Genomic DNA, 42532 nt, shown 5'->3' on the forward strand with positions numbered 1-42532 from the left:
AAGCACCCACACGAATTGCTTGATTCGATTTGTTAAAGAGCGTTTGGTTAAGAGCTTTTCGTCTCAACCGAGGCGCGCATTCTACGCTTTCCTCATTTGCTGTCAAGCGTTTATTTTGAAGTTTTTCGAAGCTGCTTTCTTGCAAAAGCGTTCAACCTCAACAACTTACCGCTTGCCTCGTTGCGTTCAACGCTGCGAGGAGGCGAATAATACGCGCTTTGAAATCAGAGTCAACACCTTGATCTGAAAAAACTTTCAATCTTCGTTCGGCGGCGGTTCGGCAACTAAATGCATGAACTCCCGCTCTGTAGTTAAACACCCCCATGGAGCCCACGGCCATGAGCGATAACCAGCGTGACAAGACCCCTGGTCTGTCGGCGGACGAAGAGAAGGAAGTCAGCGATAACCAGCCGCCACGGGCAGCCGTACTGCACGAGATCATCCGCTACCAGGGGGACCAGGAACTGGAGCGCACGCTCGCGGCGCTGTGGTGGTCGGCACTCGCCGCAGGGCTGACCATGGGCCTGTCATTGATGGCCATGGGGCTGTTCTATGCCCGCCTGCCGGAAGGCAGCAGTGCCCAGGTGGTCGCCAGCATCGGCTACAGCGCCGGCTTCCTTGCCGTGATCCTGGCCCGCCAGCAACTGTTCACCGAAAACACCCTGACCGCCGTGCTACCGGTGATGACCACCCCCACCCTGGCCAACCTCGGTCGCCTGCTGCGCCTCTGGAGCGTGGTACTGCTCGGCAATCTGGCCGGCACCCTGCTGGTGGCCTGGGTGATGCTCGAACTGCCGATCTTCGACGCCCGGACCGACGTCGCCTTTCTCGAGGTCGGGCGCAAGGTCATGAAGAACGACATCGGCCAGATGTTCGCCAAGGGCATCGTCTCGGGCTGGATGATCGCCACCATGGTCTGGATGATCCCGTCCATGGAGCACGCCAAGATCTGGATCATCCTGATGATCACCTACCTGATGGCCCTGGGCGATTTCACCCATATCGTCGTCGGCTCGGTGGAGGTGTCCTACCTGGTATGGGCCGGCGAACAGACCTGGAGCAGCTTCTGGCTGGCATTCGCCCTGCCGACCCTGGCCGGCAACATCATTGGCGGCAGCTTCATCTTCGCCCTGATCAGCCACGCCCAGGTCCGCAGCGACAGCGGCAAGCCACCGTCGCAACTATTAAAGGACGAAAAGCACCCGGACTGACCTCAGCGCGTTGCCACCGCCCGCTCGGCCCCCCTGCCCCGCTCCCGGGCCGGGCGTGGCAACCACCAGTTCTGCCCTTCGTGGGGCGAGTCGATGCTGACCCGCTCGCCCATCTGCGGCGTGCTCAGCCGCACCTGAGCAGCCGCCGCCAACGCGACGATGCGCTCGAACGGCTCCTGCCAGCCATGCATCGACAGGTCGAAGGTGCCGTTATGGATCGGCAACATCCAGCGCCCACGCAGGTCGAGGTGCGCCTGCAGGCTCTGCTCCGGCTGCATGTGCACGTTGGGCCAGGCCAGGTTATAGGCGCCGGTTTCGATCAGGGTCAGGTCGAACGGGCCGAAGCGCTCGCCGATCTGGCGAAAGCCATCGAAGTAGCCGGTATCGCCACTGAAGAATACCCGGGTCTGGTCATCGATCATCACCCAGGAGGCCCACAGGGTGCGGTTGCTGTCGAACAGCCCGCGCCCGGAGAAGTGCTGCGCCGGCGTGGCGACGAAGCGCACACCCTCGACTTCGGTCTCCTGCCACCAGTCCAGCTGCGTGACCTTGGCCGCCGGCACGCCCCACTCGAGCAGCAGGTCGCCCACCCCCAGCGGCGCCAGAAAGCGCTCGGCACGGGAGGCCAGGCGACGGATTGCCTGCTCGTCGAGGTGATCGAAATGATCGTGCGAGAGAATCACCGCCGCCAAGGGCGGCAGTTCGTCCAGCCCCAGCGGCGGCGCATGGAAACGCAACGGCCCGGCCCACTGCACCGGCGAGGCGCGCTCGGCGAACACCGGGTCGGTAATGAAGAAGCGGCCGCGCAGCTTGAGCAACAGGGTCGAGTGCCCCAGCCGCCAGAGGCTGTGGTCCGGTGCGTCGAGCACCTGCTGGCGGGTCATCGGCTGCACGCTGATCGCCGTGGCGGGCCGGGTTTCCGGCGGTTTGCGCAGGAACAGGTACTTGAGGCCGATGCGCAGCTTCTTCAGCACGCCGTCCTGGGGCAGGCTGGCCTGGTTGTGAAAACGTCCATCCCGCCGTGGCGCCGATTCGCCGGCGGGGTCAGCCATGGGAACCATGATCAGCAGCACTCCGAGCAAGAGGAAAGCCTTCATGTTACCCCACAGTGTTCGCACCAACCGTGAATTGGCTTGTAAGGTCATTTTTCGACGATGAAACACTGTTCGACAATATTCTGGCAAGTTATGCGATAAACGGCGCCAGAGCAGAAGAACGACGACCATGATGGACAACCGCAGCGGCAAGGGACTTTCTTTCGTCAGGCGCATCTACCTGCCGCGCATCATCGGCCTGGGCATCGGCCTTATCAGCGTAGCCGCTGCCGTCGCCCCCCTGTCGCCACCAGCGTGGGCCTGGGCACTGTTGCTGTTCAATGGCCTTCTCTGGCCGCACGTGGCGTACCACTGGGCACTGCGGTCGGCGGAGCCGTACCGGGCCGAACAGCGCAACCTGCTGCTGGACTCGCTGATGGGCGGTTTCTGGACCGCCGCCATGCACTTCAATCCGCTGCCGGCCGTTACCGTGCTGTCGATGATGACCATGAACAACGTGGCCGCCGGCGGCAAGCGCCTGATTGCCCGCGGCGCCCTGGCGCAACTGGCCGGCATGCTCCTGGCCAGCCTGGCACTGGGCCCCGGCCTGCAGTTGCAGGCCTCGCCGCTGCAGGTGTACGCCTGCCTGCCGATGCTCACCCTCTACCCGCTGGCCCTGGGCTGGGTGTGCTACCGACTGGCGATCAAGCTCGCCGAACACAAGCGTCGGCTCAGCGCCCTGACCCTCACCGACAGCCTGACCGGGCTGCTCAACCACGGTGCCTGGAAGGACCTGCTGCTGCTGCGCTTTCAAGCCTGCCAGCAGCAACGGCAACCGGCGGTGATCGCGCTGATCGACATCGACCACTTCAAGACCATCAACGACACCTTTGGCCACGTGGTCGGCGACTGCGTGCTGCGCCAGTTGAGCGAAGAGCTCAGGCGCAACCTGCGCGAAGGTGACCAGGCCGGGCGGTATGGCGGCGACGAGTTCTGCGTGATTCTCCCCGATACCCGTGAAGAGCAGGCCTGCCAGGCCATGGAGCGGCTGCGCGAGCGGGTCGCCAGCTACCGCAACCCGCAACTGCCGCACCTGCGCATCAGCCTGAGCATCGGCCTGTCGGCCCATGACGGCAACCTGGAAAGCGCCGAGCACTGGCTGGAACAGGCCGACAAGGCGCTCTACAGCGCCAAGCGACGCGGCCGCGACCAGGTCAATTTCGCCCGTGGCGAGGCCACTGCGCTCAAGCTGGCCTATCCTGACTGAATCTCCTGGCTGATTGACTGGCGGGGGACTGCAGTCACCATGGAGTCGTTCGCGCATGGCCAGGATCGCCAGCCCTACCCCCCGTCTACAAGTCCGCCGCCTGATCGGCGGTTTCTGCGTCGTCTTCGGTCTCGCTTGCCTGGTGACCTTGGGCGCGTTGTTCAACATTGCCGCCACCCTTGACCAGCAGGAGCAGGAACGCAGCGCCTTCCATGCCGCCAAGGCGCTTGAACAGCGGCTGCTGGCCTCTCGGCAGTTCCTGTCCAGCTACGCCGTGTGGGATGCGGCCTACGATCACCTGGCAGGCAAGGTCGACTGGCAATGGGCCTACGAACAGAAGAACGTCGGCGAGTCGCTGTACAGCGCCAGTGGCTACGAGGGTGTGTTCGTCGTCGACGACCTGCGCACCTCGTATGCCCTGTTCATGGGTGCTCCGACCCAGGCTGCAGCCAGCAGCTTCATCGAGGCCGCCCTGGCGCCGATCATCGCCGAGGCCCGCGCGGCCGCCGGCGCGCGTGACCAGATCACCCATTTCGTGATGTTCAACAACCGGCCGGCGGTGCTCACCGCCGCCGCCGTGCGCCCCGATCGCGACGTGACGGCAGAGGAAGTGCGCCAGGCACCGGTCATGTTGTTCGTCGACCAGCTGACCGAACACAAGCTCGCGAGCCTGGGAGCCAATGCCGGCCTTGCGCACATGCATGTCGAAGCGCATGAGAGCGGCAAGCCTGGCCATCAGCATATCGCCCTGGGCGACACCGGCTATCGCCTGGCCTGGGACAGCCCGCTGCCCGGTCGGCAACTGCTCTGGGCGGTCTTGCCGCCCTTGCTCTGCGCCTTGCTGGTACTGGGCCTGGTCATGCTGTACCTGTTCCGTCACGCCCTGCGCAGCTCCCGGGCCATCGACCTCAGCCTCGAACGCCTGCGCCAGAGCAATCACGCCCTGGAGGCCAGCGAGCAGCGTTTTCGCGCCGTCGCCGAAGCCGCTTCCGACTGGATCTGGGAAACCGACCGGCAACAACGCCTGACCTACCTGTCGCAACGCTTCGTCCGGGTCACCGGCGACCCGGTCGACACCTGGCTGGGCCAACCGCTCAACCAGCTGCTCAGTTGCGACACCACGCCCTTGTCACCCTGGCTCGATGCCCAGGCCGAGGCCGACAGCGAGCAACCGGCCAACCTGCGCTGCGCCTATCGTGATCACAATGGCCAGAACCGCTATTGCCGGATCTCGGCACGGGCGATCCTGCTCGATGGCAAGCTCGCCGGCTTTCGCGGCACCGCCAGCGACATCACCGACGAGGTCGCGGCCCACGCGCACATCCAGCACCTGTCGCTGCACGACCCACTGACCGGCCTTGCCAACCGCAACAAGCTGGCGCGGCACCTGGAGCAGGCGCTGCTGCGCGGCAACGACTCGCCGCCGCTGACCTTGCTGCTGCTGGACCTGGACAACTTCAAGCCGATCAACGACTCCCTCGGCCACCCCGCAGGCGACGCGGTGTTGCAGGAAGTCGCCGCGCGCCTGCGCGACACCACCCGCGACGGTGACCTGGTGGCCCGCCTGGGCGGTGACGAGTTCGTCCTGGTGCTGGCGGGCATGGACAATCGCAGCGAAATCGACCGGCTGTGCCAGCGGCTGATCGACCTGTTGCAGCAACCCATCCCGTTCGAGGATCAGGCACTGCATGTCGGCGTCAGCATCGGCATCGCCCAGACCCGCACCCAGGGCTTCGACGCCGGCGAGCTGATCCGCTGCGCCGACATCGCCCTGTACCAGGCCAAGGCCGACGGCAAGAACACCTGGCGCTACTTCGCCGCCGAGATGAACCAGCAGATCCAGTATCGCCGCCAGCTGGAGAACGACCTGCGACGGGCCCTGCGCAACCACGAGTTCGTGCTTTATTACCAGCCCCGCTACCGCATGGGCGACCTGCGCATCGTCTCGGTCGAGGCCCTGCTGCGCTGGCAGCACCCCCAGGAAGGCCTGCTGGGCCCCGACACCTTCATCCCGCTGGCCGAACAGAGCGACCTGATCGTCACCCTCGGCCGCTGGGTGCTGCGCGAAGCCTGCCGCAGCGCCCACGATTGGCCCGAGCCGCTGCTGATCTCGGTCAACCTGTCGCCGGCGCAGTTCCTGCGCAGCGACGTGGTGGCCGATGTGCGCGAAATACTCCTGGAAACCGGCTTCCCCGCCCAGCGCCTGGAGCTGGAAATCACCGAGAACGTGATGCTCAACGACATCGAAGGTGCGCTGGGCACCATGCTCTCGCTCAAGGAGTTGGGCGTGCGGCTGAACATGGACGATTTTGGCACCGGCTATTCCTCACTGGGCTACCTGCGCACCTATCCGTTCGACAGCATCAAGATCGACAAGCGCTTCATCGCCGGCCTGGGCAACGCCGGCAGCAGCGACCGCGCGGTGGTGCAGGCGATCATCAACCTCGGCGAGGCGATGGGGCTGACGGTGACGGCGGAAGGCGTGGAAACCGAGCAGCAGCTTCAGGCGCTGGCCAAGGACAGGTGCCATGAAGTGCAGGGGTTCTACCTGAGCAAGCCGGTGGAACGCGGGGAGTTCGAGCAGCTGTTGCAACAGAAGCCCGGGGTGTCCGCGCGGTCCTCGTGACGGGCGGCGCTTTTTCACAGCGGATCCACCTGCGTGGCCAGCACCCCGCACAACCAGTTCATGAACGCCTGCACCCGCCGCGGCACATGCCGTTGCCGGGCATACAGCAACGATACCGGCATCGGTGGTGCCTGCCAGGCCGGCAGCACGGTGACCAGCTCGCCCCGGGCGATGTGCTCCGCCGCGCCCACGGCAGGCACCTGGATCAGCCCCAATCCGGCCAGGCAGGCTGCCGAATAGGCCTCGGCATTGTTCACCGTGACCACCCCGCCCATGGCCTGGAAACGCACCTGCCCACCATGCTGGTATTCGAAGCCGGCACTGCGCGCGCCCAGGGTGCGCACGTAGTGCACCAGCCGGTGGCTGCCGAGGTCTTCCAGGCACTGCGGCACGCCATGACGCGCCAGGTACGCGGGGCTGGCGCAGTTACGCATGCTCAACCGGCCGACCGGCCGCGCCACCACGTCCAGGTCGCTCAACGCGCCAATGCGCATGACACAGTCAAAACCTTCGCGCAGCAGGTCGACCTGGCGATCGGTGCAGCTGATTTCCACCTCCAGCCGAGGGAAGCGCTCGAGAAACTGCGGCAACGCCGGGATGATCACGCGCCGGGCCATCATGGTCGGCATGTCGACCCGCAGGCAGCCGGCCAGCTCGGCGTCGTCGGCGCGGAACAGGCTTTCGATCTCGTCCATGCCCGACAGCAGGTCCTTGCTGCGCTCATACAGCAACGCACCGTCCTGGGTAGCCTGCACGCGCCGCGTGGTGCGATTGAACAGGCGGGTGCCGAGCAACTGCTCCAGCGCCCTGACCTGCTCGGACACGGTCGAGCGCGGCAACCCCAGGCTGTCGGCTGCCAGGGTGAAACTGCTCACCTCGCTGACACGGACAAAGGTGCGCAGCAATTCCAGTTTGTTCATCGGCTCCTCACTGTTCGCTCCAGGCGAACAGTATTTCCGGTTTTCCTGGATTTAACAGCCATGTGCCGACCAATAACCTGTCCCTCGACAACCACCCACGAGGGACTTCGCCATGACCCGCAAGATCGCACTGATCACCGGCGCCAGCCGCGGCCTGGGCCGCAACGCCGCCGAGCACCTGGCCGCACGCGGCATCGATATCATCGGCACCTACCACAGCCAGGCCGACCAAGCCCGCGCCGTGGCCGGGCAACTGGAGCAGGCCGGGGCCAAGGCCGCCATGCTGCAACTCGATGTCAGCGACAGCAGCAGTTTCGCCAGCTTTGCCCAGCGCCTGGGGCAGACGCTGCAACAGCACTTTGGCCGCGAGCGCTTCGACTTCCTGGTGAACAATGCCGGCATCGGCCTCCATGCACCTTTCAGTGACACCAGCGAGGCGCAGTTCGACCAACTGGTGAACATCCAGCTCAAGGGGCCGTTCTTCCTCACCCAGCAGATGCTGCCTTTGCTGGTCGATGGCGGGCGCATCGTCAACATCTCGTCCGGGTTGGCGCGCTTCTCACTGCCGGGGTATGCCGCCTACGCAGCGATGAAGGGGGCGATGGAGGTGCTCACCCGCTACCAGGCCAAGGAACTGGGGGCACGCGGGATACGGGTGAACATCCTGGCGCCGGGAGCGATCGAGACGGACTTCGGCGGCGGCGCGGTGCGTGACAACCGCCAGCTCAATGACTTCGTCGCCAGCAACACCGCGCTGGGGCGGGCCGGGTTGCCGGACGACATCGGCGCGGCGATCGCGCTGCTGCTGGACGAGGGCAATGGCTGGATTACCGGGCAGCGCCTGGAGGTGTCTGGCGGGATGTTTCTTTGAGGTCGGGATTTTGGGGCTGCTTTGCAGCCCTTTCGCGACACACGGCCGCTCCTACAAGGGATCGCATACCCCTGTAGGAGCGGCCTTGTGTCGCGAATGGGCCGCAAAGCGGCCCCCGACGGTCATTGTTCGTCCTCATGCACCTGCACGCTGGCGGTCATCCCCGCGCTCAGGTTCATGCCTTCGGGAATCTGGTCCAGCTTGATCCGCACCGGAATCCGCTGTGCCAGCCGTACCCAGTTGAAAGTCGGCTCCACCACTGGCAGCAGTTGCCCGTCCGGGTTGCTGTTGCTGTCGGTGATGCCGCGGCTGATGCTTTCCACATGCCCCTGCATCGCCTCGCCCGCCCCCATCAGCCAGACCTTCACCGAATCACCCACACGAATGCGCGGCAGCTTGGTCTCCTCGAAATAGGCCTGGATATAGAACGTCGAGTCGTCCACCAGCGCCATCACCGACTGGCCGGTGTTCACATAGTTGCCCTGGGCCAGGCGCAGGTTGGTGATGTGGCCGCTGCGCGGTGCGCGCACTTCGCTGCGCGCCAGGTTGATCTTCGCCACCTGCAGCTGGGCCTCGGCCTCGTGCAGGTCGCCGCGGGCGATGGCGGCGTTGATCTGGGCGTTCTCGCGCAGCTCGGCGCTGATCGCCTCCGGCCCCAGGGCCGTGCGCCGCGCCGCTTCACGCTCGCGCAGGTGCAGTTGCTGGGCACGGGTTTCGGCCACCGCGCTGGCCTGGTCGAAGGCGGCCTGGAAGCGTTCGCGGTCGATGCTCATCAACAAGTCACCGGCCTTGACCGGCTGGTTGTCCTGCACCTTGAGCTCGCGCACCCAGCCGGATACGTCCGGCGCGATCACCACCACATCGGCGCGCACCCGCGCGTCGCGCGTCCAGGGCGTCAGCATGTAGTACTGCCACAGCTTGAAACCGGCCACGACGGCAATGGCGACCACGCACAGGGTCACCAGGGTACGTACGACAGCACGCATCGAATCACTCCTTACAAAGGGCCCAGCAGGCTGGCCACCAGGTACAGCACACAGACGAACAGCGCCGTGTCGAACAGCGCCTCATGCCAGATCCAGCGCCCCAGCGGCGTGGCCTGCACCAGCAGGCGCAGCACGCCGGTGAGCGCCAGTGCCATCAGCACATAGATCAGAAACGGGCTGAGCAGCACGCCGCCCAGCGCCCATTCACGCAACCCCATGGGCATCCTCCTGGGCACGGCACCATTTGCCCCAACTCTTCTGCAACTGCAGCACCGCGCCTTCGGCCAGGCGCAGCGGGTCGCTGGCCGGCTGGCGTTGCAGGGCTGCCATGAACTGCTCACTGGCCGCATCCAGGCGCTGCTCGCGCCCCGCCGCCGGGCCTTTGGCCAACACGTCCTGCACCTGCCGCAGGTACTCGCGCTCGGCCTCCCCCAGCGGTGCCTGGGCCACAGCCAGGCACATGCGCAGGTGCACCAGCTCGTCGCCGATGTCCAGGCTGTGCAGGCCATCGTCCCAGCGCTTGCGTTCGGTGGCCGGCAGCTCGCCGGCATGCCGCGCCAACTGCATCAGGCGGTCGGCCATGCGCCCGCCGAACCAGGTGTCGGCGCCGCGCAGGTCGCGCCGGGTCAGGCGCACCAGGTCATCCATGGTCGCCGCGCGCAGGCGCCGGCCGAGCCAGGCCGGGTGGCGGAACACCAGCAGGCGGAACGCCAGCACCGCCGCACCCACGCCCATGAGCATGGCCAGGGCGCTGTTGAGCAGGGTGGCGACGCCGAAGGTCATGTGGTTGAGCGGCGCCACCAGCACGATGAAATGCAGGCAGTAGGAAGTGGCAGTGGCCCCGGTGCGCGGATGGGCCATGCCCAGGGCGCCGAGGAACAGCGGCACGCCCATGCCCAGGCAGAGCAAGGCGAAACTGCTCCATTGCGGCAGGATGATCTGCCCGACCAGAAACGCCGCCGGGATCGCCAGGAAGATCCCGCGAAGGAAGCTCAGGCCGATCTGCGCGCCGTTCTCGCGGCTGGCGAACAGGCTGCAGACGACGCAGGTCAGCACCAGGCCGCCGGGCGCCGAGGGCCAGGCGGTGGCCAGCCAGAAGCTGCTCATCACCAGGAACGCCAAGGCACTGCGCGACCCGAACAGCAGCGCCAGCGACCAGTCGCGGTGCACGGCCAGGCCCTGGGCGACGTCCTTGGGCGCCCTGCCCGCCTCGACCTGCTCCAGGGCCTGGGTGGCGGCCATGGCGTAGTCCAGCAGCAACGTCATGCGCGCCAGGCAGAAGTGCTCGGCGGAGCTGATCTGTTCGTCGTGGGCAGCGTCCCAGATACGCTGGCGCAGCACCAGCAGGTTCGGCTGGTCGGGCGTGGCCAGCTGGGCGCGCACGTCTTCCAGCCAAGGGGCTATGCGCAGCGCCTGCTGTTCGTCGAGCTGGCGCCATTGCCGGCGCACCGAACGCGAGATACGCAGCAGCACCATCAGCTTCTGGCTCAACCCACGGATCGCCCGGGCCCGCTGACGCCCACGCGGGCCCTCGAACCAGGCATGCTCGCGCTGGGTATCGATGGCGACGATACGCCCCAGGCTGTCGAGCAGGCCTTTGCGCGCTTCGTCCTCGCCGCCCAGCATGGCGCTGGCTGCCTGCAGGCCGTTGTGCCAGGCCTGGCGCGCCTGACCGGCGAGTTGCTGCTCGACGCGCATGGGCCAGACCAGAGCGCTGGTGGCGGTGGCGCAGCAGATGCCCAGGCAGATTTCGCTGCAGCGCGCCACGGCCTGGTCGAACACGTTCAGCGGGTGGTCGATCGACGGCAAGGCGATGATCGCGGCGGTGTAGCCGGCCAGCACGAAGGCATAGGCCCAGGCGCTGCGCAGTTGCGTCGAGGCCGCGGTGCACAGGGCCAGCCACAGCGCCAGGGCGATCAGGAACAACCAGGGCGTCTGGGCGAACAGGCCGATGAACACCACCGACATGAAGGTGCCGACCAGGGTCCCGGCCAACCGTGCCAGGCCTTTCTGCACCACCATGCCCGACAGTGGCTGGGCGACGATGAAGGCGGTCATCAGGGCCCACGACGGCTGCTCCAGCCCCCAGCGCATGGCCAGCCACAACGCCAGGCCGCCACCGAGCACGGTCTTGAAGGCGAACTTGAGGGCGAGGCTGCTGGGTGCGAACAGGGCCTGGAGGGTGATGGGCACGAATCGGACCTTGCGGGGGATGGTCAGTTAAACGATAGACAATGACGACAAGGATAATGCGGGAATGAATAATTAGCTAGCTAATCATCTTTATAATCCTGTGCCGCCCTCTTCGCGGGTGAACCCGCTCCCACAGGGATCTCACAGGTTTCGAGCGCTGCGCAATACCTGTGAGAGCGGGTTCACCCGCGAAGACGTCAGCACAGCCCCTGCAAAACCAGCAGGCAAAAAAATAGGCGACCGAAGTCGCCCTAAATGCCTTGCGTGCTCGTGTACCTGGCAGGTCAGCGCGGCTTGCGCTTGTGCGCGTCCTTCCAGATGAAAATGCCCAGACCGGCAAAGAAGGCGAACATCAACCCGACCGTTACCACACCCGCGATAACCACATTGTCGAAGAACATGTCGGCCTCCCGATTCGCTTGCCGTTGTCCGATGGATGCAAGGTAACGAATACGAGGGCGCAAAGAATTGATCAGGATCAATGGTGCCCGAGACCGGGCACGCGAGGCGGGCGCAGCGTTGACCTGCGTCAGGTTTCAGCGCTTCTTGGGCTTGCCCTTGGGCTTCTTTTTCTTCGCCGCGCTCAGCGGCATGGCCTGCTCGAACGCCTGACGCACTTCGTTCAGGCGCTTTTCCTTGAGGTCGTGGATGCGCTTGGCGCGCTCGGCATCGAAGTCGATGAGGTTGTCTTGACTCATGGGTGGGCTCGACGATCAACAGAGACCTGCATGATGAAGCCAGGCGCCGGCCGTGACCAGCCCCGCGTCAGACTTCGATATCGACCAGCAGCCCCTGGCGCGGGTGCTCGCCCATCAACGGCGCCACCGGCACGGTGTTGTCGGCGTTGACTTCGTCGCCCGGCACCGCGCTGTAGCGCTCGGCGTCGCCCTTGTTGTTGCGCCGCTGCTGCTGGCGGCGCTGCTCCTCGCGCAGCAGCAGGGCCTGCTCCTGCGGATCACGCTGGTGCTTGAGGTCGATGGCGCTTTCGTTGGACGAAGGCTGCACGGGCACCACCGGCTTGATGTCGGGGGCCTGCTTGACCGGGTCCTGCTGCGAGGTCACGGGGGCGGCACTGAGCGGAATGATCGGCGGCAACATGGAAATTCTCCTGTGCCCACTGTATCGGCCATCCTTTAGCCGGCTTGAGGGTTGAAAAGGTGCCGCTGGTCCCAGCCGCACCCTGCCAGGTTGGACAACGGTTATTCGCTGTCGTCTTCCGGGTCGTCGTCGGGCGGCGGGCTGGTTTCGCTCCAGGGCCGTTTGTAGACCTGCTGCCAGACCGCTTCCATATGCTCGCGCAGCACGGCCGGCGCGCTCTTCAGCGAGGCGCTGTCTTCGCGATCGCCGCCGATCGGCTGTTCGCCGGCCGGGGTGATCAGCGAGTGACCGGTGATGGTGTAGCTGGCCTGCCCCTGGCGCATCTCGATGGCGATGTCGTGCGGGTCGATGCCGCCACCGCAGAAGGCATGGCTGGCCACGGTCACTTCGGCGATACCGTCCTTGTCCAGGTCGCTGACATCGCTGACATCGCCATAGAAATCGACATCCAGGTCCAGGCCCGGGCAGGTGGTTTCCTGCTCGATCTGCCAGCGCGGCTTGAACGCGTCGCTGGCGGCGGCGCGGCCGTACAGGGTGGCCTTGAGCACCACCTTGTCGACTTCCTGCTCGGATTCGGCATCCACCGCCTGGCCGTCGCTGCGGCTGAGCACCAGCAGCCCTTCGCCATCGCGGTCGTGGAAGTGCACGCTCTTGAGCGGCGTCTGCACGCCCAGGACTTCGAGCTGCTCGACCGGGATCGGCGGCAGGGTTTCAAAATTTTTCTGCTCGCAGGCGGCCAGCAGCACGAGGCTGCCCATGGCCAGGGAAGCGTTCAACCAGCGGTGCTTGAGCGGCATATCGGTGCGTAGCCCTCGTCGACCAGACGGTAATCTGCGATGAAACAGCTAGACTGATGGACTTCTGGTCTATGGTCCGTCCGGCCTATCCGTTAACATAGCCGGCTTTTTCATCGCGGGAGTTCAGGCAGTATGGCGCAGCAGTATCAACCGGGGCAACGCTGGATCAGCGACAGCGAAGCGGAGCTCGGCCTGGGGACCATCCTGGCGCAGGATGGCCGCCTGTTGACCGTGCTCTACCCGGCCACTGGCGACACCCGTCAGTATTCCCTGCGCAATGCGCCGCTGACCCGCGTGCGTTTCTCGCCAGGTGACCAGATCACCCATTTCGAAGGCTGGAAGCTGACCGTGCGCGAGGTCGAGGACATCGACGGGCTGATGGTCTACCACGGCCTCGACGGCCAGAACCAGGCGCGCACCCTGCCGGAAACCCAGCTGTCGAACTTCATCCAGTTCCGCCTGGCCAGCGACCGCCTGTTCGCCGGGCAGATCGACCCGTTGTCGTGGTTCAGCCTGCGCTACAACACCCTGCACCACACCAGCAAGCAGATGCAGTCGGCGCTGTGGGGCCTGGGCGGCTGCCGCGCGCAACCGATCGCCCACCAGTTGCACATCGCTCGCGAAGTGGCCGACCGCAGCGCACCGCGGGTACTGCTGGCCGACGAAGTGGGCCTGGGCAAGACCATCGAAGCCGGCCTGGTGATCCACCGCCAGCTGCTGTCGGGGCGCGCCAGCCGCGTGCTGATCCTGGTTCCGGAAAACCTCCAGCACCAGTGGCTGGTGGAAATGCGCCGGCGCTTCAACCTGCAGGTCGCGCTGTTCGACGCCGAACGCTTCATCGAAAGCGACGCCAGCAACCCGTTCGAGGACGCGCAGCTGGCGCTGGTCGCCCTGGAGTGGCTGGTCGACGACGAAAAGGCCCAGGACGCGCTGTTCGCCGCCGGCTGGGACCTGATGGTGGTCGACGAAGCCCACCACCTGGTCTGGCACGAAGAACAGGCCAGCGCCGAATACAGCCTGGTCGAGCAACTGGCCCAGGTCATCCCGGGTGTGCTGCTGCTCACCGCTACCCCCGAACAGCTCGGCCAGGACAGCCACTTCGCCCGCCTGCGCCTGCTCGACCCCAACCGTTTCCACGACCTGGCCGCCTTCCGCGCCGAGAGCGAGCACTATCGCCCGGTGGCCGAAGCGGTGCAGGAACTGCTCGACGAAGGCCGCCTGTCGCCCAAGGCCCACGCCACCATCCAGGGCTTCCTCGGTGCCGAGGGTGAAGCGCTGCTGGCCGCGGTCAACGACGGCGACACCCAGGCCAGCGCCCGCCTGATCCGCGAGCTGCTCGACCGCCACGGTACCGGCCGCGTGCTGTTCCGCAACACCCGCGCCGCCGTGCAGGGCTTCCCCGAGCGCCAGCTGCACCCCTACCCGCTGGCCAACCCTGAGCAATACCAGGACCTGCCCGCCGGCGAGCGCGCCGAGCTGTACCCGGAAGTCGCCTTCCAGGCCCAGGGCGAGGTCAGCGACGACGAACGCTGGTGGCGCTTCGACCCGCGTGTCGACTGGCTGATCGACACCCTGAAGATGCTCAAGCGCACCAAGGTTCTGGTGATCTGCGCCCATGCCGAAACCGCCATGGACCTCGAAGACGCCCTGCGCGTGCGCTCCGGCATCCCGGCCACGGTTTTCCACGAAGGCATGAGCATCCTCGAGCGCGACCGCGCCGCGGCCTACTTCGCCGACGAGGAATTCGGCGCCCAGGTGCTGATCTGCTCGGAAATCGGCAGTGAAGGCCGCAACTTCCAGTTCGCCCATCACCTGGTGATGTTCGACCTGCCGGCCCACCCGGACCTGCTCGAACAGCGCATCGGCCGCCTCGACCGGATCGGCCAGAAGCACACCATCGAACTGCACATCCCGTACCTGCAGGACAGCCCGCAGGAGCGCCTGTTCCAGTGGTACCACGACGGCCTCAACGCCTTCCTCAATACCTGCCCGACCGGCAACGCCCTGCAGCACCAGTTCGGCCCGCGCCTGCTGCCGATGCTCGAAGACGGCGAAGCCAAGGCCTGGAGCGCGCTGGTGGCCGAGGCCCGTGGCGAACGCGAACGCCTGGAGGCCGAGCTGCACAGCGGCCGTGACCGCCTGCTGGAGCTCAACTCCGGCGGTGCCGGCGAAGGCCAGGCGCTGGTCGAGGACATCCTCGAGCAGGACGACCAGTTCGCCTTGCCGATCTACATGGAAACCCTGTTCGACGCCTTCGGCATCGACAGCGAGGACCACTCGGAAAACGCCCTGATCCTCAAGCCGAGCGAGAAGATGCTCGACGCCAGCTTCCCGCTGGGCGACGACGAGGGCGTGACCATCACCTACGACCGCGCCCAGGCGCTGTCGCGTGAAGACATGCAGTTCCTGACCTGGGAGCACCCGATGGTGCAGGGCGGCATGGACCTGGTGCTGTCCGGCTCGATGGGCAACACCGCCGTCGCGCTGATCAAGAACAAGGCCCTGAAACCCGGCACCGTACTGCTCGAACTGTTGTTCGTCAGCGAAGTGGTGGCACCGCGCAGCCTGCAACTGGGCCGCTACCTGCCACCGGCTGCGTTGCGCTGCCTGCTCGATGCCAATGGCAACGACCTGGCCTCGCGGGTGGCCTTCGAGACCCTCAACGACCAGCTCGAAAGCGTGCCACGGGCCAGCGCCAACAAGTTCGTCCAGGCCCAGCGCGATGTGCTGGCCCAGCGTATCAGCGGCGGCGAGGCGAAGGTCATGCCGACCCACGTCGAGCGCGTGGCCGAAGCCCAGCGCCGCCTGACCGCCGAGGCGGATGAAGAACTGGCGCGCCTGACCGCCTTGCAGGCCGTCAACCCAAGCGTGCGTGACAGCGAGATCGACGCCCTGCGCAAGCAGCGTGAAGACGGGCTGGCGATGCTGGACAAGGCCGCGTTGCGCCTGGAGGCGATTCGCGTGCTGGTCGCGGGCTGATCCAGGCGTTGAATGGCTGGGGGCGCTTTGCGCCCCTTTCGCGACACAAGGCCGCTCCTACAGGAAATCGCAGTTCCCTGTAGGAGCGGCCTTGTGTCGCGAAAGGGCCGCAAAGCGGCCCCCCGCTACATATGCCACCTGGCTATCAATGTCATAACCAAATCATTACACCCAAAGTGCCATTATTCAGGAAGGTTTAAACAGGCGTTCCTATACTGCCCTTCGACAGTCTCCAACGGGCGTGATCGGAGACGAGTGCAAACTCGAGCAAAGGGCTAGCAATGGAATGGCTGGGACTGCAACTGTTCGCGCAACTGCCGATCAACGGGCGCATCGTCATCGACTGCCGTCATGAGCCCCTGCTGATCCTGATCGCCTTCGCCGTGGCCAGCGCCGCCTGCTTCGCCACCCTCGACATGGCCGAACGCCAATCACACGCCGAACACCCCACCGCACAGCGGCAATGGCGCGTGCTCGGTGCCTGCTGCCTGGCCGGTGGCATCTGGGCCATGCACTTCATCAGCATGCTGGCGTTCCAGGCGCCCCTGGAAGTGCACTACGACGTCTCGCTGACCGGCCTGTCGCTGCTGATCGCGCTGGTGGTGGCCTGGCTGGCGATGAACAGCCTCGACCGCATCGAAATGCTCCCCCACCACTACCTGCAGAGCGCGTTGCTGATCGGCCTGGGCATCGTCCTCATGCACTTCGTCGGCATGGCCGCGCTGCAGACCGGGGCCCGCCAGTACTACCAGACCAACCTGCTGCTCGCCAGCGCCGCCATCGCTCTGCTCACCAGCCTCGCCGCGCTGCTGCTGGCGCGCTACTTCCGCAACGGCAGCGGCACCCGCCACCAGGCCATGAAGTACGGCGCCAGCCTGTTGATGGCCGGTGGCATCGTCGCCACCCATTTCACCGCCATGGCCGCCATGACCCTGGTGATACCCTCCGACACCGCCCTGCGCCTGCCGTCAGGCGACAACAGCCTGCAACTGGGCCTGACCGTGGCCGTCATCACCCTGCTGATCAGCGGCAGCAGCATCAGCGCCGCGCTGGCCGACAAGAAGCTGCAGAGCAAGGAGGACGACCTGCGCCGCTACGGCCTGCTGCTGAGCCAGCTCGACCAGGCCCGTGCCTCGCTGCAACAGGCCGCGCACTACGACGCCCTGACCAACCTGGTCAACCGCCGCGGCTTCAACCAGCTGTTCGCCGAGCGCCTGGCCGAGCAGCACGACGACCAGCAGCGCCTGGCGGTGATGTTCCTCGATGTCGACCATTTCAAGCGCATCAACGACAGCCTCGGCCACGACGCCGGTGACGAGCTGCTCAAGGTCATCGCCAGCCACATCAAGGCCGCCACCCGCAGCCAGGACCTGGTCGCACGCTTCGGCGGCGACGAATTCTGCGTGGTCACCAGCCTGCACAGCACCGACGAGGCCCGCCACCTGGCCCAGCGCATCATGCAGCGGATGAAGGAGCCCATCGACCTGGGTGGCCGGCGCATGGTGATGACCACCAGCATCGGCATCAGCCTGTTCCCTGACGACGGGCAGACCGCCGAAGAACTGCTCAAGCACGCCGACCTGGCGCTGTACCAATCCAAGGGCAGCGGGCGCAACAGCCTGCACTTCTTCAACAACAGCCTGAAAAGCCGCGCCAGCCTGGAGCTGCAGCTCGAAGAAGAGTTGCGCATCGCCCTGCTCGAAGAACGCGGGCTGCGCGTGCACTATCAGCCGATCTTCGACCTGCGCAGCGGCCACGTGGCCAAGCTCGAAGCGCTGGTGCGCTGGCAGCATCCGCAGCATGGCCTGCTCGGGCCCGACCGCTTCATCGGCATCGCCGAGGCCAATGGCCTGATCGTCGACCTCGACCTGTGGGTGCTGCGCCATGCCTGCGCAGACCTCGCCCAACTGCAGCGCAACGGCTTTACCGACCTCAAGGTCACGGTCAACTGCTCGGCCGTGACCCTGGGCCACGACAACCTGCCGGACGAAGTGGAAATGGCCCTGCGCGAGGCCGGTATCGCACCGCGCCACCTGGAGCTGGAGGTCACCGAGAATGCCCTGATGGGCGATATCCAGCACACGGTCTGCCTGCTCAAGCGCATCCGCAGCCAGGGCGTGGCGCTGTCGATCGACGACTTCGGCACCGGCTACTCGTCACTGTCCTACCTCAAGCGCCTGCCCCTGGACGTGCTGAAAATCGACCGCACCTTCCTGCAGGACGTTCCCGACAGCCTGCAGGACCGCGAAATCGTCCAGGCCATCATCGCCATGGCCCACACCCTGCACCTGCAAGTGGTCAGCGAGGGGGTGGAGACCGCAGAGCAGTATGAGTTCCTGGCAACCAACCACTGCGACTACGTCCAGGGCTACCTGCTCAGCCGCCCGGTGCCCCTGGCCGACCTGCGGCCGATCCTCGAACACCTGGACCGCCACGACACGTCGCTCAGCCCTTGCTACGGAACATCTGGACCAGGGTCGCCGGATCTTTTTGCAAATGCCCCTGGCTTCCATGCAGGCGCATCAACTGCGCGGCGAGGCCACTGAGCGGCGTCGCCGCGCCCTGCTCGCGGGACAGCTTGACCGCACCATCGAGGTCCTTGAGGAGCGTGCGCACGTGCCACTTGACCGGCTCGAAACGGCTTTCGGCCATCTGCGGCGCGAGGATCTGCAGCGGCCTGGAGTCGGCGAAGCCACCGGCCAGGGCCTCGGCGATCAGGCTGGCGTCGACCCCGGACTGCTCGGCCAGCGCCACCACTTCGGCGATCACCAGGGCATTGCAGGCGACGATCATCTGGTTGCAGGTCTTGGTCACCTGCCCTGCGCCCACCGCGCCCATGTGCGTGACCCGCTGGCCGAGCGTCAGCAGTACCGGCCGCGCACGCTGCAGATCGCCAGCCTCGCCGCCGACCATGATCGCCAGGGTGCCCGCCTCTGCCCCCGCCGTGCCGCCGGAAACCGGGGCATCCAGCCAGGCCATGCCGCACAGCGCCGCCAGTTCGGCAGCCATCTCGCGGGTGGCGGTCGCTTCCAGGCTGGACAGGTCGACCAGCAACTGGCCGCGGCGCCCGCCCTGGGCGATCCCCTGCTCACCGAACACCACCTCACGCACCACCGCCGTGTCGGCCAGGCACAACAGCAGCATGTCGCTGTCGGCGCACAGCTCGGCGGGGCTGGCGGCCAGCCGGGCCCCGGCAGCCACCAGTTCGGCGCACTTTTCCGGGCTGCGGTTCCAGACCGTCAGCGGGTAGCCGGCGGCGAGCAGGCGCCGGCACATCGGCAAGCCCATCAGGCCGATACCGGCAAATCCAAGCGAAGGTAGTGCTGTGCTCATGAATCACTCCTGACCGTTCAAAACTGTTCCACTGTTCAGGGGCCACGCTGAGCCCCATTACGCATCCCGTAAACTGTTACCGCCACGCCGAATTGTTACCGACCTCTACCGGCCTTGAGCGCCCTCAAGCACCAAATCGAGGCGGCTGAGCTTTTTTACGCACCAGAAAAGCGCAGCGTCATTCCGCCGCTTTGGCTTGAATCACGATGAACGGCGAAACCACCACCGCCCAGATCTCTGGGTCGCGGCTTTGCAGGTCGAGCGCCTGTTCGGCGGTCACCGGCCCGACAGTGCCATCACTGCGCCACTTTGCGAAGATTTCGCTGCGATTCTCGGCCATCGCCTCGGCAACCTCGATCAAGTCCAGTGCCGGGTCGACCCAAATCAGGTCACCCTTGGCCCAGAAACGCTCCAGGGCTTTCCATTCGATTGTCGCGGTCTCGCCGAGCAATTTGGCATAGAGGGTGCTTGTTTGATCAGTCATGGGTATGTCCGCACATTCGGCCAATGAAAAAAGGCCGGCATTTTTGCAGAAAAACCCGGTTTCAAATACGTAATTTGGTCGATTGGTCCCGGACACGTGGGGTGGGACCGCAGATGCAGGCACAGTGATGGCGCTTTTCTGTATCTTTGTTTCGACCAAGCGACACCTCCAGAATCAGGCACTTTTCACCCGCTTTTCAAGCGCGTGAACAGCGCTCTACACTGTACCGGTACAGTTCCGGGACATGTTCCGGGGGAAGGTGGGCATGCAGCATGGCGTGGCCATGCCGCAAATCCCGCCCGGTCTGTAGCCCTGGCCGCCAGGACTATAAGAATTACAACAGAATGAGTGGAGCACTATGATCAAGATTTCCAAGCTGTTCGCCGCAATGGTACTGGCCGGGGTAGCCAGCCATTCGTTTGCCGCCGACACCATCAAGATCGGCATCGCAGGTCCGAAGACCGGCCCGGTGACCCAGTACGGCGACATGCAGTTCATCGGCGCCAAGCAGGCCATCAAGGACATCAACGCCAAGGGTGGCGTGGATGGCAAGATGCTCGAAGCCAAGGAATACGACGACGCCTGCGACCCTAAACAGGCCGTGGCGGTCGCCAACAAAGTGGTCAACGACGGCGTCAAGTTCGTCATCGGCCACCTGTGCTCCAGCTCCACCCAGCCAGCGTCCGACATCTACGAAGACGAAGGCGTGATCATGATCACCCCGGCCGCCACCTCGCCGGAAATCACCGCCCGTGGCTACAAGCTGATCTTCCGCACCATCGGCCTGGACAGCGCCCAGGGCCCGGCTGCCGGCAACTACATCGCCGACCACGTCAAACCGAAGGTCGTGGCCGTCCTGCACGACAAGCAGCAGTACGGTGAAGGCATCGCCACCGCGGTCAAGCAGACCCTGGAGAAGAAAGGCACCAAGGTCGCCGTCTTCGAAGGCCTGAACGCCGGTGACAAGGACTTCTCCTCGATCATCCAGAAGCTCAAGCAGAACAATGTCGACTTCGTCTACTACGGCGGCTACCACCCGGAACTGGGCCTGATCCTGCGCCAAGCCCAGGAAAAAGGCCTGAAAGCCAAGTTCATGGGCCCGGAAGGCGTGGGTAACGACTCCATCTCGCAGATCGCCCAGAACGCCTCCGAAGGCCTGCTGGTCACCCTGCCCAAGTCGTTCGACGCCGACCCTGAGAACAAGGCCATCGTCGACGCCATCAAGGCCGACGGCAAGGACCCGAGCGGTCCGTTCGTGTTCCCGGCCTACTCGGCTGTCGAACTGATCGCCAAGGGCATCGAAGCGGCCAAGTCCGAAGACACCGACAAGGTGGCCGCGGCCATCCACGCGGGTTCCTTCAAGACCCCGACCGGCACCTTGTCGTACGACGAGAAAGGCGACCTGAAAGACTTCAAGTTCGTGGTCTACGAATGGCACTTCGGCAAGCCGAAGACCGAAGTCTCCCCTCAGTAACTGCGTGACTAATAGCTGACCGTAAAAAGCCCACTGTGCGAGCAGTGGGCTTTGTTTTACGAGGTTCATGGGCCCGATCCCCGCGATCCGGGGGCCGGCCCACCTGAAAATCTTAAAACCGTCACCCGCGGTTTCCTGGCCGTACCCCGGCCAGCGAAATGCAAATCAGGTTTTTAGGAGCGCTGTAATGCCTGAGATCTACCATTTCTTCCAACAACTGGTTAATGGATTGACCATCGGCAGCACCTACGCCTTGATCGCCATCGGCTACACCATGGTGTACGGCATCATCGGCATGATCAACTTCGCCCACGGCGAGGTGTACATGATCGGTTCCTACGTGGCCTTCATCGTCCTCGCGGGCCTGGCCATGATGGGCATCCACTCGTTGCCGATCCTGATGACCGTCGCCTTCGTCGCGACGATCTTCGTCACCAGCGCCTATGGCTACAGCATCGAACGGGTTGCCTACCGCCCACTGCGCAACAGCAACCGTCTGATCCCGCTGATTTCCGCCATCGGCATGTCGATCTTCCTGCAGAACACCGTCTTGCTGTCGCAGGACTCCAAGGACAAATCCATCCCCAACCTGATCCCCGGGAGCATCTCCTTCGGGCCGGGCGGCGCGGAAGAAGTCCTGATCAGCTACATGCAGATCCTGGTGTTCGTGGTCACCCTGGTGGCCATGACCTGCCTGACCCTGTTCATCTCCCGTTCCCGCCTGGGCCGCGCCTGCCGTGCCTGCGCCGAGGACATCAAGATGGCCAACCTGCTGGGCATCAACACCAACAACATCATCGCCCTGACCTTCGTCATCGGTGCCGCCCTGGCGGCGGTGGCGGCCGTGCTGCTGAGCATGCAGTACGGGGTGATCAACCCCAACGCCGGTTTCCTGGTGGGCCTGAAGGCCTTCACCGCGGCGGTGCTGGGCGGCATCGGCAGCATCCCGGGCGCCATGCTCGGCGGGCTGGTGCTGGGCGTGGCCGAAGCCTTCGGCGCCGATATCTTCGGCGACCAGTACAAGGACGTGGTGGCATTCGGCTTGTTGGTTCTTGTCCTGCTGTTCCGGCCGACCGGCATCCTCGGCCGCCCGGAGGTTGAAAAAGTATGAACAGAAATCTCAAACAGGCGTTCTTCAGCGCCTTGCTGGTCTGGGCCGTGGCCTTCCCGGTACTGGGCCTGAAACTGAGCATCGACGGCATCAGCCTGGTCGTGCACAGCCAAGGGTCATTCACCATCGGCATCATCGCCGTGTGTTCGGTGCTGATGTTCCTGCGCGTGCTGTTCGACAAGCAGTGGAGTTCGGTCATGGGCCGCAGTTCGGATCGCAAGCTGATCCCGCCGGCCGTGAGCAACTACCTGACCCTGCCGAAAACCCAGCGCTACGTGATCATCGGCCTGATCGTCGCGGCCCTGGTGTGGCCGTTCTTCGGTTCGCGCGGGGCGGTCGACATCGCCACGCTGATCCTGATCTACGTGCTGCTGGGCCTGGGCCTGAACATCGTGGTCGGCCTCGCCGGCCTGCTGGACCTCGGCTACGTCGGCTTCTACGCCGTCGGCGCCTACAGCTACGCGATGCTCTCGCACTACCTGGGCTGGAGCTTCTGGGTCTGCCTGCCGATCGCCGGCCTGATGGCCGCCACCTTCGGCTTCCTGCTCGGCTTCCCGGTGCTGCGCCTGCGCGGTGACTACCTGGCGATCGTGACCCTCGGCTTCGGCGAGATCATCCGCCTGTTCCTGCGCAACCTCACCGACTGGACCGGCGGCCCCAACGGCATCAGCAACATCCCCAAGCCGGAGTTCTTCGGCCTGACCTTCGAGCGCAGGGCCGCCGAGGGGATGCAGACCTTCCACGAGTTCTTCGGGCTGCAATACAACTCGATCAACAAGGTCATCTTCCTCTACCTGGTGGCTCTGTTGCTGGCCCTGCTGGCGCTGTTCGTCATCAACCGCCTGCTGCGCATGCCGATCGGGCGTGCCTGGGAAGCGCTGCGCGAAGACGAGATCGCCTGCCGCGCGCTGGGCCTGAACCCCACCGTGATCAAGCTTTCGGCGTTCACCCTGGGTGCCTGCTTCGCCGGTTTCGCCGGCAGCTTCTTCGCTGCGCGCCAGGGCCTGGTGACGCCGGAGTCGTTCACCTTCATCGAGTCGGCGATCATCCTCGCCATCGTCGTGCTCGGCGGCATGGGCTCACAACTGGGCGTGATTCTCGCGGCCATCGTGATGATCCTGCTGCCCGAGCTGATGCGTGAGTTCAGCGAATACCGGATGCTGATGTTCGGTGCGCTGATGGTGTTGATGATGATCTGGCGTCCGCAGGGCCTGCTGCCCATGCAACGCCCCCATATGGAGCTGCATCGATGAGCCGTGAAATTCTGCAAGTCAGCGGCCTGAGCATGCGCTTCGGCGGCTTGTTGGCGGTCAACGGCGTGGGACTGACCGTCAAGGAAAAACAGGTGGTGGCGCTGATCGGCCCGAACGGCGCCGGCAAGACCACCGTGTTCAACTGCCTGACCGGCTTCTACAAGCCCAGCGGCGGCACCATCCTGCTCGACGGCCAGCCGATCCAGGGCCTGGCCGGCCACCAGATCGCCCGCAAGGGCGTGGTGCGGACCTTCCAGAACGTGCGCCTGTTCAAGGAGATGACCGCGCTGGAAAACCTGCTGATCGCCCAGCACCGCCACCTCAACACCAACTTCTTCGCCGGCCTGTTCAAGACCCCGAGCTTCCGCCGCAGCGAGAAGGAGGCCATGGAGCGCGCCCAGTACTGGCTGGATAAGGTCAACCTGACCGAGTTCGCCAACCGTACCGCCGGCACCCTGGCCTACGGCCAGCAGCGCCGCCTGGAAATCGCCCGCTGCATGATGACCCAGCCACGCATCATCATGCTCGACGAACCGGCCGCCGGCCTGAACCCGAAGGAAACCGAAGACCTCAAGGCACTGATCGCCTACCTGCGCGAGTCGCACAACGTCACCGTGCTGCTGATCGAGCACGACATGAAGCTGGTGATGAGCATTTCCGACCACATCGTCGTGATCAACCAGGGCACGCCCCTGGCCCACGGCACGCCGGAGGAGATCCGCGACAACCCTGACGTGATCAAAGCCTACCTGGGGGAAGCGTAAATGCTGAAGTTCGAGAACGTTTCCACCTTCTACGGCAAGATCCAGGCGCTGCACAGCGTCAACGTGGAGATCAACCAGGGCGAGATCGTCACCCTGATCGGTGCCAACGGCGCCGGCAAGTCGACCCTGCTGATGACCCTGTGCGGCTCGCCCCAGGCCCACAGCGGCAGCATCAAGTACCTGGGTGAAGAGCTGGTCGGCCAGCCCTCCTCGCACATCATGCGCAAGAGCATCGCGGTGGTGCCCGAAGGCCGCCGCGTGTTCGCCCGCCTGACCGTCGAGGAAAACCTGGCCATGGGCGGTTTCTTCACCGACAAGGGTGACTACCAGGAACAGCTGGACAAGGTCCTGCAACTGTTCCCGCGCCTGAAGGAACGCTACATCCAGCGCGGCGGCACCATGTCCGGCGGCGAGCAGCAGATGCTGGCCATCGGCCGGGCGCTGATGAGCAAGCCCAAGCTGTTGCTGCTCGACGAGCCATCGCTGGGGCTGGCGCCGATCATCATCCAGCAGATCTTCGACATCATCGAACAGCTGCGCCGCGATGGCGTGACGGTGTTCCTGGTGGAGCAGAACGCCAACCAGGCGCTGAAGATCGCCGACCGGGCCTACGTGCTGGAGAACGGCCGGGTGGTGATGCAGGGCACCGGGGAAGCGCTGCTGACCGACCCCAAGGTGCGCGACGCGTACCTCGGCGGTTGATCCGGAAAAAGGGCCTTCGGGCCCTTTTTTCTGTCTGTGAGAAATGAGCCGGCCTCTTCGCGGGTAAACCCGCTCCCACAGGTACAGCACAGATTTCAAAGCCTGCGCGATCCCTGTGGGAGCGGGTTCACCCGCGAAGAGGCCGGCACAGGTTTATCAAAGTCTTGTGATCCCCGCCGAGCCTGAGTAACGTGGCCAGCTCTTTGCCAAAGATCCCCCGGAGCCCGCCCCATGCGCCTCACCCCTACCCTGCTGCTCAGTGCCCTGCTGCCCCTGTTCGCCGGCTGCCAGTTGCTGGCCGAGCAACCCCGCGACCCGAACATCGGTACCACGCGCATGCAGGGCGAACTGAGCGCCAACGGTGGCCGCCTGCTGTTCAAGCCCTGCAGCGAGGCCCGCCGCTTCGTGATCAACGATGTCGCCGGCACGGGCATCCTGCAAGAATCCGCCAGCCTGGCCAAGGACGCCAACGCCAAGCTGTTCGCCGACGTCCGTGGCCGTCTCACCGGCGCCAAGCAGGCCGACAACGACGGCCAGCTGGAAGTCAGCCGCCTTTATCGTGTGGAGCGCTCCACCCAGGCCTGCGACGACCCCAATTTCAAGCAGCTGACCCTGCGCGCCAGCGGCCATGCGCCGGACTGGGACATCAAGGCCAGCGGCAAGGGCATGGTGCTCGAGCGCGCCGGCAAGGACCCGCTGCCCCTGCCGTTCCTCGAAGAAGAAGTGCCCGGCGGCGGCCTGACCTTGAGCAGCGAAGCCAACGGCGAGCATGTCGAGCTGTGGGTTGCCCCGCAACGCTGCGTGGATGGCGCAACCGGCGCGGTGCGCCACCTGCGCGCCGAACTGCGCATCGACGGCAAGACCCTGCAAGGCTGCGGCTACTACGGCGGCGCACGGGACAACTGATCGCCGGGCGCTTTTATCCTGCCAGTCGGGGCGGCTAACAGCTTATACTTGGCGGTTTGTGTAAAGCCGCCGGCCGCCCATGGCCGGGATACTGGACCCTGCCATGCTACGAATCACCGAACTGAAGCTGCCCCTGGACCATCCCGACGAAGCGCTGCGTGAAGCCATCGTCCAGCGCCTGGGCATCCGCGACGAGCAGCTGCTCAGCTTCAACCTGTTCAAGCGCAGCTACGATGCGCGCAAGAAGAACAGCGAACTGCTGTTCATCTACACCATCGACCTCGAAGCCAGCAACGAAGCCGAACTGCTGCACACGTTCGCCGACGACCGCAACATCGGCCCGGCACCGGACGTGACCTACAAGTTCGTCGGCCAGGCCCCGGCCGACCTGCCGCAACGCCCGATCGTGGTCGGCTTCGGCCCATGCGGCATCTTCGCCGGCCTGCTGCTCGCGCAGATGGGCTTCAAGCCGATCATTCTCGAGCGCGGCAAGGAAGTCCGCCAGCGCACCAAGGACACCTGGGGCCTGTGGCGTAAAAGCGTGCTCAACCCCGAGTCCAACGTGCAGTTCGGCGAAGGCGGCGCCGGCACCTTCTCCGACGGCAAGCTGTACAGCCAGATCAAGGACCCAAACCACCATGGCCGCAAGGTCCTGGAAGAGTTCGTCAAGGCCGGCGCGCCGGACGAGATCCTCTACATCAACAAGCCGCACATCGGCACCTTCCGCCTGACCGGCATGGTCGAGCAGATGCGCCAGGACATGATCGCCCTGGGCGCCGAAGTGCGCTTCCAGGAGAAGGTCACCGACCTGCTCTGCGAAGACGGCCAGCTGACCGGCGTGGTGCTGGAGAGCGGCGAGCAGCTGCACTCGCGCCATGTGGTCCTGGCCCTGGGCCACAGCGCCCGCGACACCTTCCGCATGCTCCACGCCAAGGGCGTGTACATGGAAGCCAAGCCGTTCTCGGTCGGTTTCCGCATCGAGCACCCGCAGACGCTGATCGACAAGGCACGCCTGGGCAAGTACGCCGGCCACCCGAAGCTGGGCGCGGCCGACTACAAGCTGGTTTACCACGCCAAGAACGGCCGTTCGGTGTACAGCTTCTGCATGTGCCCGGGCGGTACCGTGGTCGCGGCCACCAGCGAGCCAGGCCGGGTCGTGACCAACGGCATGAGCCAGTACTCGCGTAACGAGCGCAACGCCAACTCCGGCATCGTCGTCGGCATCGACCCCGAGCGCGACTACCCGGGCGGCCCGTTGGCCGGTATCGAGCTGCAGGAGCGCCTGGAAGCCCACGCCTACGTGATGGGCGGCAGCAACTACCAGGCCCCGGCGCAACTGGTCGGCGATTTCGTCGCCGGCAAGCCATCGACCGCCCTGGGCAGCGTCGAGCCGTCGTACAAGCCAGGGGTGACCCTGGGCGACCTGGCACCGAGCCTGCCGGACTTCGCCATCGAGGCGATCCGCGAAGCGTTGCCGGCGTTCGATCGGCAGATCAAGGGCTACAACCTGCACGACGCGGTGCTGACCGGGATCGAGACACGCACCTCGTCGCCGCTGCGCATCACCCGTGGCGAGGACTACCAGAGCCTGAACATGAAGGGGCTGTTCCCGGCGGGCGAAGGTGCGGGCTATGCCGGCGGGATTCTCTCGGCGGGCGTGGATGGCATCCGCATTGCCGAGGCCGTGGCCCGCGACATCCTCGGCCTTTGAGGCTACCGGCCTCTTCGCGGGTAACCCCGCTCCCACAGGTACTGCACAGTCTTCAAGGCTTGTGCGCCCCCTGTGGGAGCGGGTTTACCCGCGAAAGGTCCGGCACAGGAAACAAAAAACCCCGAACAGGCCTGGCCCGTTCGGGGTTTTCTTTGCAACGGCGATCAGTGCGAAACGCGGCTGGTGCCGTCAACGGTCATGATGCGCACGCGTTCACCGACGCGGAAGATTTCATTCTCCTGCACGGCCTGCACATAGGCGCGCATGCTGCCATCGTCTTCACGCACGGTGATTTCCACACCCTGGGTGCGAGTGATGCCTTCCTCGGCAGCCGAACCTGCCAGGCCACCGGCCACGGCACCGATCACCGCGGCGACGATGCTGCCACGGCCGCCGCCGACGGCGCTGCCGGCCACGCCACCGACGATGGCCCCAGCACCACCGCCGATCGGCGTCTTGGTGCCTTCGATCTTGACCGGACGCAGGGATTCGATGGTCCCCATGCGCACGGTCTGCACGCGACGGGCCTCATCACGGGAATAGCTGTCGCCGGTCAGGCTGGAGGCACAGCCACCCAGCAGCAGCGACAGGGTGGTGAACGTCGCCACCAGCAAAGCGGATTTACGCATGGGTACAATCTCCAGAAAACAGGTGTCCATTAGACGCTGCCCGCCGACGGCTGTCACGGCGCAGGCGTGAAAATTTGTTTCCATTCAGCCCCTGTACAGCCTCGAAGGACAGTAATGCGGGCTTTGCAGCTTCAGACCAAGGATAGCCACGGATTACTGCATCGTCGTGCCGAGAAGTTTGCCTGCTGCAAAATCAAGGGGCCGCAAAAGCGGCCCCAAGCGGTTACGGTGCAAGGCGCTCTCTGGCCCACTGCCCTTCTACCAGGCGGTAGTTGAGGCGGTCATGCAGGCGGCTGGCGCGTCCCTGCCAGAACTCGATGCGCTCGGGCAGCAAGCGGTAGCCACCCCAGTGCTCCGGGCAGTGCGGCGGGGTATCGGCGAAGCGCGCCTCGGTGGCCTTGACCAGGCCTTCGAGTTCCTCGCGCCCGGCAATCACCCGGCTCTGTGGCGACGCCCAGGCGCCCAGGCGGCTGCCCAGCGGGCGCACCTGGTAATAGGCGTCCGACTCTTCGGCCGTGACCTTTTCCACCCGCCCTTCGATCCGCACCTGACGCTCAAGCGCCGGCCAGAAGAAGGTCATCGCCGCGAACGGATTGGCCAGCAGCTGCTGCCCCTTGGCGCTGTCGTAGTTGGTGAAGAAGGTGAAGCCGCGGTCATCGAGCCCTTTGAGCAGCAGCACGCGACAATGCGGGCGGCCGTCACCATCGACGGTGGCCAGGGTCAGGGCGTTGGCCTCCACCGGTGCCTGCTCGGTCTTCACCGCATCGGCAAACCACTGGTGGAACAAGCCGAACGGCTCACCCGGGGCCTGGGCTTCGGCCAGGCCATCACGGGTGTAGTCGCGGCGCATATCGGCCAGGGATTGGGTCATGACTGCGTTTCCTTGACGATCAGTTGGTCTTCGCAGGGCTGTTGGCGGCTACTTTCTTGTCGGTGGCAGCGGCCTTCTTGGCGGCGGGCTTGGCCGGCGCAGCTTTCTTCTTGGCAACCGGCTTGGCGGCGGCCTTCTTGGCCGCAGGTTTGGCGGCGGCCTTGGCGGCTGGCTTCTTGGCTTCGACAGGCTTGGCGGCAGGCTTGGCGTCCTGAACCGCGACCATCGAAGCCGGGGCCGGGGCAGGCGCGGCCTTCTGGTACTTGGCCAGCAACGCGAGCATGGTGTTCTGCGGGGTCAGCAGCATCTCAACGCGGCGGTTCAAGGCACGGCCTTCGGCGCTGTCGTTGGCGGCGCGAGGCATTTCCGAGCCCATGCCCTTGAGCGACAGGCGGTCACGCTGCAGGCCACTGAGGCGGAAGATCGCCGATACCGAAGCGGCTCGTTCCAGGCTCAGCTTCTGGTTGGCGGCAGCGACGCCACTGGTGTCGGCATGGCCGAGTACCAGCACGGCAGTCTTCGAGTCGCCTTCGACGGCCTTGGCCACGCGGGTGATCGGGCCCAGGGTCATCGGCAGCAGCATGTTCGGGCGGTCCGGGTTGTACGAGCTGTCGACCGGGATGGTCACCACCAGCACGTTGTCACGGCGCTCCACCTCCAGCTTGCTGTCCTTGACCGCTTCACGCAGCTTCGGCTCGTACTGGTCCAGCCAGGCCTGGGTGGCCTTTTCGTCGATCTTCGGCACCACCGGCCCTTTGGCCCGCTTGTCTTCGCTGCCGAACGGCCACCACCAATGGCTGGCGCTCTCGGACTTGGCGTCGGCCTTAGCCACGTTCTCGGTCACAACTTCCTTCACTTCCTTGTCGGCGACCTGGTCCGAACCGAATGGCCACCAGCTGCTGCTGCCGTCCTTGGAGGCATCCTGGGAATGGCTGGCACAACCGGTCATGGCAGCCAGGCACAGGGCAAGAGCTAAGGTTTTGTGTGAAGACATCAGCGATACACCATGAAATAGAAAGATATTTTGCCTAGGCACTTCAGGCGTTGGCATTGAGGATAGTCAAAGGGGTGGGGTAATACCCGCATTAACCGATCAAAGGCAAGTGCCCAGCACACGGACCAGCTGCTGGGCTCTGGGGTCCATCAGCACGTAGGGGCCGAGGGTGTTGACCACGAAGCCGAAGGCGACATCGTGCTCCGGGTCGGCGAAACCGACCGAACCTCCGGCGCCTGGGTGCCCGAAGGCACGGGCGCCGAGGCCGAAGGTGGCGTTGGCGACGTCGGGCTGGTCGAGCATGCAACCCAGGCCGAAACGGGTCTGGGTCAGCAGGGTACGGTCCTGGCCCAGGCTGTGCTCACGGGTCAGCTCGTCGAGCAGTTCGGATTCCAGCAGGCTGCCGTCGAGCAGGCCGGCATAGAAGCCCGCCAGGCTGCGAGCGTTGCCGTGGCCATTGGCGGCCGGTTGCTGCATGCGCCGCCACTCGGGCTTGTTGGTGCTGGTGAGGATCGCCGGCGGGTTGGTGAAGGCGCGGGTCGACAATGCTTGCGGCTCACGCATGGTCACCTGTAGCAGGCGCTGGGCGGCGGCATCACCAGGGTTGCCTTTGCCGCGGGCGATATGGGCCACGCGGTGGAATTCCTCATCGGCCAGGCCGACATGGAAATCGAGCCCCAACGGGCGCGCGGTGCGGGCCACGATGGACTCGCCCGGGCCACGGCCATCGGCGCGACGGATCAACTCGCCAATCAACCAGCCATAGGTGATCGCGGCATAACCGTGTTCGCTGCCAGGCGTCCACCAGGGTGTTTCGGCGGCCAGGGCATCGACCATGGCCTGCCAGTCGTACAGCGCTTCGGCCGGCAGCAGGTCGCGCAGCGCCGGCAGGCCGGCACGATGGCTGAGCAACTGGCGCAGGGTGATGCCTTCTTTACCGGCCTGGGCGAACTCGGGCCAGTAGCGTGCCACCGGGGCATCCAGGGCCAGCTTGCCCTCGCCCACCAATTGCAGCGCAGTGACGGCGGTGAAGGTCTTGGTGCAGGAGAACAGGTTGGCGATGGTATCGCTGTGCCAGGCTTGCTGGCCGTCCTTGTCGGCACTGCCGGCCCACAGGTCGACGACGGTCTCGCCACCGACCTGGATGCACAGCGCGGCGCCGCGCTCCTGGGGATCGTCGAACAATGCCGCGAACGCTTCGCGTACCGCTTCGAACTTCAGCTCATAGTGACCCTGAATCTGCACCCGCTTCTCCGTACGACCTGGCTGACAAAGGCGTGCATTGTTTCAGTAGTTGGCGGTTTTGCAAACTGGGTATAGCCGGGTGGTAGCAAGGAAAAGTTCCCCAAGTGGAGGGATCTTGCGGCCTATTCGCGGGTGAACCCGCTCCCACAGGGACTGCGCTGCGCTCAAGGTTTGCTTTTTTCCAACTCGCTGCGTAGCTGACCAACGGCCTGCAGGTTGGCCTTGCGCACCGCCTCGACGAACCCCGGATACGCCACATCGGTGATCGCCACCAGCCCCAGGTGGCCATTCTCGCCATCGAGCAGACGCCCGCTGGCCGGCTGGTCGAGGTACTGGAACCAGTGCGCGCCGACGATCATCGGCTGTGCCAGCGCCGCCTTGAGGAAGTTGCCATAGGCCGGCCCGCGGTCCTCTTCGCGGGCCACTTCCAGCGGCCCCGGCCAGAACGGCCCGCGGTCACGGGAGCCGAACTGGAATTCGGAGACCAGTACCGGCTTGTCCAGCTCGGCCAGGCGGGCGAAGTCGTAGCCATCCTCAGGCTTGAGGGTATAGAAGTTGAAGCTCAGCACATCGCAGAACTCGGCGCAGGCCTTGACTGCTTCCGGCGTGCTCACGGCGTAGCGACCGCCCAGCAGCAGGTGATTGGGGGCGTGCCATTTCAGCGCATCGGAGATGGTCTTGAAGTAGGTCTCGGCGAACACCTGCTGGAAGTACTGGTAGTCGCGCTCGATTTCCGGGTGCTCGGGGTTGGGCAACGGCGCCTCGAAGCCCGGGTCTTCCATCAGCTCCCAGGCTTGCAGGTCGATGCCCCAGGCCTTGGACAGGCCTTGCTGGTTGCGGTACTTGTCGCGCAGCTGTTTGAGGAAGGCGCGCTTGGCCGGAACGTCGGTGGTCAGGCGCAGGGTGCCGTAGGCCAGCCCGTAGCGGGCCTTGGGGTCGTTGCCGGGGGCGGCCCAGGCCAGTTCGTTGTCGGCGAAGTAGCCGATCAGCCAGGGGTCGTCGCGGTGATCGCGCGCGGCGATGGCCACGGCCCGTTCGGTGGCCATGGCGAAACGCGGGTCGAACGGGTCGGGCATGCGGCCCCACCAGTCCATGCCGGTGCTGATGCTGGCGTAGTCACCGACGATCGACAGCGGCAGCGTGTACGGCATGCGCCTGGCCTGGCCCAGGGCCGAGTCGCTCCAGTTGCCGAGGGTATTGAAGCCCCAGGCCTGCAGGCGATCGAGCGCATGGGCCTGCCAGCGCTCGGCATCCAGCGCCGGCGCCGGACACTCGGCCGCGGCCTGCCCCTGCACCGCCGGCGGGCAGGGCGTGCCGTAGGTGCGCTGGAGGTTGGCGGCATAGAAGTCGAACCAGCGGCCCTGCTTGAAGCCGCGGCCTTGCGACGAGGTGTTGCCATCGTCGTTGTTGCCTTCGCCATAGAAGGCCTGCAGCGCATCGCCTTCGCCCGGCAGGCCCTTGAACATGCCTTCACGGCCGGCGACATAGGTACGCCCGCCATCATCGGCCACGGCGTTGACCCCGAGCGAGTAGAACGGATGGCCTTGCGGGGTCACCAGGTACCAGCGGCCATCACGCTTCTCGGTGCGGAAAAAACCCTTGGCGGCGAACGCCGGCCCGGCCACCAGGCCACCGTACTCGTCCAGTTGCAGCTTCTGGCGCTCGGCCAGCCAGCCCTTGAGCTGCTGTTGTTCGCGGCTGTCCGCGGCCCTGAGCTGTTCGTCGCCGGCAATCTTCTCGGGCCAGTGCCCTCGGGTCGACTGGCCGTATGTGTCGATCAGTTCGTGGTAGGCGGCCTGGTAGGCCTGATCGTCGTCCTGCAGGCCGACCTTCTCGATCAACAGGTTCTGCGCCACCTTGGGATTGGGGATGGTCAGGCTGACCGAGGCCACCTGCTTGAGGTCGACTTCACCGGCGCTGGCGGTCAGCAGCAGGCGCTGGCCTTCATGATTCCACGGCATCGGCGGGCCGGCCCGCATGCCTTGGCCCAGTGGCGAACGGGCCTTGAGCGGCACCATCACGGTCTGCGCCGGCCCGGCGGGCAGGTCGATGCGACTGGTCAGCGTGCGCCCGTCAGTGCCCTGTACCGTGACATCGACGGTCAACGCCCAGTCCTGGGCGCTCTGCATGCGCAACGTGAGGAATTGCCCGGTGGACCAGTCCCACGCCCCGGCTTGCGGGCTCAGGCGCAAGGTCGGCCGCTCCACCGGGTTGAACACCACCCGCCGCAACACCTCGCCCTCGGCCGTCTGCTCCGCGTTGTACTGCGGCATGCCGGTGCCTTCGGTCGCCACGTTGACGACCGAAGCCGGGCGCACGAAGCTGAACAGCGTCTGTTGCCCGGCCAGCAAGGGCGCACTGAACGACAGGGTGAAGATGACGGGCAGGATGCGGCGGATCATAGGGCTGGGGTTCTCCTTCCGGACCCTCATGAGCCCGCGACTGAGTGATGGACAACCGGCCGGCGCGTCATGCTCCGGCCGTCAGGAAATCTCCCGCCGGAAGGGCGGCAGCGCATTGAGAATAGCCTTGCCGTAGCGCTGCGTGACCAGGCGCCGGTCCAGCAAGGTGATGACGCCGCGATCCTGCTCGGTACGCAGCAGGCGACCGCAGGCCTGGATCAGTTTCAGCGAGGCGTCGGGTACGGCGATTTCCATGAACGGGTTGCCACCGCGGGCCTCGATCCACTCCGACAACGCCGCTTCGACCGGGTCGTCGGGCACGGAGAAAGGAATCTTGGCGATCACCACGTGCTCACAGTACGCACCTGGCAAGTCGACGCCTTCGGCAAAGCTGGCCAGGCCGAACAGCACGCTGTGCTGGCCATCGTCGACCCGCGCCTTGTGCTTGTTCAGGGTCTCCTGCTTGGACAGGTTGCCCTGGATCAGTACCAGCTTGCGCCAGTCGCGGTCGAGGCCGTCGAACACTTCCTGCATCTGCTTGCGTGAAGAGAACAGCACCAGCGCGCCACGGGCACCCTCGACGATGTTCGGCAGCTCGCGGATGATCGCCGCCGTGTGCGCCGCCGCATCACGTGGGTCGGCCTTGAGGTCGGGCACCCGCAGCAGGCCGGCATCGCCATGCACGAAGGGGCTGGGTACCACGCAGGTGACGGCGTCGCGCGGCAGGCCCGAGCGCATGCGGAAACGGTCGAACTTGCCCAGCGCGGTCAGCGTCGCCGAGGTCACCAGGGCACCGTGGGCCACGCTCCACAGGCTGCGCCGGAGCATCTCGGCGGCGAGGATGGGGCTGGCGTTGACTTCGATGTCGAACAGCGCACCGCTTTCGGCCAGGGTCAGCCAGCGGGCCATGGGCGGGCTGTCTTCCGGATCTTCGGCGGTGAACGCGGTCCATAGCTCCCAGTTGCCCTGGGCGCGGGTGACCAGGCTGCCGAACAGCGGGTACCACTCTTCGGCCTGGTGGCTGGCGATACCGATGTTGACCTCGCCGTCCATGCCTTCTTTGAGCAGGTCGGCCAGGCGGGTGAACAGATCGTTGAGGCGGGCGAAGCCCTTTTTCAGCTCGATGCCCACTTCGCGGATCTGCTCGGGGACCACGCCGCCTTCGAAGCGGTAACGCGGGCGCTCGCGGCCTTCGATGTCTTCGCTGGGGCGGAAGTCGGCCACCTGCTCGCACAGGGTGAACATGAACTGCTGCTGGGTGCGCACCTCGCGCGCCAGCTCCGGCACCTGCTCGATGTACTTGCCCAGGTCGCCCGGCAGCGGATGCTGGGCCAGCAGCTTGGTGAGGTTCTTGGCGGTCTGCTCCAGCCAGTCGGCAGTGGAACGCAGGCGCGAATAGTGGGCGAAGTGGCCAATCGCCTTGTCCGGCAGGTGGTGGCCTTCGTCGAACACGTACATCGTGTCGCGCGGGTCGGGCAGCACCGCACCGCCGCCCAGGGCCAGGTCGGCCAGGACCATGTCGTGGTTGGTGACGATCACGTCGACCTTGCCCATGCCTTCGCGGGCCTTGTAGAACACGCACTGCTGGAAGTTCGGGCAGTGGCGGCCGGTGCACTGGCTGTGGTCGGTGGTCAGGCGCGCCCAGTCCTGGTCCTCGACGGCCTCCGACCAACTGTCGCGGTCACCGTCCCAGCGGTTGCCGGCCAGCTTCTCGATCATGCTGTTGAACAGCTTCTGGCTGCGCTCGTCGACTTCGATATGGAAGCCCTCTTCCTCGAACAGCTGGGCGGTGGCCGACTGCGCGTGGCCCTCCTGCAACAGGATGTCGAGCTTGGACAGGCACAGGTAGCGGCCACGGCCCTTGGCCAGGGCGAAGCTGAAGTTCAGGCCGCTGTTGCGCATCAGGTCGGGCAGGTCCTTGAGGACGATCTGCTCCTGCAGGGCGACGGTCGCCGTGGCGATCACCAGACGCTTGCCGGCGGCCTTGGCGGCCGGGATCGCGGCCAGCGCATAGGCGACCGTCTTGCCGGTACCGGTACCCGCCTCCACCGCCACCACGGCGGGCTCGCCAGCGCGGCGACCTTCATCGTCGCAGGCGATGTCGCCAAGCACCTTGGCCACTTCGGCGATCATCAGGCGCTGGCCATAGCGTGGCTTGAGGCTCTTGGCTTCGAGAAAACGCGTGTAGGCGCCCTGGATGGTGGCTTTGAGTTCGTTGCTGATCATGGTCTGCAGGCGCCCGGAGGGCTGGATATATTTTCAGTGTTTCGCATGGGGCGGCTATCATACCCCGCTATTGCCCTTTGTGCCGCATGGAGATCCCGATGCTTGCCTTTGCCCTGCCCTACACCCTGCATGTCCTGGCCGCCCTGGTATGGGTCGGGGGCATGTTCTTCGCCTGGCTGGTGCTGCGCCCGGCAACGGTTGCAGCCCTGGAAGGGCCAGCCCGCCTGCGCCTATGGGTGGAAGTTTTCCGACGCTTCTTCGTCTGGGTCTGGCTGGCGGTGGCGATCTTGGCGATAAGTGGTATCGGCATGTTGCATGTGCGCTTCACCGGCTTCGAGACGGCGCCCAAGTATGTCCACGTGATGATCGGCGGCGGGGTCGCCATGTTTGCGCTGTTCCTGCGCATCCAGGCGTTGTTGCTGCCGGAGCTGAAGAAAGCGGTGCAGGCCGAGGACTGGCCGGCGGGGGCGGCGGTGCTGGGGCGGATCCGGCGGCTGGTGGGGGTCAACCTGCTGCTGGGACTGGTGGTGGTGGCTGTGGCCAGTTCGCGGGTGTTGATGTGAGGGGGCCGGCGAGCCATTTTTTGCGCCTGTGAGACCTGGCGCCGCTCGCGCGGCGCCTGACACTTACAATCGCTGCAGAATCAACTGCCCGTCAGCCCCAGCCAACCCAGGCTGCCCTGCCTGCCCCGACCGCCCATTGGCCCCGGGATCGGTCCTGTAGACCAGGCACCCCTTGCTCGCCCCGCCTTTACCCGCCTTGCCAGGCGCACCGGCCTTGCCCGGCGCGCCGCCATCCAGGCGCACCGCGATATGCTCCTGCGGGAAGTTCTGCGGCACGCTGAGGCGAATCCGCCCCCCCGGCGCACCATCATGGCCGTTGCCGCCGTCATCGCCATTGGCACCACGACTCGCCTGCCCCCAGGTACAGCCACCGGCCTGACCGTTGGCACCATCGAGCCCGACATAGCCCGGTGCTCCCGCACCACCTCGGGCATCGATCGCCAGGCGCTCGGCATCAACCTCGGCGAACCTGAGTTCCAGGCTACGGCCTGAGCGGGCAGGCCGTTGGTAGGTCCCAGGTGCACCGGGTGCACTGAATTCACTGCCGTCGCCCAGCAAGGCATTGCCCGCGTCGATCCGCAGGGGCACTTCGGACGGCGCAATGGCGATGCGCGCGTCGCGGCCCAGTTCCAGGTGGTCGATCTTCAGCTCGGTCAGCGTGGCCGGCAACAGCAAGGTCGCCGAGTCTGCCACGCGCAGCTGCTCCAGGTGCACGCTGGCCGACTTGTTGGGCAGACGCAGCATGGAATGGGCAGGCACTTCCAGGCTCTGGGCCTGGGCCATCGGCGCGGCCAGGGCCGCCAGCAACATCAAATTACGCATGGCGAGACGCCTCCTGGTAACGGGGGATGGACATGACATGGAAAATACCGGTGAGCAGAATCTGCAGGCGGTCGAACCAGCGGTGGCTGCGCCCGCGCAGGCTGGCATTGAAAAACAGCACCTCGAGCAGGTGCAGGGCGAACACGACAATGCCGGTGGCGTTGATCAGCAGATTGAATGGCAGCGGCTGTGGCACCAGCTGGTTGAACAGCACCACGCCCCAGAACGCGACCGTGAGGACCTTGCCCAGGCCCAGGATGAACTTCATACCCCGCCCCTACTGGTTATTGTTATGGCGACGCGGCCCGATCGAGCGGGCCGCGCGGCCAACACTACCTGCATGTCGGCGAACACGCCAGCGCAGGTCAGTTGAGGTGCAGGTCCACCCGTCGGTTGTGCGCACGGCCCTCGTCGGTGTCGTTGTCGGCGACCGGCTCGCTCTCGCCGCGCCCTTCGCTGGTGACCTTCTGCGGCGCCACGCCCTGGCTGATCAAATACTCCGCGACGCTGGCGGCGCGGCGCTCGGAGAGCTTCTGGTTGTATGTGTCGGAGCCGACGCTGTCGGTATGGCCGACGACCTTGATCTTCATCACCCCCAGCTCGTTGAGCCGCGGCAGCAAGCTTTGCAGGCGCTGCTGGGCGGCCGTGCCGAGGTCCGCGGAATTGAAGGCGAACATCACCTGGCCCTGGTCGTCGAGGCTGATCACCTCGGCCTTGGCCTCGGGTTCCGGCGCAGGCTTGGCAGGCGGATATTGCGGCAGTGGGCAACCCATGTGGTCGACCGGGGTGTTGGCCGGGGTGTCGGGGCAGCGGTCACGGCGGTCGAACACGCCATCGCCGTCTTCGTCACCGTCCTGGGCGTAGCAGATCAGGCCGCCGGCGATCACGCCGAGGGCGCCGCCGCCGGCAGCCCAGCTCGAGCTTTCGATGGCGCCGAGGCCACCACCGACCGCACCACCGAGCAGGCTGCAGATGGGCCAGGTCCTTTGATTGAGAGGCGCGCTGCCGTCACTGTGGGTAGCGCAACCAGACAGCAGGCTGGCAGCTACCAACAACGGCAGGGCTGCCTTCGACATCACACTCATATGAATGCTCCTTATGTCCGAGGCCGCAAATGGCACGCTGGAGTAAAGACGCGCCCGCGCCACTTCTCAAGGCGCGGGCGCACACAGTCAGCGCTGGATCCTGATCTCCGTGCGACGGTTCATGGCACGCCCTTCGGCCGTGGCATTGTCGGCGACCGGCTGGGCTTCACCGGCACCGGTCACCGAAATGAAGCTGGCGCGGGGCACGCCGCTTTCGACCAGGTAGTCGGTTACCGAGTGGGCACGACGCTCGGACAGTTTCTGGTTATAGGCGTCGGAGCCGACGCTGTCGGTATGGCCGGTGACGCTCAGGCGCGCGCTCGGCGCCTCTTGTTTCAGGCGGGTGGCCACGGTGTTCAGGCGGTCCTTGTCGGTAGCGGTCAGGCGCGAGGAGTTGAACTCGAAGTGCACGTCGCGAATGACGATCACTTCCTCCTTCTGCACGACCACGTCCTCGACCACCGGTGGCGGCGGCAGCGGGCAGCCGGTGGCATCGACCTTCACCCCGTGGGGCGTGCCCGGGCACTTGTCCCGGCTGTTCAGTACGCCATCACCGTCATCGTCGCCATCGCCGTGGGCCCAGCAGTAGCCCGCCGCCAGGCCACCGCCGAGCAGCGCGCCCCAGCCAGCCCAGCTGGAGCTTTCGATGGCACCCAGTGCGGCGCCGCCGACGCCCCCGACGGCAGCACACTTCGGCCAGTCGGTTTTTTGCAAACCTGCACATCCAGTCAACACACTGGTGAGCAGTACCAGGGGTAACGCTGTGCGAACTATGCTCATTTTGTTGCTTCTCCTAGGGGGAATCGGCGCAAGGCCGATCTGTGGGAGTAAAGACCGCACTGTTCATCCCTGCCAGCGATAAGCCATGACGGTGCCACGTGCCCCTTTGCCTGCACGCTTCGGCCCGCTAGTCTTGGACGACCAGAACGAGGATTGGCGATGACCGACGGTTTTTCCCAGCGCACCCCGCAGCAGGCCCTGGCGGCCCTGCTCGAACGCTTCACCCCACACCGGCTGCTGCTGGTGGGCACCCGCTTTCCGGCGCTGGACGCCTTTGCCCAGGCGCACCCGCAAGTGACCATCGAAACCTGCGCGCCCGGCCCCTTGCCGGCGGCGCTGGCGGCCCAGCGCTTCGACCTGGCGGTGCTGGTGGACTGCCTGGAGCACCTGCCCAAGCGCACCGGCCTGCAACTGCTGGGCGGCATCCGCAACCTGAACGCCAGCCGTGTCGCGGTGCTGGCCGACCTGCCCGCCTGCGGCTGGCAGGACACCGACTTCTTCGCCCTGGCGCTGTCGGCCAGCGAGAAGTTCCGCCGCGACGAGCAGGTGCTGTGCTTGTTCACCTATGATCTGCATGACTACAAGCAGGTCCCGGACTGGCTCAATGCCCGGTTCTGGGCCAACCCGGAAAACTTTGGAAAGTACTGGTGGTAATGATGAGTGTCTCGGTCTGCCCTTGCGGCAGTGGCAACCTGCTCGACGCCTGCTGCGGGCACTACCACGCCGGCACCCCGGCCCCGGATGCGCAGACGTTGATGCGTTCGCGCTACAGCGCCTATGTGCTGGGGTTGATCGACTACCTGGTGGCAACCACCCTGCCGGCCCAGCAGGCCGGGCTGGACCGCGCCGCGATCGCCGCCTGGAGCGCCCAAAGCACCTGGCTTGGCCTGGAGGTGGAAAGTGCCGAGGTACTCGGTGGCCAGCCCGAGCATGCCTTCGTCACCTTCACCGCCCGCTGGCACGACCAGGACGGCGACCACCAGCACCGCGAGCGCTCGGCCTTCGTCCAGCACGAGCGGCGCTGGTACTTCATCGACCCCACCGTCGGGCTCAAGGCCGGCCGCAACGACCCGTGCCCCTGCGCCAGCGGCCAGAAGTTCAAGAAATGCTGCAACAACTACATCCCCGCCAGCTGAGGCCGCTACGACCGGGTGCACGCTTGCGCCAGCCTTGACAGCGTTGCCCAACTGCTAAACTTGCGCTCAGTGGCCAAACAGCGACTTGCCGTGCGGGCGCAAGGAGAAGCGGGTATGCGTGCAATCACCACCGACGACAAACACCGCCTGGCCCTGATCGATGCACTGCGGTGTTTCGCCGCGTTCTGGGTGGTGCTGTTCCACTTGTCCGAAGGCAATCACATCCCCACCCTGCTGGCCGCGCTGCCGGGCTGGGTGAAAGCGGCAGTGTTCGATGCCGGTCACCTGGGTGTGCCGATCTTCTTCGTCCTCAGCGGCATTGTCATGGCCACGACCACCGCTCGCGTGCCGATGAACGGCGCCAATGCGACCAACTTCGTCGCCCGCCGCCTGGTGCGCCTTGCCCCGCCCTACTATGCCGCCGTCGCCCTGGGCTTGCTGGTGATTGCCGCCAAGCACCTGACCGGGCAAAGCGGGCTCAACATTCCCAGCGCCACCGACGTTCTCGCGCACCTGGCGTTTCTCCAGGGTGTGCTGGGCATCGACAACATCATTACGGTGTTCTGGACGCTGTGCATCGAGGTGCAATTCTATATCGCCTTCGCGGTGTTGCTGTGGCTGGCCGACCACAGCAGCGGCGGCGAAGCGTTCAAGGGCAGAAACATCCCCGTGTGGATCTGCGCGGCATTGGCGCTGCTGTGGCCCACCGGGCTGGTCCAGTCGATCGGTTGGCAGGGCGGGTTCATTGGCTTCTGGTTCAGCTTCATGGCCGGCGTGCTGTGTGCCCAGGCCCTTTCGGGCACTCGGCAAAGCCGCTGTATCGCCATCGGCTACAGCGCATTGGTGCTGCTGATCGGCATTGCCAGCGACAATTCGTTCACCATTGCGGCCGGGCTCACCGGCGTCGGCTTTTGCTTCCTGGTCACGCGTTCCGCCTCGCTTGGCTTCCTGTCCAGCTACCCGGTGCAGAAGATTGGCTTGATTTCCTACAGCCTGTACCTGTTCCACTCGCCGGTGACAGGCACCTTCATGCGGGTTTTCCGGCGTTTCGTGCCGACGGGCATCGCCTCGGACCTGCTCGCGGCGCTGCTGATCATTGCCGTCTGCATCGCCTTCGCAGCCATTGCCTATGTCCTGTTCGAGCGCCCCGCCATCGCCTGGAGCCGGCGGATCAAGTTCAAGCGTGCCGACGCCGCCGCGCTCGAACGGACGTAACCAGGCCATGTTGCGCCAGATACGTCGGCCTGTGCTCCTGCTCCTGCTCGGCGCCGTGCTGGCCGGTTGCGCCAGCTGGAGCGATGACGACTGGCGCGACCCCGAGGTGCACCTGGTCGAGGTCGAGACGGTCAAGGCGCAGTTGCTGCAACAGGAGTTCATCCTGCACCTGCGCATCGACAACCCCAACGACAGCCGCCTGTTCATCCGCAACCTGAACTACAGCCTGTGGCTCAACGACCTCAAGCTGGCCGACGACCAGGTCAGCGTCTGGCGCAGTGTCGGCGGGCACGCCCGGCGCACCTTCAAGATCAGTGCGCGGACCAACCTGTGGCAGCAAATCAAGCCCTTGTCCAAACTGCTCAAAAGCCAGCAGCCACTGCATTACCGCCTGCAGGGCGAGCTGCAGACCGGGCTGCTCATCCATCGGGACCTGCACTTGTCGCGCAGTGGTGAGATAATCCCCGGCGATTTCTTACCGGAGTAACCCTGCAATGACCCAGCAACCCCATGTCCATGGTCCCGACTGCAACCACGGTCACGATCATCACCACGATCACGACCACGGCCATGTGCACGGCCCGCACTGCAACCATGGCCACCAGGAGCCGGTGCGCAACGCCCTGAAGGACGTTGGCCGCAACGACCCATGCCCATGCGGCAGCGAGAAGAAGTTCAAGAAGTGCCACGGCGCTTGATGCGCCTGCCTCGGGATTTCTGAGCCACCCTGGGGCATGCCTTGGGCCTTCTGGCGCCTGTGAGATCGAGCGCCGCCCGCGCGGCGCTTCGCGGGTAAACCCGCTCCCACATTTGTTGCAACGTGCCGAACCTGTCAGGCCATGGT

Annotated in this window: 41 protein-coding genes; 20 read left to right on the forward strand and 21 right to left on the reverse strand. The window is 65.5% G+C overall.

Annotated elements, in window-relative coordinates; genetic code table 11:
• The coding region (locus ACIP21_RS28135; protein ID WP_400694795.1) for a hypothetical protein at window positions 1-247 on the forward strand (247 nt) is incomplete at its 5' end.
• A gap of 91 nt (window positions 248-338) precedes the next feature.
• Window positions 339-1211, forward strand: a complete 873-nt coding sequence (locus ACIP21_RS28140; RefSeq protein WP_400694797.1) for a formate/nitrite transporter family protein — start codon at window positions 339-341, stop codon at window positions 1209-1211.
• A 2-nt stretch (window positions 1212-1213) separates the two neighbouring features.
• Here ACIP21_RS28140 and ACIP21_RS28145 read toward each other — a convergent pair whose 3' ends face one another.
• Window positions 1214-2308, reverse strand: a complete 1095-nt coding sequence (locus ACIP21_RS28145) for an MBL fold metallo-hydrolase (RefSeq protein ID WP_400694799.1) — start codon at window positions 2306-2308, stop codon at window positions 1214-1216.
• Between the two features lie 130 nt (window positions 2309-2438).
• Here ACIP21_RS28145 and ACIP21_RS28150 point away from each other — a divergent pair, with 130 nt between their 5' ends.
• Together ACIP21_RS28150 and ACIP21_RS28155 are read left to right on the forward strand one after the other, a co-directional pair.
• Window positions 2439-3512 carry a diguanylate cyclase gene (locus tag ACIP21_RS28150; RefSeq protein WP_400694801.1) on the forward strand — a complete coding sequence of 358 codons (1074 nt, stop codon included), beginning with the start codon at window positions 2439-2441 and terminating at the stop codon, window positions 3510-3512.
• A 55-nt stretch (window positions 3513-3567) separates the two neighbouring features.
• Window positions 3568-6138 carry an EAL domain-containing protein gene (locus tag ACIP21_RS28155; protein ID WP_400694803.1) on the forward strand — a complete coding sequence of 857 codons (2571 nt, stop codon included), beginning with the start codon at window positions 3568-3570 and terminating at the stop codon, window positions 6136-6138.
• Window positions 6139-6152: 14 nt separating this feature from the next.
• Here the strand turns inward: ACIP21_RS28155 and ACIP21_RS28160 are convergent, their stop codons facing one another.
• Window positions 6153-7058, reverse strand: coding sequence for a LysR family transcriptional regulator (locus ACIP21_RS28160; protein WP_400694805.1), 906 nt, complete (start codon window positions 7056-7058; stop codon window positions 6153-6155).
• Between the two features lie 112 nt (window positions 7059-7170).
• On the opposite strand from ACIP21_RS28160, the gene ACIP21_RS28165 reads away from it, so the two are divergent.
• Window positions 7171-7929 (forward strand): SDR family NAD(P)-dependent oxidoreductase, encoded by a 759-nt coding sequence (locus tag ACIP21_RS28165; protein WP_400694807.1) that lies wholly within the window; start codon window positions 7171-7173, stop codon window positions 7927-7929.
• A 122-nt stretch (window positions 7930-8051) separates the two neighbouring features.
• Here ACIP21_RS28165 and ACIP21_RS28170 read toward each other — a convergent pair whose 3' ends face one another.
• The 7 genes from ACIP21_RS28170 to ACIP21_RS28200 form a co-directional block, all read right to left on the reverse strand.
• Window positions 8052-8915, reverse strand: coding sequence for an efflux RND transporter periplasmic adaptor subunit (locus ACIP21_RS28170; RefSeq protein ID WP_400694809.1), 864 nt, complete (start codon window positions 8913-8915; stop codon window positions 8052-8054).
• Window positions 8916-8926: 11 nt separating this feature from the next.
• Window positions 8927-9133, reverse strand: coding sequence for a DUF1656 domain-containing protein (locus ACIP21_RS28175; RefSeq protein ID WP_400694811.1), 207 nt, complete (start codon window positions 9131-9133; stop codon window positions 8927-8929).
• Window positions 9120-11108 carry an FUSC family protein gene (locus ACIP21_RS28180; protein ID WP_400694813.1) on the reverse strand — a complete coding sequence of 663 codons (1989 nt, stop codon included), beginning with the start codon at window positions 11106-11108 and terminating at the stop codon, window positions 9120-9122. The genes ACIP21_RS28175 and ACIP21_RS28180 overlap by 14 nt, the downstream gene beginning before the upstream one ends.
• Window positions 11109-11392: 284 nt before the next feature.
• Window positions 11393-11509 (reverse strand): cytochrome c oxidase subunit CcoM, encoded by a 117-nt coding sequence (gene ccoM / locus ACIP21_RS28185; RefSeq protein WP_289130230.1) that lies wholly within the window; start codon window positions 11507-11509, stop codon window positions 11393-11395.
• 135 nt (window positions 11510-11644) lie between these two features.
• The gene (locus tag ACIP21_RS28190) at window positions 11645-11806 is read right to left on the reverse strand and encodes a hypothetical protein (protein WP_177326697.1); all 162 of its coding nucleotides are present in this window, start codon (window positions 11804-11806) and stop codon (window positions 11645-11647) included.
• Between the two features lie 67 nt (window positions 11807-11873).
• Window positions 11874-12206: an aspartate-semialdehyde dehydrogenase gene (locus ACIP21_RS28195; protein WP_400694816.1), complete on the reverse strand. Its 333-nt coding sequence runs from the start codon at window positions 12204-12206 to the stop codon at window positions 11874-11876.
• Between the two features lie 101 nt (window positions 12207-12307).
• Window positions 12308-13003, reverse strand: a complete 696-nt coding sequence (locus ACIP21_RS28200) for a M949_RS01915 family surface polysaccharide biosynthesis protein (protein ID WP_400694818.1) — start codon at window positions 13001-13003, stop codon at window positions 12308-12310.
• 132 nt (window positions 13004-13135) lie between these two features.
• Between ACIP21_RS28200 and rapA the strand changes: the two genes are divergently transcribed.
• Together rapA and ACIP21_RS28210 are read left to right on the forward strand one after the other, a co-directional pair.
• Window positions 13136-15982 (forward strand): RNA polymerase-associated protein RapA, encoded by a 2847-nt coding sequence (rapA, locus tag ACIP21_RS28205; protein WP_400694820.1) that lies wholly within the window; start codon window positions 13136-13138, stop codon window positions 15980-15982.
• A 281-nt stretch (window positions 15983-16263) separates the two neighbouring features.
• On the forward strand, window positions 16264-18528 hold the full coding sequence (locus ACIP21_RS28210) for a putative bifunctional diguanylate cyclase/phosphodiesterase (protein ID WP_400694822.1): 2265 nt from the start codon (window positions 16264-16266) through the stop codon (window positions 18526-18528).
• Here the strand turns inward: ACIP21_RS28210 and ACIP21_RS28215 are convergent.
• The gene (locus ACIP21_RS28215; protein ID WP_400694824.1) at window positions 18428-19315 is read right to left on the reverse strand and encodes an NAD(P)-dependent oxidoreductase; all 888 of its coding nucleotides are present in this window, start codon (window positions 19313-19315) and stop codon (window positions 18428-18430) included. The two genes, ACIP21_RS28210 and ACIP21_RS28215, sit on opposite strands and share 101 nt — an antisense overlap.
• A 178-nt stretch (window positions 19316-19493) precedes the next feature.
• Window positions 19494-19799: a DUF2288 domain-containing protein gene (locus tag ACIP21_RS28220; protein ID WP_400694863.1), complete on the reverse strand. Its 306-nt coding sequence runs from the start codon at window positions 19797-19799 to the stop codon at window positions 19494-19496.
• Between the two features lie 358 nt (window positions 19800-20157).
• Between ACIP21_RS28220 and ACIP21_RS28225 the strand changes: the two genes are divergently transcribed.
• The 7 genes from ACIP21_RS28225 to ACIP21_RS28255 all read left to right on the forward strand — a co-directional run bounded on the left by ACIP21_RS28225 (window position 20158) and on the right by ACIP21_RS28255 (window position 27720).
• On the forward strand, window positions 20158-21273 hold the full coding sequence (locus ACIP21_RS28225; protein WP_103449448.1) for a branched-chain amino acid ABC transporter substrate-binding protein: 1116 nt from the start codon (window positions 20158-20160) through the stop codon (window positions 21271-21273).
• Window positions 21274-21460: 187 nt separating this feature from the next.
• A complete protein-coding gene (gene livH / locus ACIP21_RS28230) occupies window positions 21461-22384 on the forward strand; it encodes a high-affinity branched-chain amino acid ABC transporter permease LivH (RefSeq protein WP_400694826.1) in 924 nt (307 codons plus the stop codon).
• Window positions 22381-23637, forward strand: a complete 1257-nt coding sequence (locus ACIP21_RS28235; RefSeq protein WP_400694827.1) for a high-affinity branched-chain amino acid ABC transporter permease LivM — start codon at window positions 22381-22383, stop codon at window positions 23635-23637. Before livH ends, ACIP21_RS28235 begins: the two co-directional genes overlap by 4 nt.
• Window positions 23634-24401 carry a high-affinity branched-chain amino acid ABC transporter ATP-binding protein LivG gene (livG, locus tag ACIP21_RS28240; RefSeq protein WP_198752952.1) on the forward strand — a complete coding sequence of 256 codons (768 nt, stop codon included), beginning with the start codon at window positions 23634-23636 and terminating at the stop codon, window positions 24399-24401. The genes ACIP21_RS28235 and livG overlap by 4 nt, the downstream gene beginning before the upstream one ends.
• Window positions 24402-25103, forward strand: coding sequence for an ABC transporter ATP-binding protein (locus ACIP21_RS28245; RefSeq protein ID WP_003254879.1), 702 nt, complete (start codon window positions 24402-24404; stop codon window positions 25101-25103). It begins immediately after the preceding gene.
• A 231-nt stretch (window positions 25104-25334) separates the two neighbouring features.
• On the forward strand, window positions 25335-26009 hold the full coding sequence (locus ACIP21_RS28250) for a COG3650 family protein (protein WP_400694830.1): 675 nt from the start codon (window positions 25335-25337) through the stop codon (window positions 26007-26009).
• A gap of 103 nt (window positions 26010-26112) precedes the next feature.
• On the forward strand, window positions 26113-27720 hold the full coding sequence (locus ACIP21_RS28255) for an NAD(P)/FAD-dependent oxidoreductase (RefSeq protein ID WP_400694832.1): 1608 nt from the start codon (window positions 26113-26115) through the stop codon (window positions 27718-27720).
• Between the two features lie 164 nt (window positions 27721-27884).
• Here ACIP21_RS28255 and ACIP21_RS28260 read toward each other — a convergent pair whose 3' ends face one another.
• From ACIP21_RS28260 to dinG, 6 genes are all read right to left on the reverse strand, one after another.
• A complete protein-coding gene (locus ACIP21_RS28260; protein WP_400694833.1) occupies window positions 27885-28349 on the reverse strand; it encodes a glycine zipper 2TM domain-containing protein in 465 nt (154 codons plus the stop codon).
• 223 nt (window positions 28350-28572) lie between these two features.
• Complete coding sequence (gene pdxH / locus ACIP21_RS28265) at window positions 28573-29220, reverse strand: pyridoxamine 5'-phosphate oxidase (RefSeq protein ID WP_400694835.1); 648 nt, start codon at window positions 29218-29220, stop codon at window positions 28573-28575.
• Between the two features lie 19 nt (window positions 29221-29239).
• Entirely contained in the window at window positions 29240-30214 is a 975-nt protein-coding gene (locus ACIP21_RS28270) for an OmpA family protein (protein ID WP_400694837.1), read from the reverse strand.
• A 99-nt stretch (window positions 30215-30313) separates the two neighbouring features.
• Entirely contained in the window at window positions 30314-31459 is a 1146-nt protein-coding gene (locus ACIP21_RS28275; RefSeq protein WP_400694839.1) for a serine hydrolase domain-containing protein, read from the reverse strand.
• A 164-nt stretch (window positions 31460-31623) separates the two neighbouring features.
• On the reverse strand, window positions 31624-33861 hold the full coding sequence (locus tag ACIP21_RS28280) for a beta-galactosidase (RefSeq protein WP_400694841.1): 2238 nt from the start codon (window positions 33859-33861) through the stop codon (window positions 31624-31626).
• 81 nt (window positions 33862-33942) lie between these two features.
• Window positions 33943-36087, reverse strand: a complete 2145-nt coding sequence (gene dinG, locus ACIP21_RS28285; protein WP_400694843.1) for an ATP-dependent DNA helicase DinG — start codon at window positions 36085-36087, stop codon at window positions 33943-33945.
• Between the two features lie 98 nt (window positions 36088-36185).
• On the opposite strand from dinG, the gene ACIP21_RS28290 reads away from it, so the two are divergent.
• A complete protein-coding gene (locus ACIP21_RS28290) occupies window positions 36186-36650 on the forward strand; it encodes a CopD family protein (protein ID WP_400694845.1) in 465 nt (154 codons plus the stop codon).
• A 63-nt stretch (window positions 36651-36713) separates the two neighbouring features.
• Here ACIP21_RS28290 and ACIP21_RS28295 read toward each other — a convergent pair whose 3' ends face one another.
• From ACIP21_RS28295 to ACIP21_RS28310, 4 genes are all read right to left on the reverse strand, one after another.
• Window positions 36714-37472 (reverse strand): collagen-like protein, encoded by a 759-nt coding sequence (locus tag ACIP21_RS28295; RefSeq protein ID WP_400694847.1) that lies wholly within the window; start codon window positions 37470-37472, stop codon window positions 36714-36716.
• Complete coding sequence (locus ACIP21_RS28300; protein WP_400694849.1) at window positions 37465-37740, reverse strand: DUF1145 domain-containing protein; 276 nt, start codon at window positions 37738-37740, stop codon at window positions 37465-37467. Before ACIP21_RS28300 ends, ACIP21_RS28295 begins: the two co-directional genes overlap by 8 nt.
• 97 nt (window positions 37741-37837) lie before the next feature.
• Window positions 37838-38557, reverse strand: coding sequence for an OmpA family protein (locus ACIP21_RS28305; protein WP_400694851.1), 720 nt, complete (start codon window positions 38555-38557; stop codon window positions 37838-37840).
• An 87-nt stretch (window positions 38558-38644) separates the two neighbouring features.
• Window positions 38645-39337 (reverse strand): OmpA family protein, encoded by a 693-nt coding sequence (locus ACIP21_RS28310; protein ID WP_400694853.1) that lies wholly within the window; start codon window positions 39335-39337, stop codon window positions 38645-38647.
• A 159-nt stretch (window positions 39338-39496) separates the two neighbouring features.
• Here ACIP21_RS28310 and ACIP21_RS28315 point away from each other — a divergent pair, with 159 nt between their 5' ends.
• The 5 genes from ACIP21_RS28315 to ACIP21_RS28335 all read left to right on the forward strand — a co-directional run bounded on the left by ACIP21_RS28315 (window position 39497) and on the right by ACIP21_RS28335 (window position 42386).
• Window positions 39497-39991 carry a DUF6231 family protein gene (locus ACIP21_RS28315; RefSeq protein WP_400694855.1) on the forward strand — a complete coding sequence of 165 codons (495 nt, stop codon included), beginning with the start codon at window positions 39497-39499 and terminating at the stop codon, window positions 39989-39991.
• A 2-nt stretch (window positions 39992-39993) separates the two neighbouring features.
• Window positions 39994-40473 carry a YchJ family protein gene (locus tag ACIP21_RS28320; RefSeq protein ID WP_400694857.1) on the forward strand — a complete coding sequence of 160 codons (480 nt, stop codon included), beginning with the start codon at window positions 39994-39996 and terminating at the stop codon, window positions 40471-40473.
• A 114-nt stretch (window positions 40474-40587) separates the two neighbouring features.
• Complete coding sequence (locus tag ACIP21_RS28325) at window positions 40588-41688, forward strand: acyltransferase family protein (RefSeq protein WP_400694859.1); 1101 nt, start codon at window positions 40588-40590, stop codon at window positions 41686-41688.
• 7 nt (window positions 41689-41695) lie between these two features.
• Window positions 41696-42175, forward strand: a complete 480-nt coding sequence (locus ACIP21_RS28330; protein WP_400694861.1) for an LEA type 2 family protein — start codon at window positions 41696-41698, stop codon at window positions 42173-42175.
• A 7-nt stretch (window positions 42176-42182) separates the two neighbouring features.
• Window positions 42183-42386: an SEC-C metal-binding domain-containing protein gene (locus tag ACIP21_RS28335; protein ID WP_012313055.1), complete on the forward strand. Its 204-nt coding sequence runs from the start codon at window positions 42183-42185 to the stop codon at window positions 42384-42386.
• Window positions 42387-42532: the final 146 nt, after the last annotated feature.

This window comes from Pseudomonas sp. NPDC089401 (genome assembly GCF_044749485.1).
Taxonomy (GTDB): Bacteria; Pseudomonadota; Gammaproteobacteria; order Pseudomonadales; family Pseudomonadaceae; genus Aquipseudomonas.

What these genes read in the sequence shown, in the direction of transcription:
- ACIP21_RS28140 (WP_400694797.1), top strand. Translation starts at nt 339, where the DNA reads ATGAGCGATAACCAGCGTGACAAGACCCCTGGTCTGTCGGCGGACGAA.
- ACIP21_RS28145 (WP_400694799.1), bottom strand. Translation starts at nt 2,308, where the DNA reads ATGAAGGCTTTCCTCTTGCTCGGAGTGCTGCTGATCATGGTTCCCATG.
- ACIP21_RS28150 (WP_400694801.1), top strand. Translation starts at nt 2,439, where the DNA reads ATGGACAACCGCAGCGGCAAGGGACTTTCTTTCGTCAGGCGCATCTAC.
- ACIP21_RS28155 (WP_400694803.1), top strand. Translation starts at nt 3,568, where the DNA reads ATGGCCAGGATCGCCAGCCCTACCCCCCGTCTACAAGTCCGCCGCCTG.
- ACIP21_RS28160 (WP_400694805.1), bottom strand. Translation starts at nt 7,058, where the DNA reads ATGAACAAACTGGAATTGCTGCGCACCTTTGTCCGTGTCAGCGAGGTG.
- ACIP21_RS28165 (WP_400694807.1), top strand. Translation starts at nt 7,171, where the DNA reads ATGACCCGCAAGATCGCACTGATCACCGGCGCCAGCCGCGGCCTGGGC.
- ACIP21_RS28170 (WP_400694809.1), bottom strand. Translation starts at nt 8,915, where the DNA reads ATGCGTGCTGTCGTACGTACCCTGGTGACCCTGTGCGTGGTCGCCATT.
- ACIP21_RS28175 (WP_400694811.1), bottom strand. Translation starts at nt 9,133, where the DNA reads ATGGGGTTGCGTGAATGGGCGCTGGGCGGCGTGCTGCTCAGCCCGTTT.
- ccoM (WP_289130230.1), bottom strand. Translation starts at nt 11,509, where the DNA reads ATGTTCTTCGACAATGTGGTTATCGCGGGTGTGGTAACGGTCGGGTTG.
- ACIP21_RS28190 (WP_177326697.1), bottom strand. Translation starts at nt 11,806, where the DNA reads ATGAGTCAAGACAACCTCATCGACTTCGATGCCGAGCGCGCCAAGCGC.
- ACIP21_RS28195 (WP_400694816.1), bottom strand. Translation starts at nt 12,206, where the DNA reads ATGTTGCCGCCGATCATTCCGCTCAGTGCCGCCCCCGTGACCTCGCAG.
- ACIP21_RS28200 (WP_400694818.1), bottom strand. Translation starts at nt 13,003, where the DNA reads ATGCCGCTCAAGCACCGCTGGTTGAACGCTTCCCTGGCCATGGGCAGC.
- rapA (WP_400694820.1), top strand. Translation starts at nt 13,136, where the DNA reads ATGGCGCAGCAGTATCAACCGGGGCAACGCTGGATCAGCGACAGCGAA.
- ACIP21_RS28210 (WP_400694822.1), top strand. Translation starts at nt 16,264, where the DNA reads ATGGAATGGCTGGGACTGCAACTGTTCGCGCAACTGCCGATCAACGGG.
- ACIP21_RS28215 (WP_400694824.1), bottom strand. Translation starts at nt 19,315, where the DNA reads ATGAGCACAGCACTACCTTCGCTTGGATTTGCCGGTATCGGCCTGATG.
- ACIP21_RS28220 (WP_400694863.1), bottom strand. Translation starts at nt 19,799, where the DNA reads ATGACTGATCAAACAAGCACCCTCTATGCCAAATTGCTCGGCGAGACC.
- ACIP21_RS28225 (WP_103449448.1), top strand. Translation starts at nt 20,158, where the DNA reads ATGATCAAGATTTCCAAGCTGTTCGCCGCAATGGTACTGGCCGGGGTA.
- livH (WP_400694826.1), top strand. Translation starts at nt 21,461, where the DNA reads ATGCCTGAGATCTACCATTTCTTCCAACAACTGGTTAATGGATTGACC.
- ACIP21_RS28235 (WP_400694827.1), top strand. Translation starts at nt 22,381, where the DNA reads ATGAACAGAAATCTCAAACAGGCGTTCTTCAGCGCCTTGCTGGTCTGG.
- livG (WP_198752952.1), top strand. Translation starts at nt 23,634, where the DNA reads ATGAGCCGTGAAATTCTGCAAGTCAGCGGCCTGAGCATGCGCTTCGGC.
- ACIP21_RS28245 (WP_003254879.1), top strand. Translation starts at nt 24,402, where the DNA reads ATGCTGAAGTTCGAGAACGTTTCCACCTTCTACGGCAAGATCCAGGCG.
- ACIP21_RS28250 (WP_400694830.1), top strand. Translation starts at nt 25,335, where the DNA reads ATGCGCCTCACCCCTACCCTGCTGCTCAGTGCCCTGCTGCCCCTGTTC.
- ACIP21_RS28255 (WP_400694832.1), top strand. Translation starts at nt 26,113, where the DNA reads ATGCTACGAATCACCGAACTGAAGCTGCCCCTGGACCATCCCGACGAA.
- ACIP21_RS28260 (WP_400694833.1), bottom strand. Translation starts at nt 28,349, where the DNA reads ATGCGTAAATCCGCTTTGCTGGTGGCGACGTTCACCACCCTGTCGCTG.
- pdxH (WP_400694835.1), bottom strand. Translation starts at nt 29,220, where the DNA reads ATGACCCAATCCCTGGCCGATATGCGCCGCGACTACACCCGTGATGGC.
- ACIP21_RS28270 (WP_400694837.1), bottom strand. Translation starts at nt 30,214, where the DNA reads ATGTCTTCACACAAAACCTTAGCTCTTGCCCTGTGCCTGGCTGCCATG.
- ACIP21_RS28280 (WP_400694841.1), bottom strand. Translation starts at nt 33,861, where the DNA reads ATGATCCGCCGCATCCTGCCCGTCATCTTCACCCTGTCGTTCAGTGCG.
- dinG (WP_400694843.1), bottom strand. Translation starts at nt 36,087, where the DNA reads ATGATCAGCAACGAACTCAAAGCCACCATCCAGGGCGCCTACACGCGT.
- ACIP21_RS28290 (WP_400694845.1), top strand. Translation starts at nt 36,186, where the DNA reads ATGCTTGCCTTTGCCCTGCCCTACACCCTGCATGTCCTGGCCGCCCTG.
- ACIP21_RS28295 (WP_400694847.1), bottom strand. Translation starts at nt 37,472, where the DNA reads ATGCGTAATTTGATGTTGCTGGCGGCCCTGGCCGCGCCGATGGCCCAG.
- ACIP21_RS28300 (WP_400694849.1), bottom strand. Translation starts at nt 37,740, where the DNA reads ATGAAGTTCATCCTGGGCCTGGGCAAGGTCCTCACGGTCGCGTTCTGG.
- ACIP21_RS28305 (WP_400694851.1), bottom strand. Translation starts at nt 38,557, where the DNA reads ATGAGTGTGATGTCGAAGGCAGCCCTGCCGTTGTTGGTAGCTGCCAGC.
- ACIP21_RS28310 (WP_400694853.1), bottom strand. Translation starts at nt 39,337, where the DNA reads ATGAGCATAGTTCGCACAGCGTTACCCCTGGTACTGCTCACCAGTGTG.
- ACIP21_RS28315 (WP_400694855.1), top strand. Translation starts at nt 39,497, where the DNA reads ATGACCGACGGTTTTTCCCAGCGCACCCCGCAGCAGGCCCTGGCGGCC.
- ACIP21_RS28320 (WP_400694857.1), top strand. Translation starts at nt 39,994, where the DNA reads ATGAGTGTCTCGGTCTGCCCTTGCGGCAGTGGCAACCTGCTCGACGCC.
- ACIP21_RS28325 (WP_400694859.1), top strand. Translation starts at nt 40,588, where the DNA reads ATGCGTGCAATCACCACCGACGACAAACACCGCCTGGCCCTGATCGAT.
- ACIP21_RS28330 (WP_400694861.1), top strand. Translation starts at nt 41,696, where the DNA reads ATGTTGCGCCAGATACGTCGGCCTGTGCTCCTGCTCCTGCTCGGCGCC.
- ACIP21_RS28335 (WP_012313055.1), top strand. Translation starts at nt 42,183, where the DNA reads ATGACCCAGCAACCCCATGTCCATGGTCCCGACTGCAACCACGGTCAC.